At 60.8% G+C, this 40,506-nt stretch carries 39 protein-coding genes; 19 read left to right on the top strand and 20 right to left on the bottom strand.

Annotated features, from left to right (window positions below; translation table 11 throughout):
- Window positions 1-298: 298 nt before the first annotated feature.
- The gene (locus ILT42_RS22600; protein ID WP_204218274.1) at window positions 299-1,180 is read right to left on the bottom strand and encodes a Bug family tripartite tricarboxylate transporter substrate binding protein; all 882 of its coding nucleotides are present in this window, start codon (window positions 1,178-1,180) and stop codon (window positions 299-301) included.
- 104 nt (window positions 1,181-1,284) lie between these two features.
- Window positions 1,285-2,367 carry a 4-oxalomesaconate tautomerase gene (locus tag ILT42_RS22595; protein WP_229428883.1) on the bottom strand — a complete coding sequence of 361 codons (1,083 nt, stop codon included), beginning with the start codon at window positions 2,365-2,367 and terminating at the stop codon, window positions 1,285-1,287.
- Between the two features lie 143 nt (window positions 2,368-2,510).
- Between ILT42_RS22595 and ILT42_RS22590 the strand changes: the two genes are divergently transcribed.
- On the top strand, window positions 2,511-3,458 hold the full coding sequence (locus ILT42_RS22590) for a LysR family transcriptional regulator (RefSeq protein WP_229428877.1): 948 nt from the start codon (window positions 2,511-2,513) through the stop codon (window positions 3,456-3,458).
- An 83-nt stretch (window positions 3,459-3,541) separates the two neighbouring features.
- Here ILT42_RS22590 and ILT42_RS22585 read toward each other — a convergent pair whose 3' ends face one another.
- Window positions 3,542-4,249: a FadR/GntR family transcriptional regulator gene (locus ILT42_RS22585; RefSeq protein ID WP_204218272.1), complete on the bottom strand. Its 708-nt coding sequence runs from the start codon at window positions 4,247-4,249 to the stop codon at window positions 3,542-3,544.
- Window positions 4,250-4,506: 257 nt separating this feature from the next.
- Here ILT42_RS22585 and ILT42_RS22580 point away from each other — a divergent pair, with 257 nt between their 5' ends.
- The 6 genes from ILT42_RS22580 (at window position 4,507) to hydA (ending at window position 9,997) form a co-directional block, all read left to right on the top strand.
- Window positions 4,507-5,310 carry a transporter substrate-binding domain-containing protein gene (locus tag ILT42_RS22580; RefSeq protein ID WP_204218271.1) on the top strand — a complete coding sequence of 268 codons (804 nt, stop codon included), beginning with the start codon at window positions 4,507-4,509 and terminating at the stop codon, window positions 5,308-5,310.
- 75 nt (window positions 5,311-5,385) lie between these two features.
- Complete coding sequence (locus ILT42_RS22575) at window positions 5,386-6,057, top strand: amino acid ABC transporter permease (RefSeq protein WP_229428881.1); 672 nt, start codon at window positions 5,386-5,388, stop codon at window positions 6,055-6,057.
- A complete protein-coding gene (locus ILT42_RS22570) occupies window positions 6,054-6,788 on the top strand; it encodes an amino acid ABC transporter ATP-binding protein (protein WP_204218269.1) in 735 nt (244 codons plus the stop codon). Before ILT42_RS22575 ends, ILT42_RS22570 begins: the two co-directional genes overlap by 4 nt.
- Before the next feature lie 11 nt (window positions 6,789-6,799).
- Window positions 6,800-7,318 carry an ureidoglycolate lyase gene (locus tag ILT42_RS22565; protein WP_204218268.1) on the top strand — a complete coding sequence of 173 codons (519 nt, stop codon included), beginning with the start codon at window positions 6,800-6,802 and terminating at the stop codon, window positions 7,316-7,318.
- Window positions 7,319-7,326: 8 nt separating this feature from the next.
- Window positions 7,327-8,541, top strand: coding sequence for a cysteine desulfurase-like protein (locus tag ILT42_RS22560; protein ID WP_204218267.1), 1,215 nt, complete (start codon window positions 7,327-7,329; stop codon window positions 8,539-8,541).
- A 10-nt stretch (window positions 8,542-8,551) separates the two neighbouring features.
- Window positions 8,552-9,997, top strand: a complete 1,446-nt coding sequence (gene hydA / locus ILT42_RS22555) for a dihydropyrimidinase (RefSeq protein WP_204218266.1) — start codon at window positions 8,552-8,554, stop codon at window positions 9,995-9,997.
- Here hydA and ILT42_RS22550 read toward each other — a convergent pair.
- The 7 genes from ILT42_RS22550 to ILT42_RS22520 all read right to left on the bottom strand — a co-directional run bounded on the left by ILT42_RS22550 (window position 9,984) and on the right by ILT42_RS22520 (window position 19,103).
- The gene (locus ILT42_RS22550; protein WP_204218265.1) at window positions 9,984-11,225 is read right to left on the bottom strand and encodes an MFS transporter; all 1,242 of its coding nucleotides are present in this window, start codon (window positions 11,223-11,225) and stop codon (window positions 9,984-9,986) included. The two genes, hydA and ILT42_RS22550, sit on opposite strands and share 14 nt — an antisense overlap.
- Window positions 11,226-11,315: 90 nt before the next feature.
- The gene (locus ILT42_RS22545; protein ID WP_204218264.1) at window positions 11,316-12,770 is read right to left on the bottom strand and encodes an amidohydrolase family protein; all 1,455 of its coding nucleotides are present in this window, start codon (window positions 12,768-12,770) and stop codon (window positions 11,316-11,318) included.
- Window positions 12,771-12,788: 18 nt separating this feature from the next.
- The gene (locus ILT42_RS22540) at window positions 12,789-14,519 is read right to left on the bottom strand and encodes a dipeptide ABC transporter ATP-binding protein (protein ID WP_204218263.1); all 1,731 of its coding nucleotides are present in this window, start codon (window positions 14,517-14,519) and stop codon (window positions 12,789-12,791) included.
- Window positions 14,516-15,430, bottom strand: coding sequence for an ABC transporter permease (locus tag ILT42_RS22535; RefSeq protein WP_204218262.1), 915 nt, complete (start codon window positions 15,428-15,430; stop codon window positions 14,516-14,518). The genes ILT42_RS22540 and ILT42_RS22535 overlap by 4 nt, the downstream gene beginning before the upstream one ends.
- Complete coding sequence (locus ILT42_RS22530; RefSeq protein ID WP_204218261.1) at window positions 15,427-16,398, bottom strand: ABC transporter permease; 972 nt, start codon at window positions 16,396-16,398, stop codon at window positions 15,427-15,429. The genes ILT42_RS22535 and ILT42_RS22530 overlap by 4 nt, the downstream gene beginning before the upstream one ends.
- 54 nt (window positions 16,399-16,452) lie before the next feature.
- Window positions 16,453-18,021: an ABC transporter substrate-binding protein gene (locus ILT42_RS22525; protein ID WP_204218260.1), complete on the bottom strand. Its 1,569-nt coding sequence runs from the start codon at window positions 18,019-18,021 to the stop codon at window positions 16,453-16,455.
- Window positions 18,022-18,206: 185 nt separating this feature from the next.
- On the bottom strand, window positions 18,207-19,103 hold the full coding sequence (locus ILT42_RS22520; protein ID WP_204218259.1) for a GntR family transcriptional regulator: 897 nt from the start codon (window positions 19,101-19,103) through the stop codon (window positions 18,207-18,209).
- On the opposite strand from ILT42_RS22520, the gene ILT42_RS22515 reads away from it, so the two are divergent.
- On the top strand, window positions 19,081-20,271 hold the full coding sequence (locus ILT42_RS22515) for an amidohydrolase family protein (RefSeq protein ID WP_204218258.1): 1,191 nt from the start codon (window positions 19,081-19,083) through the stop codon (window positions 20,269-20,271). The two genes, ILT42_RS22520 and ILT42_RS22515, sit on opposite strands and share 23 nt — an antisense overlap.
- Window positions 20,272-20,617: 346 nt before the next feature.
- Here the strand turns inward: ILT42_RS22515 and ILT42_RS22510 are convergent, their stop codons facing one another.
- Genes ILT42_RS22510 through ILT42_RS22500 form a run of 3 tightly spaced genes read right to left on the bottom strand, consistent with a single transcriptional unit; the run spans window position 20,618 to window position 23,438 of the window.
- Window positions 20,618-21,379, bottom strand: a complete 762-nt coding sequence (locus ILT42_RS22510; protein ID WP_204218257.1) for an ABC transporter ATP-binding protein — start codon at window positions 21,377-21,379, stop codon at window positions 20,618-20,620.
- Entirely contained in the window at window positions 21,376-22,416 is a 1,041-nt protein-coding gene (locus ILT42_RS22505; RefSeq protein ID WP_204218256.1) for a FecCD family ABC transporter permease, read from the bottom strand. The genes ILT42_RS22510 and ILT42_RS22505 overlap by 4 nt, the downstream gene beginning before the upstream one ends.
- Window positions 22,413-23,438, bottom strand: a complete 1,026-nt coding sequence (locus tag ILT42_RS22500) for an ABC transporter substrate-binding protein (protein WP_204218255.1) — start codon at window positions 23,436-23,438, stop codon at window positions 22,413-22,415. Before ILT42_RS22500 ends, ILT42_RS22505 begins: the two co-directional genes overlap by 4 nt.
- A gap of 518 nt (window positions 23,439-23,956) precedes the next feature.
- On the opposite strand from ILT42_RS22500, the gene ILT42_RS22495 reads away from it, so the two are divergent.
- Window positions 23,957-24,586, top strand: a complete 630-nt coding sequence (locus tag ILT42_RS22495) for a LysE family translocator (protein WP_204218254.1) — start codon at window positions 23,957-23,959, stop codon at window positions 24,584-24,586.
- Window positions 24,583-25,515 (top strand): dihydrodipicolinate synthase family protein, encoded by a 933-nt coding sequence (locus ILT42_RS22490; RefSeq protein WP_204218253.1) that lies wholly within the window; start codon window positions 24,583-24,585, stop codon window positions 25,513-25,515. Before ILT42_RS22495 ends, ILT42_RS22490 begins: the two co-directional genes overlap by 4 nt.
- A gap of 228 nt (window positions 25,516-25,743) precedes the next feature.
- On the opposite strand, the gene ILT42_RS22485 is transcribed toward ILT42_RS22490, so the two are convergent.
- The 3 genes from ILT42_RS22485 to ILT42_RS22475 all read right to left on the bottom strand — a co-directional run bounded on the left by ILT42_RS22485 (window position 25,744) and on the right by ILT42_RS22475 (window position 28,571).
- A complete protein-coding gene (locus ILT42_RS22485; protein WP_204218252.1) occupies window positions 25,744-26,682 on the bottom strand; it encodes a hypothetical protein in 939 nt (312 codons plus the stop codon).
- A gap of 99 nt (window positions 26,683-26,781) precedes the next feature.
- Window positions 26,782-26,967, bottom strand: a complete 186-nt coding sequence (locus tag ILT42_RS22480) for a CsbD family protein (protein WP_204218251.1) — start codon at window positions 26,965-26,967, stop codon at window positions 26,782-26,784.
- Between the two features lie 116 nt (window positions 26,968-27,083).
- Window positions 27,084-28,571 (bottom strand): PAS domain S-box protein, encoded by a 1,488-nt coding sequence (locus tag ILT42_RS22475; RefSeq protein WP_204218250.1) that lies wholly within the window; start codon window positions 28,569-28,571, stop codon window positions 27,084-27,086.
- Between the two features lie 616 nt (window positions 28,572-29,187).
- Here ILT42_RS22475 and ILT42_RS22470 point away from each other — a divergent pair.
- Complete coding sequence (locus ILT42_RS22470; protein WP_204218249.1) at window positions 29,188-29,505, top strand: hypothetical protein; 318 nt, start codon at window positions 29,188-29,190, stop codon at window positions 29,503-29,505.
- Between the two features lie 188 nt (window positions 29,506-29,693).
- On the opposite strand, the gene ILT42_RS22465 is transcribed toward ILT42_RS22470, so the two are convergent.
- Window positions 29,694-30,425, bottom strand: coding sequence for a LuxR C-terminal-related transcriptional regulator (locus tag ILT42_RS22465; RefSeq protein ID WP_204218248.1), 732 nt, complete (start codon window positions 30,423-30,425; stop codon window positions 29,694-29,696).
- A 281-nt stretch (window positions 30,426-30,706) separates the two neighbouring features.
- Between ILT42_RS22465 and ILT42_RS22460 the strand changes: the two genes are divergently transcribed.
- From ILT42_RS22460 to ILT42_RS22445, 4 genes are all read left to right on the top strand, one after another.
- Window positions 30,707-30,970 carry a hypothetical protein gene (locus tag ILT42_RS22460; RefSeq protein ID WP_204218247.1) on the top strand — a complete coding sequence of 88 codons (264 nt, stop codon included), beginning with the start codon at window positions 30,707-30,709 and terminating at the stop codon, window positions 30,968-30,970.
- A gap of 90 nt (window positions 30,971-31,060) precedes the next feature.
- A complete protein-coding gene (locus ILT42_RS22455) occupies window positions 31,061-31,948 on the top strand; it encodes an ATP-grasp fold amidoligase family protein (RefSeq protein WP_204218246.1) in 888 nt (295 codons plus the stop codon).
- Window positions 31,949-32,211: 263 nt separating this feature from the next.
- On the top strand, window positions 32,212-32,691 hold the full coding sequence (locus tag ILT42_RS22450; RefSeq protein WP_204218245.1) for a DUF2938 domain-containing protein: 480 nt from the start codon (window positions 32,212-32,214) through the stop codon (window positions 32,689-32,691).
- Window positions 32,692-32,805: 114 nt separating this feature from the next.
- Entirely contained in the window at window positions 32,806-34,308 is a 1,503-nt protein-coding gene (locus ILT42_RS22445; protein WP_204218244.1) for a peptidoglycan-binding protein, read from the top strand.
- Between the two features lie 57 nt (window positions 34,309-34,365).
- Here the strand turns inward: ILT42_RS22445 and ILT42_RS22440 are convergent, their stop codons facing one another.
- Window positions 34,366-35,097, bottom strand: a complete 732-nt coding sequence (locus tag ILT42_RS22440) for an HAD family acid phosphatase (protein ID WP_204218243.1) — start codon at window positions 35,095-35,097, stop codon at window positions 34,366-34,368.
- A gap of 79 nt (window positions 35,098-35,176) precedes the next feature.
- Window positions 35,177-35,596 (bottom strand): hypothetical protein, encoded by a 420-nt coding sequence (locus tag ILT42_RS22435; protein ID WP_204218242.1) that lies wholly within the window; start codon window positions 35,594-35,596, stop codon window positions 35,177-35,179.
- A 508-nt stretch (window positions 35,597-36,104) separates the two neighbouring features.
- Here ILT42_RS22435 and ILT42_RS22430 point away from each other — a divergent pair.
- From ILT42_RS22430 to ILT42_RS22415, 4 genes are all read left to right on the top strand, one after another.
- Entirely contained in the window at window positions 36,105-36,440 is a 336-nt protein-coding gene (locus ILT42_RS22430; RefSeq protein WP_204218241.1) for a hypothetical protein, read from the top strand.
- A 537-nt stretch (window positions 36,441-36,977) separates the two neighbouring features.
- The gene (locus ILT42_RS22425; RefSeq protein WP_204218240.1) at window positions 36,978-38,294 is read left to right on the top strand and encodes a porin; all 1,317 of its coding nucleotides are present in this window, start codon (window positions 36,978-36,980) and stop codon (window positions 38,292-38,294) included.
- A 151-nt stretch (window positions 38,295-38,445) separates the two neighbouring features.
- Window positions 38,446-39,597: an iron-containing alcohol dehydrogenase gene (locus tag ILT42_RS22420; RefSeq protein WP_204218239.1), complete on the top strand. Its 1,152-nt coding sequence runs from the start codon at window positions 38,446-38,448 to the stop codon at window positions 39,595-39,597.
- A 2-nt stretch (window positions 39,598-39,599) separates the two neighbouring features.
- The gene (locus ILT42_RS22415; protein WP_204218238.1) at window positions 39,600-40,034 is read left to right on the top strand and encodes an acyl-CoA thioesterase; all 435 of its coding nucleotides are present in this window, start codon (window positions 39,600-39,602) and stop codon (window positions 40,032-40,034) included.
- Here ILT42_RS22415 and ILT42_RS22410 read toward each other — a convergent pair.
- Window positions 40,031-40,506 (bottom strand): FAD-binding oxidoreductase (locus ILT42_RS22410; protein WP_324617762.1); only part of this gene is annotated, 476 nt, incomplete at its 5' end. The genes ILT42_RS22415 and ILT42_RS22410 overlap by 4 nt on opposite strands.

Here is a 40,506-nt window from a genome sequence, read left to right as displayed (position 1 = left end):
CTGCGACAGGTCCCGCGTCAGATACAGCGCAAGACCCGACAAGCCCAACAACAAAAAACCACCCGCAATACTTTGAGAGGAGCGGGCGTAGCCAGCCCGTCCTTGCCCATCTTGTCCTGGCAATATGTCCGACATGATTTCACCTACCCAATGCACCGGCGGGTGCACGGCGTTCATCCCAAAATCTTGTGCCTGCTATCCGCAGGTCTTGAGCGTCGCGTTCCCGAAGGAACCGCTGTCGCAAGCGCGACCGCGGCCTGGACGCTCGCGCGGAAGCGTCCAGGCCATGTCCTAGCCATTAGTCGACGGAGATCGACGCCTTCTTGATGATATCGGCCCAGCGGGCGGATTCGGCCTTCATCATTGCTGCGAATTCGTCCGGGCTGTTGCCAATCGGTTCCGCACCTTCATTCTCGAGGCGTTCTTTCACGACCCCCGTCGTAATGGTCTCGATCGTCGCCTTGCGAATCTTGTCGGCGATATCCTTCGGCGTCCCTTTGGGAACCGCAAAGCCATACCACGCTGTAGCTTCGTAGGTCGGCCAGCCGCTCTCGGCCACCGACGGGACCTGCGGGAACTTCTTCGCCCTCTGCTTGCCGGTGACCGCCAAAACCTGCACATCGCCGCTCTCGATCAGGCCGAGGACAGAAGGCACGGTGGTCACCATAAAATCCATACGGCCCCCGAGGAGATCGTTGAGGGCGGGTCCTGCGCCGCGGTAGGGGACGTGGGTTGCCTGGAAGTTGGCGACCTGGGCGAGAAGGACCGTCGCAAGATGGCTTGCAGACCCATTGCCGGCCGAACCATAGGACAGCTTACCTGGGTTCTTCTGCGCGAAGTCGACAAGGTCCTTGACGGACTTGTGCGGAGAGCTCTTGGGCACAACCACCACCAACGGCGCGGCCGTGATGAGCGTGATCGGATCGAACACAGTCAAAGGATCGATCTTAACGTTCTTGAAGAGGTGCGGGTTGACAACCATTGGGCCCTGGTTGGCCATCAACACCGTATATCCGTCAGGGTCGGCTTTGGAGGCCTGCTGGGTGGCGACATTGCCGCCGGCGGAGCCGTTATTCTCGACGACGAGGCTCTGTCCTAGCTTTTCGCCCACGCCCTGCGCCACGAGGCGGGCGATCGCGTCCGTCCCGCCACCGGCGGCGTATGGGACCAGGAGTTTCATCGGGCGCGTCGGGAAGGCGTCCTGAGCGAACGCACCACCGGCTGGAGCGGCGAGAGTGGTCGAGGCTGCCAGAAGTGCGCAGCAGAGCAGGCGGCGTGTGATGGTCATGTGAGGTCTCCTCCTATTTCTATCTGTTCCAGGGGCGCCGCAACAGCGCTTGCCGGGACGATGACGTTACCCTCGAAGATTCTGCGGGCCGTACGGACAAGGCTTGCCCGCGAGACATGTCCTGACGCGTCGAAGCTCAGGTCGATCTCGATCCGGCCGCTCGGGTGCTCGAGGCTCACCAATGACGTGAGGGCCGGGGTGGCGAGGTCGTGCGCGACGCTGCCGGGGAGGCGTGAGGCCGCCGCGATGCAGAGGGCGCCCGTCACGGCGTGGCCCTTGTGACAGCGCTTCGCGTTCATGAAGTAGCGTGAGGTGAGCGTCCCCCCGTGCCGGGCGGTCGACAGGATGCCAACCTTCGGCACGACGCTCCCTGAGACATCGCCGAGGCCCATGCGCTGGCCAGCCTCCCCGCGGATGGCCTCCAAGCGCTCCAAGAGGGCCAGATTGGCTTCCAGCGCGTCGGGTTCCTCATCACCCACGAGGCCGAGGTCGGAAGCCCGCAGCAAGACCATCGGCATTGCATAATCGACAAGCGTGACTGGCGTGTTCTCGATGAATTCGCGGGCCAGTCCCGTCGGCAGGAACGCCCCTGTTTTCGACCCAAGTGCATCAAGGAAGGTCAGCTTGACCGGAGCCGCCGTGCCGGGAACGCCGTCGATCGACGTTGCGCCATCATATTCCACCATGCCGGCTGGCGTCTGCACGACGGCTTCGACTGTCGTGGAGGTGTTGCGGTTGAAGATCCGCACCGTAGTCTCGCCGATATGGGCCGTAATCAATCCGGCTTCGATGGCGAAAGGCGCTACGGCGGACAGCATGTTTCCGCAGTTCGGGCTGAAGTCCACGTACGCTTGGTCGGTCGAGACTTGCGCGAAAAGATAATCGACGTCCGCTCCGGGCCGAGACGAGGGGCTGACGATCGCCACCTTGCTGGTCATGGGATTGCCGCCGCCGATGCCATCGACCTGAAGCGCATGGGGAGACCCCATCGCAGCAATCAGAAAGCGCTCTCGCTCCGCCGGAACGGCCGGGAGATCGGCCTCCAGGAAGAATGGACCGCGAGACGTGCCGCCTCGCATGAGGACGCAGGGGACCCGCAGGGCACTTGAGACGGTGGTGGCAATGGGGGCGTGCACGGCAATGATCCATCGGTTATTGCCCGAGGAACATCTCAAATCTTAAAACTACTTTGAAATGCAAAGATCGATGATATTAATGCAATATGAGCATTAATTTTGAAGCCCTCGATTTGCGCGCCTTTGTTGCGGTCGTGGACCTTGAGGGGTTCCACCGGGCGGCAGAGGCCCTAAACCTGTCCCAGCCGGCCCTAAGTCGCCGCATCCAGAAACTGGAATTGGCCGTGGGAGCGACGCTGCTTGAGCGCACCACCCGGCGGGTGGCGCTGACGAACGTCGGACGAGAATTTTTGCCCCTCGTGCGACGGATGCTGGATGAGTTCGATTCTTCGCTGTTCGCGATGCGAGAGGTCGGCCGGCAGAGGGGAGGGCTGATCACGCTGGCCTGCGTGCCCACGGCGGCCTTTTACTTTCTGCCATCCGTCATCGGGCGCTTCAACGAGCAGTATCCGAAGATCCGCTTCAGGATCCTCGACCTATCTGCGAATGAAGGGCTCGAGAGTATAGCGCGAGGCGAGGTCGAATTTGGCATCAACCTGCTCGGCACGTCCGACCCCGATCTGACTTTCGAACCGCTGATCGAGGATCCTTTCGTGCTCGCCTGTCGCCGAGACCATCCGCTGGCGGAGCGCGACACCCTGCTGTGGTCCGACCTTGAGGGCCAGCCGCTTGTTGCCGTGAGCCGGACCAGTGGCAACCGCATCCTTCTGGACGCCGCCTTAGTGCGGGCAGGGGTGAGGCTGAGTTGGTCGTACGAGGTAACGCACCTGTCGACTTCCCTCGGGCTCGTGGAGGCAGGCCTGGGTATCTCCGTCTTGCCGAAACTCGCCACGCCGCAGGCCGACCATCCCATCATCGTGACGAGGCCCATCAAGAGCCCGGAAGTGGCACGGACGATCGGCGTGGTGCGGCGGCGCGGCGGCAGCCTCGCTCCCGCAGCCGAACGGTTCCTTGAGATGCTGCTGGGCACATGGAAGAGTGTGGCGGACCGGGAAGCTGGCTCCTTATCGGGCGGCCAGTCTCAGCGTCCGTGACAAGTCCCCTTGCAGAGCTTTACCGAGCCTCGGTCGCCCAGGATCCGCGACGTCCGCCTATTTCGATCCTGAGAATGTGCGCCTCAGAGCCGGATGCCATATCGGCCCGCGGCGGAACGAATATGGCTTTGCATGGCCGCTTCTGCCCTATCAGGATCTTGCTTGGCTACACTCTCCAGAATGGCCTCATGCTCGCGCACGGTCTCGCTCAGGCGGTCGAGCTGAGCCATGGGAAGCCTTTGGCTCTCGATGAGCATTTCACGCACGGGCCGGTACATTGCCGCAAGCACAGGATTTCCGGAAATCTCGAAGATCAGATCGTGGAACTCGGTATCGTTGACGGCGAGACCGATCAGGTCGCCTGTCCGCAGTGATTCCCGCATGGACGTTGTGCATCGTCTGAGGAGTTCCTCTGAGGGCTCGTCGACCCGGGCCGCGGCGAGCCTTGTGGCATAGCCCTCCAATCCCAGGCGTGCCTCGTAAACATCGGCGGGCGTGCATCGGTCCGAGTAGCGCCACAACGGTCTCCGATTCGTCGTTTTCGCGACGAAAACGCCACTCCCTGCCCGAACTGTCAGAAGACCCATCGTCTCGAGTACCGTGAGCGCCTCTCGAACCGACGGCCGGCTGACGCCGAGCTGTTCTGCGAGCTCCCGCTGCGACGGAAGACGTTGACCCGCCTTCAAGCCACCTCTCAGGATCAGGCGCTGGATATGATCAACGATGACGCGAGGGACTGGAGTGCGGTCGGAGAGCTCCAATTCAGACAGGTCCACTGGATCACTCGACATCGCCGCTCCCGAATTCGACTCTCATATCGACTGCTCCCTTTGCCTCAGATCAAACCTCAAGGCCTCTATTTTGATCATCTCCAGTCAAGATGGGCCTTGACCATGCGTCAAGACAGCTGCACGATCAACTGGTCAGATTGGTAAGACCAGTTTGTCCAATATGATCGGCTTCCGGAATTTGTGGAACGACCGGCTACCGGATGGAACCAGTGAAGCAAACGTCGGTCTCGGATCCGGCGTGCAAGATGGAGGACCGAATGAGAGCGAAGCTTACCCGGCGCCATGCAGCCGGAGCGATTCTTGCCGCCATGCTGGCAACGTCGATAGGCACCCCGGCGTTCGCAGCCGATATGAAAGTTGGCGCCAATGTCGGTAACGTTCCTTGGGAGTTTCAAGACGAGAAAGGCGACATCGTCGGCTTCGAGGTCGATCTCGCTAAGGAAATCGGCAAGCGCCTGAACATGAACGTGACGTTCGTTAACATACCGTTCAACGGTCTGTTCGCTGCCGTGCAGTCAGGCCAAGTCGATGCCGCCGTCTCTTCAATCACCATCACCAAGAAGCGTCTTGAGTCGGTTTCGTTCGCTCAACCCTATTACGACAGCGACCAATCCCTGGCCGTGCGGTCGAATTCAGGTATCAAGAACCTGGATGGCATGGCGAACAAGGTCGCCGCCGTGGATACAGGTTCCACCGGTGACATGTGGTCGACGCAGAACCAGCAGAAATACAAATTCTCCGACATCCGCCGCTATGAAGGCCTAGCGCCCGCCATGCTAGACCTAGCAGCGGGTCGCATCGACGGTTACATCAGCGACATTCCAGCCGTCCAGTACTACATCAAGGACAAGCCAGCATACCAAGTCGTGGAGCGTATCCTGACTGGCGAACAGTATTCCATGATGTTTGCGAAAAACAGTCCTCTCGCGGAAAAGGTCAACGCGGAGATCTCGAAGATGAAACAGGATGGGTTACTGGCGAAGATCCATGAGAAGTGGTTTGGCGCAAAGGCCGAGCCGAATTCGACGACCGTCAAGATCATGGACATGCCGAAGCTTTGACGAGCCCTACACGCCGAGCGCCAGGCATCAAGACTGGCGCTCGGCGTGATCACCATTGCTGAGGCGCGGTTCGTCATGTCCATCTTCGACACCTTCCTGAACTGGAAGGTCTTCGTTCAAACTCTTCCCCTGCTCTTGTCGGGCCTGAGCACGACATTAACCTTAGGCGTGACGGCGATCATCCTAGGCTTCCTGGGAGGACTCCTCCTCGCGCTGACTCGTCTTTATGCCAGGGCACCTTTGAGGCAGATCGCGATCGCATATATAGACGTCTTCCGATCCATACCGATCCTGGTCCTGCTCGTCGTCATCTACTACGCGCTCCCCTTTGTCGGGCTGCGGCTTTCTCCTTTCGGGGCGGCTGCTTCTGCATTGAGTCTCGTCTCTGCCGCCTACTCCGCGGAGATCTTCCGAGCAGGGATCGAGGCGGTTCCGAAGGGGCAGTTCGAGGCTGCTCACGCCATAGGCCTGAGTCCCTGGCGGCTCATGAGCGACGTGGTTCTGCCGCAAGCCATTCGAATCGTCATCCCGCCGATCACATCCAATTCCATCAACGTTATGAAGGACACTGCGCTCGCGTCCGTGGTCGCGATGCCTGACTTGCTCAAGCAGGCGACGCAAGCGCAGGCGCTTGCTGCAAATCCGACCCCTCTGATCGGCGCTGCGGTCATTTACATCCTGATCCTTCTCCCGCTTGTGCGTCTCGTCGGAGTTTTCGAAAAGCGGCTTGCAGTGAGGGGACGATGACGCGCCCAATTATCGAGATGAAAGGCGTGGTCAAGTCGTTTGGCCACTTCCAGGCACTGCGCGACATCGATCTCAACGTGAAGGAAGGTGAAATCGTCGTCATCATCGGACCGTCCGGTTCAGGGAAGTCCACGTTGATCCGTTGCATCAATCAACTTGAGGAGCACAACGGCGGATTGATCATCGTCGACGGACACGAAGTCGGTCCGAGATGCAACCGCGGCGTGCTCACCGAAGTGGGCATGGTGTTCCAAAGTTTCAATCTCTTCCCTCATATGACGGTGCTCCGCAACGTTGCGTTGGGTCCTGTGCGCGTGCGTAACCTGTCCTGGCGAGAGGCGGAGGAGCGTGCCCATCGTCTCCTGACCCGTGTCGGGCTTGCAGACCAGGCGGCGAAGTATCCCTCGCAACTCTCCGGCGGACAGCAGCAGCGGGTAGGGATCGCCCGGGCGCTCGCCATGGAACCCAAGGTCCTGCTATTCGATGAGCCGACTTCGGCGCTCGATCCGGAGATGGTTGGGGAGGTCCTCGAGGTGATGCAGCAACTCGCTAAGACTGGGGTAACCATGGTCGTCGTCACGCACGAGATGGGATTTGCCCGCAAGGTGGCCAACAGGGTGGTGTTCATGGATGGAGGGCGGCTGGTCGAAGAAGGACATCCGGACGAGATGTTTGGAACACCACGCGATCCCCGTCTGAGAAGCTTCCTTCAAGCCGTTTTGTCTCACTAGGCTATCGATCCGTGCAGACACTGGTCCCCAAACGCTTGACGCGATCAGCTTTTAGCCCCTTCGGCGACGTGTTGTTCTTCGATCCGAGCCGAAGCCGCCTGGTCAACGATGGAAGAGCGTTGCGCTCCGACACCGACAGTCGTTTCGACCATGCAGTCCTCGGTGAAGAGCCTGTGCTGGCGGTGTATCGGGCCCAAGGTGCACTTCTTCCTATGAATCTGGTGATCTTCGAGCGGCATCCGCTGTCGTCACAGGCCTTCGTGGCCCTATCAGTCGAGTCATTCATGATTGTCGTTGCGCCACAGGACCGAACGGGAGGGCCAGACGTTTCCAGAGCTGAAGCCTTCGTCGGACACCGGGGTGAGGGCGTAAACTACGCACGTAACCTATGGCACGCGCCGATCGCCGCGATAGGTCCCGAAGGCGACTTTCTCATGCTCATGTGGGAGAGCGGGTCCTCCGAGGATTGCATTCTCCATCGTCTTTCCGAGCCGCTCGTCGTTGGCACACCCCAAATCAGTGTAGAATAGGTGCAACCATGTCCCTCGATATCTCCTATGTTCGGTCCCAATTTCCCGCCCTTGAGGATGGGTTTGCCTATTTCGACAATGCTGGAGGTTCACTGGTTCTGCGCAACGTTGCCGCCCGCATTTCGGAATACCTTCTCACAACGAGCGTGCAGACTGGCGCCAGTTACGAGCATTCCCAGCGGGCGACGAGCCGACTGATGGAAGCCCGAGGCAAGATCGCAAAGCTGTTAGGTGCACAGCGAGCGGAGGAGATCGTCCTGGGGCCTTCGACAACCGTTCTAGCCCAATCTCTCGCCCGCGCTATGGAAAACAGCCTCCAACCTGGCGACGAGATCATCGTCACGGATTTTGATCATGAATCCAACATCGGCCCGTGGCGTGCTTTGGAGAAGCGGGGCATCGTCATCAAGGAGTGGTCCATCGACCGAGAGTCCTATGAGATTGACTTGGACGAATTGGACTGCCTCATGACAGAAAGGACGCGGCTCGTTGCGGTGACCCATGCTTCAAACATTCTGGGTACGATCAACCCGATCAAGGAAATCGCGCGCCGCGTTCACGAGCATGGCGCCGAAATCGTCGTCGATGCCGTTGCCTATGCGCCCCACCGAGCAGTGAACGTCACGGATCTGGACGTCGACTACTATATTTTCAGCTTCTACAAGACATATGGACCACACTTCGCCGTCATGTACGGCAAGTATGAGAAACTCCTCGAGCTCGATGGATTGTATCACTACTTCTACGGTCGCGAGAAAGTCCCAATGAAGCTCGAACCCGGCAACGCCAACTACGAGCTCGCTTGGGGATCGGCTGGCATTGTGGACTATATGGACGCCCTCGGTGGTGAGACCGGAGACCGTACCGCCATTGACCTAGCCTTCGATAGGATAGCGGCGCATGAGACGCTCTTAAGTGAGAGGCTGCTTGCTTATCTGAGAGATCGAAATGACGTAACGATCGTCGGACGTCGTGACAGTGAAACGCATCGCCGCGTGCCAACCATCTCCTTCAAGGTTGACGGACGCGACTCGGCTGAAATCGTGCGATCGACCGAGAAGGATCGGATTGGCATCCGTTTCGGGGACTTCCATTCTCGACGTCTGATCGAACGCCTGGGGCTCGCCGAAGGGAGTGGCGTCGTGCGTGTATCGATGGTGCACTATAACACCTCTGAGGAAGTCGACCGGTTGATCGAGAGCCTTGACAGAGCACTTGCCTGAGGAGTTGGAGATGGAACTCGATCTTGCGATCCGAGGCGGTACCGTTGTCACCGCATCCGACACGATCCGATGCGACGTTGGCGTCAAGGGCGGCCGAATCGTGTCACTGGGTGAAGACCTTCGCGCACTGCGGGAGATCGACGCGACTGGATTGCTCGTTCTTCCCGGAGGCATCGACAGTCATGTTCACATCGCCCAGCCTTCTGGCCCCGGCGTCGTGATGGCCGATGACTTCGCGTCCGCGACGGCTTCCGCTGCTGCGGGTGGGAATACGACAGTTCTGCCGTTTGCGCTTCAGCAGCGGGGTACATCTCTTCGCGCTTGCGTCGAGGAGTACCGGCAGAAAGCCGAGAACGAGTGTTATGTCGATACAGCCTTCCATCTGATCATATCCGACCCGACACCCGAGGTCCTAGGGCAGGAACTCCCCGCATTGCTCAAGGACGGCTATACGTCGTTCAAGGTTTTCATGACCTATGACGATCTTGTGCTCAAAGACCGAGAACTCCTTGATGTATTCGAGGTCGCGCGCCGTGAGCGTGCGCTCGTTATGGTTCATGCCGAGGGATATGATGCGATCCGATACATGACCGAGCGTCTTGAGCGCGAGGGACGGACCGCGCCGTACTATCATGCGGTCTCACGCCCGGAGATCGTCGAGCGTGAGGCCACACACCGGGCGATTAGTCACGCGGAACTAGTCGATGTACCGATTATGATCGTCCATGTGTCCGGTCGAGAGGCCATGGAACAGATTCGCTGGGCGCAGTCCCGTGGCCTGAAGGTCTATGCCGAGACCTGCCCGCAGTACATCACGCTCACCGCTGAGGATCTGCAAGGTCCTGGCATGGACATGAGCGGCGCGAAGTATGTCTGCTCGCCACCACCTCGGGATGCCGAGAGCCAATCGGCCATCTGGGAAGGACTGCGAACAGGCGTATTTCAGACGTTCTCGTCCGACCACTGCCCATTCCGCTTCGACAGCCCAACAGGCAAGCTCCACCCGGACGGCAAGACCTCGTTCCGATGGGTGCCGAATGGAATACCTGGCGTCGAGACCCGCTTGCCGATCCTTTTTTCAGAGGGGGTCTCGAAGGGTCGGATCTCGCTCAATCGGTTCGTGGAACTGACATCCACGAATCACGCCAAGATCTACGGGCTTTATCCTCGCAAAGGTTCCATCGGGATTGGCTTCGACGCGGACATCGTCCTTTGGGATCCGAACCGCCGCGAGGTCATCCGCCAGGAGATTCTTCATCATGGAGCCGACTATACTCCATGGGAAGGCTTTGAGGTGACCGGTTGGCCTGTAAAGACGCTACTGCGCGGGCAGGTCGTAGCCGAAGACGGGCGCGTTGTCGGCACCAAGGGGGGAGGGCGTATCTTGGCCCGGGACGTGTCGGTTTATGCTGCTCCGGCTCACACTGAAGAAGAGAGCTCCTTCAGTCCCTCGTAGAGTTTGGAAGCACATAGGCTGGCCCAGCCGCCCGTTGGCCAGCCCACGCACAAGCGATCGTGATGAGAACCACCATGATCGCAGGTCCCGATAGAGCGCCGCTGTTGCTACGTGCAACGCCGATTGCGAATGGACAAAGCGATGCTCCGAGATAACCGAAACTCTGGGACATGCTCGACAGCATCGCCGCAACCTCTGCGTTTGGAGAGCGCAAGGATATAAAAAGAAGCGCAAGACCGAACAGGCCGCCTTGTCCAACACCCAGGACGAAAGACCATAGGAACCGGGACGCAAGCGGCGCGTAAAGCAGCCCAAGGAATCCTGTGCAGGTTGCTAGGAGAACGATCCAGACCAGCAGGTGCGGTGACGACTTTCGCGTGGCGAGCCACGGCACCAGCAAAGCAGTGACGGCTTGCGAAAGGATCGAGACAGATGTGACGACACCTGCGTCAAGTACATTGAGCCCCCGATCTTGCATCAGCTTCGGCAGCCATCCGAGGACGATAAAAGCTAACCCGGCCTGCAGTCCCATGAAGGCCGTGACCGCCCAAGCAACAGGATCATGTATCAGAAGGGAGAAACGCGGCAGGTGCATGATGCGGACGGAGCGTGGCTCGGTTCTGACGAGAACCGTCCACATGAAGCCGCCGACCATCGCAGGAAGGCTCCAACCCGCCAGTGCCCAATTCCAAGAGTGCCACGATTCTTGGAGAATGGGCGTCAATCCTGCAGCACTGGCGCCGCCGATGCTCAGGACCATCGTATAAAGCCCTGTCATCAGACCGGTTCGGCTCCAAAAACGCCCACGAATGACCACTGGGAGCAGCACGCCGAGCATGCCGATGGCGGCTCCTGCAATCAATGTGCTGAGGAAAAGTGCAAGACCTAATGGCAACGCCCGGAGAGCAAGCCCGGCCGCAAGGAGCATGAGAATCGCCGCGACAGCCCGCTCAAGGCCTACTCTAGCCGATAAATAGGGCGCGAGTGGTCCGAACGCGCCAAAGCATAACACCGGCACAGTGGTCAAGATACCGATCTCCATTCCGCCTAGGTCCAAGCTCGCTTGGATTTCGGACACCATCGTCGCAATGGAGGTGAGTGCGGGACGAAGATTGGCCGCAGCGACAACAACACCAGCCACGATGAATCCATCGAAGATCTGTGGCGTGTGGATGCCGTTTCTTGACGTCTGTTTGTCCATCAAACTTGGTTTGGGTGCAGTCAGCATGGTCTGCCCTTCCGGCCGTGTGGAAGCCACCGCCTCAGTCGTAACAGCGGCCAAAAACAGTATCGGCAGGGACCGGGCGCCTTCCGCCTATCAACCTTCGATCTGGTCGGTGGCTCTCACGTGACGCCAGAACATCTTGGGGGTGTTCAGCATATGACGGAACCCGGTTCGGTCGAGCATCGCCTCAGTCTCGCGCTGAGCGTCATCGAGGATCTCGTCTTCATCGACAAGCAATGCTTTGCGGTTCTGCATGACGATGTGTCCATCTACAATGACGGTATCGACATCATTCCCGTTGGCGAAATAGATCAATCTAAACAGAGGCATATTGTATGGGTATAGATGCGGGCGGCGGAGATCCAACAGAACGACATCTGCCTTCTTGCCATCTTCGAGAGATCCGATCTCGCTCTCCACTCCGAGCGCCTTCGCAGCATCGATCGTACACATTTCGAGCACTCGTCCCGGCGGCAACCAAGTCGGATCCTTGAAGTATGTTCTATGATAGTGCATGCACTGTTGCATGTGGCGGAACATGTCACCCGAACGATCTGGAGCCGTCGCATCGGAGCCCAGACATACATTCGCGCCTGCTTCCAATAGTTCTGGGACGGGACAGCGTCCAAGGATCGATGCGATCGCGCTTGGGTTGTGGACGATATTCGTCCCGGTGTCGGCTACGATCCGAATCTCTTCCGGTGACAGGTTCGTGGAATGAGACAGAAGTGCGTTCTCTCCAAGAATGCCAAGTTCCTTAGCATACGTGACACTTCCCTTGGTATGCCCATCCTGAGTGAAAACGAGTCCCTTTTCTCGGGCAAGATCCGCAATCAAGCGGGTTTGGCGTCTTGCTTCTTCGAGGTTTGACTGGCCCAACTCCTCAACGTGCTCCGCACGAAGCGTCGGTGTGATGAGGGCGATGTTCAGGCGGCCCCCATATGCACCGTGCCAAGTGTCGATGATGGTTTCGCAGGTCTCGAGCTGTTGCTCGAAGGTCACGGGATACTCCGTAGCCACGCCGTCCGTGAAGCGCGCGTATGTTCGCGGGTGTGGCGGGCGTGTGGGGCCTATCGCGACAACGGACCGTGTTCCGACCTCGCGCACGCCTTCACAGTGAGCGTCACCGTAAACGGGTTCATCGGTGCGAAGAATGGTGTCGCCGCCACCAAGAAGCGAGACCCCAGTGGTTACGCCGAAGCGCAGACGCTCAAGTGCGGCAAGTCGGGCCTCAGCACGCCAGAACTCCGGCGTTGATGCGACTGTATAAGCCATGTGGCAAGCTTCATACCACGCGATGCTGTCGCCGCCTCCCATGGTTTTGATGAGGCCATGACCCGCGTGCGCGTGTCCATCGATCAGACCCGGCATGACAATTTTATGGCTGGCATCGATGATCGTAGGTGCCTGATGAGCAGCAAGAATCTCCTCGGTTGTTCCAACCGCGAGGATGCGGTCTTTCTCGATGGCGACAGCGCCGTTCTCGATGACCCGACGTTGCGGATCCATCGTCACAACGACGCCATTGGTGATGATGATATCAGCCATGCAGTGTACTCCAGTCGGTCAGGCAGCTTGAGTTTCGCCACGGATGCGATCGAGGGTCGGAACGAGCGACAACAGCTCTTTCGTGTAAGGATGCTTCGGGTCGTCGAATAGCGTTGCGGCATCAGCCTCCTCGAGAAGCTGCCCTTGCCGCATGACCGCCACGCGGTCACACATCTGGCGCACCACGGCGAGGTCATGACTGATGAGCAGAAGAGTCAGCCCCGTGGCGTCGCGCAGATCTTTTAGCAGGTTCAGGATCTGTGCTTGTACCGAAACATCAAGGGACGAAGTTGGTTCGTCGCAAACGATCAGCTTCGGACGCGCGCCGAGCGCCCTTGCAATGGAGAGGCGCTGCCTTTGGCCGCCCGAGAAAGCGTGTGGAAAACGTTGGCCGGCCTCCGACTCGAGGCCAACGGCTTCGATGAGACGGGCTACGTCGCTTTCCGCCTCAGCTCGAGAATTGGCGAGGCGATAGTACAGGATCGGTTCTGACAGGATCAGGCCAATGCGCATGCGGCTGTTGAGCGATGAGTAAGGATCCTGAAAAATCATTTGGATTGCTTGACGCAATGGCCCGATCCGTCGTGTCGCGCCTTCGCCTGCGATAGTCTGCCCGCGATAGAGCACACGGCCTGAGGTAGGCTTTATGAGACCAGACACGACATTGGCAATCGTGGTCTTGCCACAACCGGATTCGCCTACGAGGCCGAATACTTCGCCGCTGCGTATGGTGAACGATACCTCTTTGACCGCTCGGAACCGATGACCTCTCGAGCCTGGAAGCCAACCTGTTGTCGTGTAATCGACACAGAGATTCTCGACTGACAGGATAGGTTCCACGTCAGCCGAAGGGTCAGAGCGCTCCGCTATCGTGCGAAGCTCAGCGCGCGCTTCCTCCGCACGACCCTTGCCCTCTGCTCCAAGGACCGGAAACCGATCGAGCCGTTGATCGATCCGCGGCACGGCTCCGATCAGCGCCCTGGCATAAGGAGCTTTGGGGCGGCGCAAGACCTCTTCCGTCGCCCCTGACTCGACGACTTGGCCGCGATGCATGATGGTGACACGGTCGGCTATTTGCGCGACGACACCCATGTTGTGAGTGACGAGCAGGATCCCAATGCCGCGCTTGTCGCCTAAATCGCGCAGGAGTTTGAGGATCTGTGCTTGAACCGACACGTCGAGCGCCGTCGTCGGCTCGTCGGCGACCAGGAGCTTGGGGTTGCATGACAAGGCAGCCGCGATCACGACCCGCTGGCGCTGACCGCCCGATAGCTGATGCGGATACGCCTTGAGTCGCCTTCTCGGTTCAGGAATTCCCACGGATTCGAGGAGTTCCAGAGCACGTGCCGCTGCCGCAATCCTATCAAGTTTGAGGTGGAAGCGCATTGCTTCCATCAATTGGCTCCCGATTGTAAAAAGTGGGTTCAGGCTCGTCATAGGATCCTGGAAAATGGCTCCGACATCGCGGCCGAGCACAATGCCAGCGGCTGAACCCTTCACAGGGTCAAATTCCTTGCCGTCAATGTGAATACTTCCGGCTGCGATACGTCCAGGCGTCTCAAGCAAGCCCATGACCGTGTTTCCGATCGTCGTCTTGCCGGCTCCCGACTCTCCCACCAAGGCATGGATTTCACCGGGCTGAATGGTGAGGCTGGCGTTCTCCACGGCTGTAAAAGTGGTACCATTCGCAAGCGGATACTCGACCCGGAGGCGATCAATAGCGAGAACGGACGCGGATGGAGCGATCATCGTTTCACCCTCAGCTTGGGATTGAAGCGGTCGCGCAGCCAGTCGCCCACGATGTTAACTGCAAGCACCAATATGACCAGAGCAAGTGCCGGGAAGAGAGCGATCCACCAAATCCCTGAGAACACGAATTCGTTTCCGATCCGAATCAGAGTGCCGAGCGAGGGGTAGGTTGGAGGCATGCCAACCCCGAGGAAGGATAAGGTTGCCTCCGTAAGCACGGCAGCTGCGAGATTGATGGTGGATATGACGAGAACCGGACTCATGACATTCGGTAAAATGTGCCGCAGCATGATTCGCCGAGACGGGAGTCCGATGACTTTAGCTGCCCTCACATAGTCCTTCGCCGCTTCGACCATTGTGGCGGCCCGTACAGTGCGTGCATACTGTACCCATTCATGAATAGCGATCGCACAGATCAGAATGATCGGCGCCCATTCTGCCGTTGATGCTCCGGAGAGGAGTGCCCTCGCGATACCGCTAACCAGAAGCGCGAGCAGGATCGTTGGAAAGCTCAGAATGACATCGGCTACTCTCATGATCACGGAATCGACCTTGCCGCCGTAAAATCCGGCAAGAAGACCCAGTGTGACGCCCAAGGAGGCTGCCAGGAGAACGGCGCCGCCACCGATGGCGATCGAGACACGTGCGCCGTAGAGCATCGCTGAAAGAAGGTCTCGACCTTGGTTGTCCGTGCCAAGGACAAAACGCGGATCACCATCTGCCGTGAATGCAGGCGGCAGTTCGGCGTTCATAAGTTCAAAAGAAGCCAGATCGGTCGGATCGTATGGTGCAATGAATGGTGCCAGCAGAGCGCAAGCTACCAAAACAAAAGCCAGGATAGCGGCAAGGATCACCGAGATCGGGGCCCCAAGCCGAATGAGCAGACTAGGAGGTGGGGCGAGCGTTTTCATGCAGACCTCGCGCGAAGGCGTGGATCGACCACGGCGTATAGGATGTCGACGACCGTGTTGATGAGGACGAAAAGTAGTCCGACGAACAACAGGTAAGCCGCCATGACCGGGATATCGACGAAGCTCACAGCCTGAATGAAAAGAAGTCCCATGCCTGGCCACTGGAAGACGGTTTCTGTCACGATGGCGAACGCTATCAGCGAGCCGATCTGCAGCCCGGTAACGGTTATGACCGGCATCAGGGCGTTTCTAAGAGCTAGCCGGAAGTGAATGTAGTGCGTCGGCAATCCTCGGGCTTTGGCGAAGCGGATATAATCACTGGACAAAACGTCGATCATTTCGGCTCGCACCAGACGCATGATTAGCGTCAGCTGGTAGAGAGCGAGTGTAACTCCTGGCAGGATCAGCGACTTCAAGCCGCTGATCGTGAGAAACCCTGTCGACCACCAGCCGAGATCGACCACCTGACCGCGTCCGAACGACGGTAACCAGCCGAGGGACACGGCGAAGACAAGGATGAGAACGATGCCGGTCACGAAAGTCGGTGTCGAAATGCCGATGAGTGAGACAGCCTGCACAAGCCGTGCTGCGATACCTCCTGGCTTGAGCGCACACAGAACGCCCAGCGGTATGCCGATAGCGAGCGACAATATCGTTGCAACGATCACAAGTTCCAGCGTTGCGGGCAACCTTTCGGCGATAAGCTGCGTGACGGGACGTTGGTTGCGATAGCTGATCCCTAGGTCACCGCTGAGGGTACGCGTCAGGAAGCGACCATACTGGACAAGTAATGGCTGATCGAGCCCGAGAGAGCGTCTAAGCTCCGCCTTTTCCTCTATCGACGCATTCTCACGCGACATGGTCGCTACGGGATCGCCGACGTACCGGAACATCACGAATGACACCGCCGAAACCACGAGCATGACGAGGGCAGCTTGACCCAACCGGGAGAGAGGGACTTTCAACATGAGCGATTCCGGAGCGGCCGCCACAATTGGGCGAGCCGCTCTCCTCCTGCAATCTTACTTCACGTTAGCGAACCACAGACGGACGTACTCATCGGGAAATTGCGGGACGTCGACCCCGTCCCGAACGGCCCAGGCGACGGGTTGTTGATGAAGCGGGATGTATGCCACAGTGTCTCGGGCGACTTTGAGCGTTTCGACAAGCATCGCTCGACGCTTGGCTTCGTCGAGTTCTACGGCCGCTTTGCGCGTCAGTTCTTCGACCTTTGGGTTGCTATAGGTGCCGGCGTTGGAGCCTCCGTAGCCGTCCTTCTGCTCCGTTAGCAACGACGAGAGAACGCTGAACCCATCCATGGGAGGCAAGGTAGCCCAACCCACCATGGAGACGTCGAATTCTCCTCTATCCTGGCGCGGGAAGTAGGTCGCACGGGACTCGGTCTGAAGTTCTGCCTGGATGCCGACTTTCGCCCACATGGATGCAATGGCGACGCAGGTTTGCTCGTCATTGATGTAGCGATCGTTCGGGCAATTCAGCTTCGTCTTGAAACCATTGGGGTAGCCGGCCTCCGTGAGGAGCTGTTTCGCCTTGCTTTGATCATAGGCAAGCGGAACGTCGTTCTCCTTTGCGTAGCCGGGGACGGGCGGAGCGACAAGCGTACCCGTATTCCGCGACTTGTCGCGCATCACGCGTTTCTTGATGGTTTCAAGGTCAATCGCATGCCACATGGCTTGGCGTACTTTTTCGTCCAACAGCGGGTTCTTCTGTCCCGGCATCGCCTTCAACTCCGGGCGGAAGTTGAGCGACAGCATGATCAGGCGCAGAGACGGCTCTTCAACCACTTTGAACCCTTGGGATGATGATATCCGCTGAAGATCTTGAAGAGGTGCAGGGGCAATCAGATCCAGTTCGCCTGACAAGAGAGCCGCAACGCGGGTAGCATCCGACTTCACCGGCTTGAACTCGATGCGAGTGAGATTGTGCTGAGGTTTGTCCCACCAATCGGAATTGACTACGAATGTCGTGCCAGCGTCCGGCTTGTAGGATTCGACCTTGAACGGGCCTGTGCCGATGGCTGTAGTGGACGCCGCCGTGGTAACGCCGGTTGCAATATTGCCCGGCTTGAGGGCGTTATTGGCTTCCATCCATTCCTTATCGAGAATGTAGATGCCGGCGAGATCGTTGAGCAGGAGCGGGTAGGGACCCTTCGTAACGATGTCGACCGTGAAGTCGTCGACCTTCTCCGCTTTGACAACCGTCGCGAGGTTTCCACGAGCCCGAGCGCTTGGATCGAGGATGCGGCTGATCGATGCGACGACATCGTCCGCCGTGAAGGGATTCCCATTATGGAATTTCACGTTTCGGCGCAGTTCGAAACGCCACGTCTCAGGATTCACCGTCTTCCAGCTGACGGCCAGAGCGGGCTCCAACTCCAGATTACGACCGCGTCGCACCAAGGGATCGAAGACATGGTGCAACATGCTCGTCGTGAAGCTCTCCGTATGAGCGTAAGGATCGAGCGTGGTGATGTCCGTGGGCGAGGCCCATCTCAGGGTTTTGGCCTCTGCCCCTATTCCGATCAGGGTGCTGGCAGTGACGATCAGGCTGGCAGCAAGTCGAGCTTTCATCTTCGGCCTCCAATTTTCCTCTGGAATTTTATTATTGGATACAATTGGAAGAAAAAGTTGCATACAAAAAAAGAGGCGTCAATGCGCGTTGGTAACTTTTGCCAATCGCTGGTCGCCGCGATCCTCGAGTGGGTGTGTATGCAGCTCGCTGTGCCGGATCGCTGAAGGAGTTCGAAGCCTCGGTCTCAGGACGTGTAGCGGTCGAGAATGGACCGGATATCTCGGTGCTTGTCGGACGAGGACAGGAGTGCTCGATCGGTCACCGCCCGAAGATGGTGATCCATGGCATCGATCGCAGCTTGGCTGTTCCCCGCCTTGAGAGCATCGATGATCTGCTGATGCTCGTTGATCGAGCAATCGGAAGAGTGAGGTCGGCTGTAGAGCGCCAGGATGAGCGAGCAGCGGGAGACCACTTCGTCGACATAGCGGGCCAGAACTTTGTTGCCGGAGAGGGAGGCAAGAAGAATATGGAACTCGCCAGCTAGACGGATACCTGCTGGTCCATCGTGCCCACTGGCCTTCACTTCAAGATGGACATGCCTTTGCAGTTGCTCGACTTCCTCAGTTGTAATTTTTTCCGCAAGCCTCGCAAGGACTTGGCGCTCAAGGCACATCCGAGTCTCGAAAACGTCCTGTGCCTCGGACAAGCTCGGCTGAGCGATCATGGCGCCCCTGTTGGGTCGCGTGTCGACCAAGCCCTCCGCGTGGAGACGCGCCAGAGCCGTCCTGACGATCGTTCGGCTGACGCCGAACCGATCACCGATGACGTCCTCCGTCAGTTTGTCCCCTGGCATGAGCGCCTGCTCGATAATGGCGCGGCGCAATCCAGCATAAACGGAATCGCTCCGGGTACCGGCGGTTGACTTAGGCTTTCTCACTGGCGCGTTCATGGAAATACTGTTGAAGATATCGAGGGGCGAACTGTGTTCCACAAGTTTGACTAACAGGGAAGACACGAATTTGGCTGGCGTTTTGTATGCTTCATTGTATACAATATGCTTGTCTTGGCAACCTGGCTTGATATGTTGCCCAATCGTAACCTGAGCCTTGAGGACGCAGATGAACAGCTTGGTGATCCGCAACGTTCGCCCGATGGGTGGAGACCCGACGTCCATTATCATCCGCGACGGATGGATCTCAGGCTATGGTGAGGAAGTCTCGGAGGGGGCGGAGATCCTGGACGGCGCCGGAGGTATCCTGATCCCCGGGCTCGTCGAGGCCCATACGCATATGGATAAGACGCTCCTCGGCATGGACTGGTATCGCAATGACGTTGGTCCGAGCTTGCTCGCCAAAATCGATAATGAGAGGTTGCAAAGGCGTGTTCTCGGGATCGATCCCGCTCGCCAGTCCGCTCGGCAGGCCATCCTCGCAGCCTCCCTTGGCACGACGCATATCCGAACACACGTCGATGTCGATACGGAGGTCGGTGTTGCCGGGATCGAGGGAGTTCTGGAAACACGGGAGCGACATCGGGATTTGGTCGAGATTGAACTCGTGGCCTTCCCGCAGAGCGGTATGCTCATACGACCCGGTACCGTGGATCTTATGGAGAAGGCTCTTCAACTCGGCGCTCAGGTTGTCGGTGGACTCGATCCGGCCGGGATCGACCGCGATCCAAAGGGCCACCTCGATGTCGTGTTCGATCTCGCCGAACGTTATGGTGTTCCGGTCGACATCCATCTCCATGAACCGGCGGAACTGGGCGCGTTCTCCATGGAGCTCATTACTGAACGAACGAAGGCCCTGGGTCTTCAGGGAAGAGTGACGATCAGTCATGCATTTTGCCTTGGCATGACCGATCAAGACTACGTCGCAGCCCTCATCGACGCTCTGGCTGAGACGCAGATCCATGTCCTGACCACGGCACCAGCCTCGCGGCCGGCACCAGCGGTCAAGCGGCTGGTGGAAGCCGGTATCGTTGTTGCGGCAGGCTCCGATGGCGTACGCGATACCTGGGGGCCCTACAACAATCCCGACATGCTTGAGCGGGCTGTACTCATCGGGCTGCGCAACAACCTGCGCCGCGACGACGAGGTCGCTTTAGCTCTTGACATCTGCACTTTCGGCGGAGCGCGGATGTTGAATCTCGCTGATTATGGCTTGGAGGTCGGCTGCAAAGCCGACCTTGTTTTGCTCGAAGGCGAAACCCTTCCGGAAGCCGTTGTGAGCCGCCGACCCCGCAAATTGGTACTCAAAAATGGGAAAGTGATCGCAAGGAACGGAGCCATAATGTCGGCGGCAGCTTGATGTGGACGTAGGTCCACATGCGGGCAGCGCTTGGAGTTGGATTTCCAACCTGTCTGTCAGCGTGATTGAGACAACGTGCTAATACTTGTCCGAAACGCTCGTCATGACAGGCTCGAGGCCGAGCCGTCTGATAGCTCGAGAACGTGTCGGTGACATGCCAGCTGGTTGATGAAGTAAAGACCGCCCATCGACAGCAAGGTCTCTACGACAAGGGGAGTAGACGAGTCTGCTAGAGCTACCAGCATGAACGACGCCGAATGGTCTATACTTATGCTCATGGCCGCGAACGCTGGCTGAAAGGGAACCATCATCATTCCGGAACGATCCAGAATGTGCTTCCACCGTCTCAGCGCAGGTAGTGGATGTGGGGCCGTCCATGGTAAGGCGAGGTCTCGACCCTAGACTCGATCCGGAAGACGTCCTTTAACAGAGGCTCCGTCAGGACATCCTCAGGCGTGCCTGCTGCCACGATCCTTCCCTGGCTCAATACGATAAGTTCGTCACAGAACATAGCCGCATGATTGAGATCATGGAGGGCGATAACGCTGGTAACGGGCAGGCTGGCAATGAGGCGAAGCAGTCCGATCTGATGCTGGACGTCGAGGTGGTTCGTCGGTTCGTCGAGGAGCAATTCCTTGGGTGACTGGGCCAGTGCCCTCGCGATATGGGCGCGCTGTTTCTCACCGCCGGAGAGACTTTGCCAACGCTCAGTGCGCTTGTCCTCCATCCCGACACGCTCGAGGGCGTACTCGATCGCCTGCTGATCGTCCGGGGTCCAGCCCGAGAACATCGAGCGGTGCGGGAAGCGGCCGAGTTTGACGACGTCGACCACCCGTAGGTTGGAGTTGGTCGCGGCGTGCTGCTCCACGAAGGCAACGCGTCGTGCAATGTCCCGCCGGCTGATGGACTTGAGATCGGTTCGGTCCAGCATGACGTGACCTGAATGCGGTTGCTTCAGGCCGGCAAGGAGCCGCAGGAGCGATGTCTTGCCCGATCCGTTCGGGCCGAGCAACCCCAGCATTGCGTTCGGTTTGACCTGGAAGGTTACACCATCGAGGATGGTCTTCCTGCCGATCCTCCAGATCAGGTTGTCGGTCCTGATGCTCATGACGGACGCTGGATCCGATAGAGAATAACGGAGAAGAAGGGTACACCGACGAGAGCCGTGACCACGCCGATCGGCAGGACCTGCTTTGGGATGAGAATCCGAGATGCGATGTCGGCCATGACCATGAAGATCGCGCCAGCGATGGCGCAGGCAGGGAGCAGGCGGCTATGAAGTGGCCCGACCACGAAGCGCGCCGCATGCGGTACGACAAGCCCCACGAAGCCGATCGAGCCCACCATGCTCACGATCGTGGCGGTCATCATGGCCGTGAGCGCGAACAGTGCGGCTCGCGCGCCGCCCACATTCACCCCGAGCGCGGCCGCCGCCTCGTCGCCGAACGCGAAGGCATCCAGCACTCTGGCATAGAACAGGCAGGCTATGAGACCGAGGCCGACGATGACCGAAACGAGCGTGAACTCGGGCCAGCGAACACCGCCAAAGCTGCCCAGGAGCCAGAACATCACGTCGCGAGCCTGCTGAGCATTGCCCGACGTCGTGACGATATAGGAGGTGGCTGCGTTGAAGAGCTGAGAAGCGGCAACGCCCGCGAGGATCGTGCGATCCGCTCCGCCGCGCGTCCCGTTCGATAGCAGCGCGACGAACAGGAAGGCCGCGAAGGCGCCTGCGAAGGCGCCCGCCGACAGTGACAGGACGCCCGAGCCGACGCCGAGGATGACAATCGCGACGGCTCCAGTGGACGCTCCCGCCGAAATCCCGAGCACATAGGGTTCGGCCAGCGGGTTTCTCAGGAGGGACTGCAGGATCGCTCCCGACAGCGCAAGGCCGGCACCGCAAAATGCCGCGACAAGGGCGCGGCTCAACCGGTAGTCCCAGATGACCGTCTCGTGGATGCGATTGAGTTCGGCTGTCGTCCATCCGAGCCGATTGGTCACAGCTGACAACGTGGTTGCAAGCGGGATCGGAAGATCGCCGATCCCGACGCTTATTCCAACGACGACCCCGATCGCCGCCAAAGAGGCCAGCAGCAGAGCGCCAAGGACGAAAAGCTGCCCTGCCAGATGACGCGAAGCGGTCACTTCACCAGACCGATGGCCTTAAGCTGGTCGGCTATCTGTTCCGCTCCATAAATCGTGCGGATGGTCGGGTTCATAGCTTGGCCGTCCATGACCACAATGGCCTTGCTCTTCACAGCAGGAATCTGGCTTACCGCCGGATCCGTGGTCAGAAACTTGATCTTGGCTTCGGGCTTGTCGAGCTCCCAGCGGTTGCGATCCAGGCTGGCGACGACGATCACGTCGGGATTTGTCGCGATGATGCTCTCCCAACCAAGGGTCGGCCACTCGGCCTCGGTGTCGATGGCATTACGCCCCCCAAGCAGATCGGCGATGAAACCCGACGCTCCGTTCTTGCCGCCAAGATAGGCGTCCGCGGAAGGGCTGGGGCTCGAGAACCAGAAGACGTAGGACAGTTTCTTGTCCCCGGCCGGAACGCGGGTGCGAAGGGAAGCCTCGCGCGCCTTGAAATCCGCAATCAGAGCCTGCCCACGGTCGGCCACGTCGAAGATGCGCGAAAGCTCATCGATCTCGCGGTAGAGAGAATCCATGTTCCACAGCGAGCCGCGGCTGCCATACGCATCGTTGCCTTCCTTGCGCTCCAGGCAGGTGCTCGGCGAGAGGTAGCTCGAGACGCCAACTTTCTCGAAGTCCTGCCTTTTGGCCACCTTGCTGGACTCGCCCAGAAGGGTGGGCAGAGCGGCGGCCACAAAGTCGGGATCTTCCGCGAGGATCGATTCGAAGGTCGGAAACTCCACAGTGAGAAGTTTGACCTTCGCGTTGGCCGCGGCCAGTTGCGGCAGGACCTTGCTCGGCCAGAAGGCAGTTCCGACCATCCGATCCTGGAGGCCGAGCATAAGTAGGATCTCCGCACTGTTCTGACCAAGTCCGACGGCGCGTTTCGGTGCGTTTTCGATCGTCACCTTCGCCCCGCAATTGTCGATGGTGAGCGGGTACTGCGTCGGAGCCGCCAACGCCGACGTCGCCCCAAGAGCGAATCCGGCGCAGATGCCGATACGAATTCGAAATGCCGACCAAATACTCATGGGAACGCCCGCGTCTTAAAAATGGGAAGGAGCCTGCCTTTATCGCACCTCAGGCTTCGGAAACAAGGAGGTTTGAGCGAAACAACATCGATTGGAATAGCTCTAAAATGCTGCGGCCCTTTGGTCGGTAGTATTGCAGCTGGTGTCATTGGAGAGATGCTTGAGTTTTATTTGCAAGATGCTCTGGTAAATCATTGTTCGAGCGTTCCAGAGACGGAGGCCCGCTCATCCTGTCTGGGTTGACTGCGCCGAGGTTCTGTCCCGCGATATTCTCTCGGAAACTTCGATCGCTCGGCTTTTCCATCGATGAGGCGGTTCTGAGTTCCTGGGACATTTCCTCAATTCGCGCAGGCGTCGATGTCGAAGCTCCAAGACGGCAGCGCGTCTGGCCTCTAGGTCGCGCTCAGTCATCTAGGCAGATTGTCAATTGCGCGGAACACTGTTGCCGGTATTCTGATGGTCTTCGCTGCGGTTAGCGACTTGGGGTCCGGGACTCGGCGACCCGGGGGATGATCTCGATGAGCGCTGAACTTCAGCACCTCCTGCTTGTCTACGCGACTTACGTCATTGCGGCCGGCAGTCCAGGCCCAAGCAATATGCGCATCATGGGTGTGGCGATGCGCCAGGGCCGGGCGGCGGCGCTGACCCTGGCGGCTGGAGTCGTGACCGGTTCCGTCTTCTGGGGCGTCATGGCAGCGACGGGGATCTCCGTTCTTCTCGCCCGCTATGCCCAAGTGATGACGGTTCTCAAGATCCTCGGAGGGCTCTATCTCCTGTTCCTCGCCTTCAAGGCCGGACGGGCCGCCCTGAGCGCCGATCAGCAAGCCTCCGAAGGACCCCGTTCGGTCGTGTCCAGGGGAGCGCTCTACAGACAGGGTCTGCTAATGCATCTCGGGAACCCGAAATCGGTTCTGGCATGGATCGCCCTGGTGACGTTGGGTTTGGGCACCGAAGCATCCTGGCAGGGCGCCGCTGCGGTCCTCGGGGGATGCGCCGTCCTGAGCGTGACGATCTTTGGCGGCTATGCCCTACTGTTCTCGACGGCGCGGATGGTTCGCGTGTACCGCAGAGCCCGGCGATGGATCGAGGGCGTTCTCTCGGTCGTGTTCGGCTTGGCGGGATTGCGCCTGCTTCTGGCACGCCCATGAAGACCGTCCAGAACGCGTCGGGATTGTTCCACGGCCTTTCGGCTTTCCCTTTGACGCCGACGGATGCGGCGGGACATCTCCAGGAGGACGTGCTCTGCCGGTTCCTCGAGCGTATTCAAGAGGCGGGAGCCGATTCCATCGGTCTGCTCGGCAGTACCGGCGGCTACGCCTATCTGAGCAGAGAGGAACGGCAGCGGGCTGTTCGCGTGGCGGTGGGGTGCGTTGGCGGTCGGATCCCGGTCATCGTCGGAGTCGGTGCATTGCGGACCGACGAGGCCGTGGCGCTCGCACGGGACGCTAAGGCTGCCGGCGCCGATGGCCTGCTGCTTGCTCCGGTGTCCTACACGCCCCTGACTGACGACGAGGTTTTCGCGCATTTCTGTGCCGTTGCGGAGGCCGGAGGGTTGCCTCTGTGCATCTACAACAATCCAAGCACGACAAAATTCACCTTCAGTGCCGAGCTGATCGCGCGTTTGGCGGACGTGCCACACATCGCAGCCGTGAAGATGCCGCTGCCGGGAGACGGCGATTTCTCGGGCGAGATGGAGCGTCTGCGGGCAATCACCCCCGAGAGCTTCGCCATCGGCTACAGCGGGGATTGGGGCGCTGCCGACGCTCTGCTGGCAGGTTGCGATGCCTGGTACAGTGTGGTTGCCGGCCTGCTGCCCGCTCCAGCCCTGGCCCTGACGCGCGCGGCGCAAGGCGGCCATGGTCCGAAGGCGATGGCCATCAACGCCTCCTTCGAGCCGCTCTGGGCCCTCTTCAGAGAGTTCGGCAGCTTCCGCGTCATGCACGCCATGGCCGAGCTTCTTGGTCTTGCCACGATCGCGCCGCCGCGCCCGATTCTGCCCCTATCGCAGGAAGCCTATGGCCGGGTCGAGGCCGCCTTGGGCAGCCTTGAGAATGAGGGGCCCTTCGTCCCTCAATAAATCCGCCCGCGCTCATGGGCGGAATATTGACGGTTGATCACCCTGACTGCCGGGCGCTCGCGTTTCGGCTGCTGCGAACCGAGCCCAAGCCGAGATCTTCTCGGTGTCCGACAAACGCGATGGCGTTGGACGCCCATGGGGGCGCAGTCTTCGCGGTGAGGACCGTTTCCGGTTTATCGTCCCAACCGACCGGATTCGCGGTGATCCGGTCGGTTGGCGCAAGCGATATCAGTTCGACGGATGCAGGCCGGGCTGGATCGTTCCCATCCGGCCTCCAAGCCAACCGGCAAGGGCGCCGAGGATCAACCCGAGAGCCCCGAACAAGGCGGCCCGCGACGTCGCCTTGGCGGTCGCCTCCGCCGCGGCAGTCGCCTGCCTCTTGGCGTTGTCGACGGTCTGGCGGTATTGCTGCTCATAGCGCTGAACATCCGCGCGGGCCTGCTCGACAGGCTGGTTCCGGGCGGCCGCGATGGCTTGTGCGGCCTGATCGCGTGCCTGGGCGGCCTGCGCCTCGTCACCGGTGACCAGTGCCCGCATGGCGGAGACGGCCGCATCCCGTAGTGCTGCCGGATCCGTCCGGTCGGCGTTCGTTCGGATCGACTGCTCGATCGACGAGAAGGGATCGGCCAGGGCCGATAGGTTGGGTGCGGCGACCTGAGCGGCCGTTTGGGCCGTCGCTCCGACGGTCGAAGCGACGCTGCCGGCGGCTCGGGTGAAGGTGCCGTACACGCCTCCGATAATGCCGCCGATGGCCGATGTCAGCAGGTAGAAAATGACCAGAGTGGTGACCGCCCATGCGGTGAGGCCGTGCCATCCGGCCGTCGAGCGCCTGGGCTGGCCCGACAGGCGTCCTGCCACATAGCCGCTTGCCAGCGAGGCGACGATGCCAGATGCGAGGAACCAGATGCCCGCGCCGATGGAAAACGACGCCGTCGAGGGGTTATCGGCCGTTCCAGGGTCGAGGGTCGCGGCTCCGATCCCAACACCGAGCATGTTGAGCAAGAGCTGCACGACGAGAGCGATGACGACGCCCGCCAGAACGGCGCCCCAGGACACGCGATTGATCAGAACGGTTCCGACAACCGCCTCTGAAGGGCTGGCGGGTACGGGCGAGAGGCCGTATGCGCCGCGAACCGGTCCGGCATCGGACCCTACAGGCAAACTCATGAAACGCTCCTATTCGTGTTCAGCCGGACTCCAGGCAAGTGTCTGCGGCGCTCACCGGCCGCAGACGCTTGCGGCTCATCTTGGGTAGGGTGGTGTCGCTCAGGTGCGGTCGACGGAGCGCTTCACGTCTTCCTTGGCATCTCCGTAGGCGTCTTGGACCTTGCCGGCGGCCTTCTCGGCCTTGCCTTCGGCCTCTGTCTTGGTGTCTCCGGTGATCTTGCCGAAGGCTTCCTTCACGGAGCCCTTGACCTGCTTGGCGGTACCTTTGATCTGATCGTCGTTCATCGTTGAAACTCCTGATGTTTCGGCTGGGACAGGGTGCCGAAAACACGTGCTTAACCCGCCCTCCGAGCGGAGGTTCCAAATGATGAATTGCTACTACGGCGACTAGTAGGCCCGCACTAGCGCCGCCGTCTCCTGGCCCGCGCGGGCTGCCCATCGCCGATCCCGCGGTCTCGGGCCCAGACGATGGCGGCGCTCCGCCGATTCACGCCGATCTTGCGAAACAGGCTCGCCACATGGTTCCGGATGGTATGGGGCGATACACCGAGATCCTCCGCGATCTGAGGGTCGGACGCGCCGCGGCACAGTCGCTCCAGCACGTCGCGTTCCCGAAGGGACAGGTCAGAGACTGCCGTGCCGCCTGGGGCCTCCTTCGACTGCAAGGGCGCGCGGAGAACGGCCAGCCGCTCGATGACCGCCTGGCTGAACCAGGATGCGTCGCTCATCACGGTTTCGATGGCGCGCATCAGTTCCGCCTCGGTGCGCTTACGCGCGGAAACGTCTTGGAAGGCGCATAGCAGGCATTCGTCGCTGTCGATCATCACGCTGTCGGCCGAGATCAGGACGATCAACTCGTCTCCGTCTTTGCGCCTCAGTCGAGTCTCGAACGAGGATACCCGCCCCTTAGCCTCCAGCTCGTTCAGGAAGCGGATGCGGTTGTCTTCATCCGTCAGGGAGATTTCCGCCGAGGAGTGTCCGACGATGTCTTTGGACGTGTAACCCGTCACGCTGCAGAAGGCTTCGTTCACGTCGAGGAAAATTCGATCCTTCTTGCGCCAAATCGACATCGGGTTCGGGGCGAGGCGGAACAGCTTGGCGAGTTGCTCCTCGCGCTGCTTGAGCGCCGACATGGCCTGTCGCTTCGGTTCCAAATCCGCGAATGTCAGCAGCATGCACGCGGCGCCCTGGACCTCGAGAGGCTGCCCCGCGACGACCACGAGCTTATCGCTTGCGCCCAAGACCGGCAGATTGGCTTCCATTTGAGGGATCGTCTCGCCGGCATTCATTCTCTCGAGAGCCAGATCGCGACGGTCGGCCTGTTGAAAGACATCGATGTCGCGCAGTGTATGCCCGAGCACGTCCTCTCGGGCATACCCGGTCATCTCGAGGAAGCCTTCATTGACCTTGACGAACGTCTGATCCGCCAGACGGCAGATCAGAGCCGGGGCAGGATTGGCCGCGAAGGTGCGTTCGAACCGGTCCTGCGCCTCGAACTGCTCCGTGACGTCCGCGATCACGAGCGCCAGGTAACTCGGCTTCTCGTCCGGTCCCGTCACGACGAGGCTTCGGATGCGATGCGTCCAGGCCTGGTCGGGATCGCCCGTCCTCTCGACTTCGACGACGACCTGATCGAAAACCTCCCCAGCCAGGACGCGTTCGAACGGATATTCTTCGGGTTTCAGCGAGTGGTGATTGCGGTAGCGCAGAAGGAACCGGGCGCGGTACTCATCCACCGTCCGCCCCAAATCCTCCAGGCTCTCGACCCCATGGATCGTGAGCGCGGCCGGATTGGCATAGGTGATGCGCTGGTCCGGCTCGATGAAAATGACGCCTTCGGTGAGGGCGCTCACCACATCCTCAAGTTCGTCGCGCTTCAGCCGTTCCATCGTCACCGTTCCAAAATCACAGGTGGGACTTAACGCCCTTGGCCGCCACGGCCACCCCGACGGCTCGCATGCTCGCTCAGTTGCCCAAGATGGAACGACTCAGTGCAACGCTTCGGTCTCGGAAGCGGATGGCACGGGCGCGCAGTCTTCAACCTCCACGGCAGAGATTTCGCCGCCCCGAGTCCAGTCAAGCTCTCGCGATTGGACCATTCGATAGGAATAGATGTTTAGATTGAACCAAACTGGACAGCCGGGATTCAACGAGATGGGCCTGATCGTCTTGGAGCAACCGCGTAGGCTCGCCCTTAATTGTCAGGAACGATCACGATTTCGCTGCGTTGCTTGGCAATCGGCGGAGGCAATCATGAATATCAGGGGCAGCGGACAACCTTGGGTTAGGAGGCTATCCTCCATTGCGGCGTTGTCCCTCGGGCTGACGGCTCTTCCAGCCCATGCCGAGGGCCTGTTCGGCTTCTTCCGGCTCTTCTCTCCTCCGCCCCCGCCGTCTCCCGTGTTCAGCCCCATCCCCGATCCGGGACTCGAGAGGCCCAGGCGACGGGCCCCAGTCGCTCCAAAACCGGCAAGCGTCGATTCGCCCGCCATTAAGCTTCCGATTGTGCCCCGGCCGTTGGGGGAGATCGACAATCCCGTCGAGGCTCTGCTCAAGGACAGCACCTTGCGGCCTGGCGATATGGTCATGTTCCCCGACGGACTTCGCGTCTTCGTCGGGACGCCCGGCAGCCGGCATACCATGGCGAGCTTCAGGCCGGTGTCGCAGGACAAAACCGCATCCAAGGAGACGCGCAAGCTCGCGGCTCAACTCCGTCCCGGGGAGAATATCGCCTGGAGCACGGCCCATCTCGGAAACGGCGGAAAGCTTGCCTCGTCCGACGTCACCACAACCGGGAGCATCAAACGCAAACGCCGCCAGTAGGTTCGGAGAAGGCCTTCGGGCGAGGCTGGGGTGAAACTCTCCTTCCGCCGCGATGGTCACGAGAGGGGCGCCTCAAGACTGGCTCATCCGCGCGCAAGTGAAGTTAGGTCGGGATCAGGCCCTGGGCCTCGCGCGCACTGCGAGGCCCTTTTGCTGTTCCGGGCTTCCGCCCGTTTCATCACGCGCGGTCAGCGGTTCGAAAGACCGGCCGGTGTATGTCCGTCGATCGTGTCCTGAGCAAGGTGCTCGCTGGCCCAGATGGCGGCTTGAGTCCGGTTGGAGACCTGGATCTTACGGAGGATGGCCTTCACGTGAACCTTCACGGTCGCCTCGGCGATGTCGAGCTTGTTCGCGATGACCTTGTTGGCGTCTCCGCGCATCAGCATTCGTAGGATATGGGCCTCCCGCTGGGACAACTTGTGCAGCGAAGGATGGTCGACGTCGCTTCGCTTCTCCCGCTTTTCCGGCAAGCTGGCCGGAGATGATGCGCTCTCCTCGAGCAGGCGGTCGAGAATGCCGCTGGGAACGAACATATGTCCCAAGAGGACGATCTCGAGGGCTTTGATCAAAACCTCGGACCTCATCATGGTCAGGCAGAAGCCGTCGGCTCCTGCGGCCTGGAGCTGGAGGAGTCCTAGGCGGTCGAAGGTCTCCGCCAGGACGACGACCAAGGTGTGGGGGCACATGGCCTTGATGTGATCGAGGTAGGCCGCGGTCTGAGCGAGATCGCTCTCGGCTTCGACGATTACCATGTCGGGCTGGGCCGCGCGCAGATCGCAATCGTCCGGCAGCACGTCGAAGCCATGGCTCGCGATGATGTAGGAAAGGCCCGTTTTGACCAAGGAGGTCTTCATGAACAGCCCGACACGCTGCGGGTGAACAGGTTTGGCGGTTTGGGTATCGGCGAACGAGAGAGACACGTCTGAACCTCCGCTGCTTGCGCGCAGCTCGAATGGATTAGGCTTCCGGGGCTGGAAATTGACATGGGTTATAGGATGAAGCGCTAGCGTCTGTGTATTGGCCTGGAGGGGTAGGAACTTTTCGAGCTAAGCGTTGTTAGGGCTAGTTTCGAAATACGCGCTGGTGCAGACCGGCAGCACGAATCGTCTCAGTGAAGCCGCTGCTCGATAGACGTCCAAAGGTAGTCGGAATAAACCTGACGCCCTCAACGTTCATAGCGTCAAGGCAGGTGGACTTGGCGATGAATGATCATGCTCTGCGGTTGGCCGTACGAACCATCGGGGTCGAGCGAAGGTTGTACAGCGTACCGGAATCGGCCAAGGACCATTCGCCGCACGACGCACCTTGCCCGATCAGCGAGACGTTCGTGATGCCGGAGACGATGGGCGTCGTCGAGGAGCCTCCACCGCATCGATTCATGGCTGAGCGCGGTGGATCTTGTAAGGCGCGATCGCAGGTCAGCTCGTTTGCCAAGGCCACAACCGAAATCGGCGAATCCAATTGAGTTCATCCACCTCTGAGTTGCAGATCGTGGCGCAGAAACATCGCCTTCGCCGAAACAAACCAAGCGAGCACAATCGGAGACCGCCAGCACATGCTGCACATTCCGTCGATCAAGCAGTCTGTCTGGAACCTGTTACCCGATAAGCTGGCCGTTCAGCTGCAATACTTCAGAGCTCATGGCCGGCTGCCCAATCTGACGCTTCCGATGACGTTCACCGAGAAAGTGCAGCATCGGAAGCTCTACGACCGGGATCCGCGCCTGCCAGTCTTTGCCGACAAGGCGAAAGTCAAGCACTTGGTCTCAGCCATGGTCGGGTCCCAATACGTCATTCCGACCCTATGGACCGGGCGCGACATCGACGACCTGGATTTCGATTCGTTCAAGCGACCGTTCGTCATCAAGCCAACCCACTCCTGCGGCGAGACGATCTTCGTTCGCGACGGCGAGTCCATGGATTGGGCGAGCGTCCGGTCGCAGTGCCGCTCTTGGCTCAAGAACGTTTACGGCACGAGGACGCGCGAATGGTTGTATGAGCGCATCGAGCCCGCGATCATGATCGAGTCGATGATCGGCGACGGAACCGTGGCACCGGCCGATTACAAGTTTTTCGTGTTCCATGGAGCGGTGCAGCTCATTCAGGTGGATGTCGAGCGATTCGGCGACGGCCGCGAGCGTGCGATCTACGATCCGAACTGGCGCAGGCTCCAGGTGCGCTCGTCCTTCCCCGACACCCCTCAGCGGATCGATCGTCCATCCCGGCTCGACGAGATGAAGCGGATCGTGGAGGCGATCGGGTCGTCTTTCACCTTCGTGCGAGTCGATCTCTATGAGGTCCATGAGCGGGTCTATTTCGGGGAGACCACGTTCTACCCGGCGTCGGGTTACGCTCGGTACCATCCGGCCAGCTTCGATGCCGAACTCGGGGCGCATTGGAGTCTCCAGAAAGGCATTGCATCCCCCGCGAGGACCGTCGCATGACCTCGCCCGGATCTTCGGCTTCGATGCGTTCTCATTGCGGCCTCCTCATCGGTTTCATGATTCGGTCAGCCCTCGGCCGCCCACACTCAAGGCGCTGATCGCCGCGCGGCTCTCATCCTGCCTTCGTCTCTCTCGACAAAGATCGCCCATGCGTGTTTGAGGGAATGGAGATCGGGCGGACGGCCCCGAGGACATGGGAGCGGTGGCGGACCCATCACACAACCGTCCCGGGTTCAACGAGCCAGCCTCCGGGGAGAGCCGATTTGGCCGAATTTCTCTATCACGCGATTCTTCTCGGTATCGGCGCGACGCTGATTTTCGATCTTTGGGGACTGTTCCTGAACCGGGCATTCGGGGTGCCGCTCTCCAATTGGGGTATGGTCGGGCGCTGGTTCTGCCACCTGTTCCAGGGCAGGGCGTTCCACGACGACATCTCCCTAGCGGACCCATTCTCCCATGAACGAGTTGCCGGTTGGGTTGGCCATTATCTGGTCGGGATCCTGTTCGCCGTCCTCCTCCTGGCAATGACCTCCGCGCAATGGTTGGCAAACCCCACTCTGCTGCCTCCTCTGGCCGTCGGCCTGGCCACCGTCGGATTGGGATGGTTCGTGCTCCAGCCCGGGATGGGGGCGGGGATCGCGGCCAGCAAACGGCCGAATGCGGGCCAGATCCGGTTTCTCAACATCCTTGGGCACTTGGTCTTCGGGCTTGGCCTCTACGGCACCGCCCTGGCGATTCGATAGTCTCAGACCCGAACCACCCCCGGAAGTATAAAAAGGGTACAACCGAAGTGTGCATGGATCTGAGGCTGGACCTTCACTTAGGATAAGACTTGGCCGAACAGTCGAGCGATTTCCATGAACTGGCTGAAGCAGTGTCTTTGCGTCCTGATGCTTCTTGGCGTCAGTGCGAGTGCTCGGGCGGCCAGTATAACGGTTCTCCCAGGCGATCGGACGAGTCTCGTTCGGGTCGAAGGCCGGCTGGACTTTGGGGACGAGCGCGTCTTCCGGGAGAAGGTCGCGGGCTGGACCGGCGGGTTGGTCGTGTTCGACAGCCTCGGCGGCAACCTGCTGGCCGGTCTCGGCATCGGACGGGCCATCCGGGATGCGGGGTTGAACACCCTGGTTATGAATGACGAGACATGCGCCTCGGCCTGCGCTCTTGCGTGGCTCGGGGGCAAGACGCGGTATGCCGGGCCGAGGTCACACATCGCATTCCACGCCGCCTGGATGCTCAAGGACGGCGAGAAGGTGGAGACCGGCAGCGGCAACGCCCTGGTCGGTGCCTATCTCTATTCCCTCGGGTTGCGGGATAATGCCATCGTGTACATTACGCAGGCAGGCCCAGACGAAGCCAAATCCCTCAGTTTTCGGGACGCGGAGGTCCTTGGAATCCAAGTTTCCGAGTTCTCGGTTCCCCTGCCGCCGTCCACGACGGCCATGCGGGCCGAGCCTCCCGGTCTGCCGTCCGGTCCCGCACCACTTCAGCTTCGGGTTCCGGCCCCCACCCGAGACCCGCAGACGAATCCCCAGGGGCAGCCGGACGCGGCCCCGGCGCAGCCTCGGCCGATGGAACTCGCGAGCCTCGATGTCGCCGGCCAGGTTCAGAGGCGCTTGCACGAGCGGGGCTATTTTCAGGGCTTGGTGGACGGGGTGTGGGGACCGCGGTCACGAATCGCTCTACGACGGTTTAAGGGCAACAACGGCCTGGGATTCGACGATGCCTGGGACGTCAAAACTCAGGCGGCCCTGTTCGACGACCGGTCCCAGGCCGCCTGGGCCGGCTATCAGCCACCCTTCAACGAGGACACCGCCGCAGGTCTGTTCCGGCCCTTCGCACCCAGCCCTGGGGCGAGCCTGCATCCTCTCAATCCCAACGACGCGGCCGCCATCCAGTCCTATCTGAACCGGCTGAGCTACTATCGTAAGCAGGGCGACGGGGTCTGGGGCATCGCCTCTCGGTCGGCCCTTACCGACTTCAAGGTCGCCAACGGGCTCGAGCCCAACGATCTCTGGGATGCAACCGTCGAGGACGCGCTCAGGCGGCCCGCCCTCGTCCCGGCGACGCTCACGCCATTCGGCGACTGGGCCCAGGATCCCGGCACTTGCGCGGATCCCAACCGAGTGGGTCGCATCTCGGTCACGGCCCGTAGCATCGAGGCGGGCGGAGCCTTGTGCCGTCTCGATCCGCCCCTCCAGCGGGCCGCCGATGGCTGGCGGACAACGGCTCTGTGCTCCCGGGGCGCCGCCTCGGAAACGGCCCAGGTCCATCTCCAACTCATCAATGGGCGCCTGATCGACCGATCGCTGGTGGGCCGGGGCGCTGCTCCACGGCCCGCCGTATTCGATCGGTGCCCTTGACCGCAGGCGGATTCGCCGCCTGCCGCGCAAGATCCTGCGGATGTAGTGCGTGGAGCCTCACGGGATCCGATAGAAGGGGTTAGGCATCAGGAAGGTTCTTTCGGCATGACCGCCCGCCAGGTCGGAGGGCTGATCGCCGATATTGGCCACGATCGTGTATCCGGCCTGCTCGATGGCTGCCCGCTGCGGGCCTTTGAAATCGGCGGCCGAGGCGAATCGGCTCCCGCGCGGGGTCAGGATCAGGCCGCGATACCCGTCATAGCCCGCAGCGCGAAGGTTCCGCTCGGTCGCGGCCCGCTGGCTTTCATCCCGGCCCGAGATGAAGAAGATCTCCGCGCCCAGCGATCGAGCCTGCCGGAAGACCGCCAGAGCCTGAGGGATCGGCGGGGATCGTCCCAGCAGATCCCAGGCGACCCAGCCGCACGGGCCCTCCGGAAGCGTGCGGCACGGCCCTCCGAAGACCCGGCCGAAATCATTGGCCTTGATCACCTCCCAGTTCGTGAGGGCGGTGTCGTCGATATCAAACACGACGGCCGCGCGGCTGACGTGCGGGATGCGCTCGCCTAGCCAGGCACTGGCCCTCGAGGCGACCGCCGAAAGGTCTCGGTCGTAGTCTCCGCTCCGTCGATAAGCTGCCGCCGCGAGCTTGGCGTCTCCCACGTTGCCAGGCTGCTCCGGGAAGCCTGCGGACGTCTGGGGTGCCGGGGTGGTGCAGGCGGCTGTGCCGATCACGACGAAGCCGCCGACCAGCAGAGCCCGATAACGCGCCGTCCGACCCACACCCCGCATCCTCGTCCCCCCATTGGGTCTATGTTCGGATCCCGTGACGCCCGGGCCCAGGTTCTGTCTGGACCAGCCCGATGCTGGTCTAGGCTTTGCCGGAGCCCACCGCCGGCGATTCGTCCGGGAGGGGGACCCAGCCGGGTGCCTGGGGGGCGACGGGGGTCAGATAGGCCCTGCCGTTCTCGATCTGCGTGATGCGGCAGGGCTCCGCCCTCAGTTCACCGTCACGGCGATAGACCACGATGTCGCCCACCCGAAGATCCGAGCGGGGTCCTTCAGCGTCCCGCTTGCCCTGAGACGCCTGGCCTCCGGATTCAGGCGCCACATCCCCGTGAGCGCGCCGATAGGCCTGAATCACGGCCCGGGCCTGATCCCGGTAGCGGTCGCCGACGCGACGCAGCACCGCACCCTTCGGGCGCCCCGGATACCATGAGGTGCCGCCGACCTTGGCGAGTTCCCGCGCGACGGTCTCGATCTCTTCCTCGCTCATATCTGTGTCCGTCATCGTGTTCTTGAGCCTTACCGTGTGGCGAAAGCCGTTTGTTGTCGGTGAGCGCATGATCCTGGACTGTCTGGCCGACTGGGCCGCGATCGGGCACACCTCAGCTTAGAACCTTCAAGGCCTGTCAGTCGAGACCCGCCTGCGCCAGACACGCCTAATGTCGGTGCAGGTTTTGATCTTCGCGCTCCTCCGGGGATCCGAGGCCACATGTGGATGAGCCGACCGGGCCTTGATCATGGGGCTTGTCTTGCCTGGGGATTTCCCTCAGAGCAGAGCCGGGCCGGTGGAGACAGTTTCGGTGGAGCCCGTTTCCATCGCCGATCTCTTCAGACGATATGAATGCAGACCGCCCTCCGGCCGGTCTTCCTGTTTTCGGACCTGTATCCGAAAGTGGCGGAGGAGTGTGATTCGAGGGATCCCGCATCGGTCCCCGGTCACGGTTTGAACGCAGCGGTGACGGCATAACTCCGGACCCACTTGCTTCTGGAACGGCGCGAACGAGGGACGACCGATGCCTTATCCTGATTCCGAAGACGATATCGAACTCTCGCGCCAGGAGCGCCTGAGCGATCTTCGCGCTTCGGGCCAGGCGCCTCGGGTCCGTGAAGCGGATCGCGGGGAGGCGATCCGGGTCGCGGCCGCTCTCATGAAAGCTGTCGACGACGGTTTGGCGGGCAATGCCGCGATCGTCACGGATGCTGAACTATACCCCCTGGCATACCGCGCGTTCGAGAACCTCTTCGAGCTCCATCGCGCATTGGGCGGCCGACACTCGGACGCCGGGCCTGGCGAGACCGAGGGGGCTGGGCCTCGTCCGGCCGGTCGTTCGAACAAGCCCACTCGCTGAGGCGGCTTCACCTGGGCGCAGTCCGCAGCGATGCGGATGATCGGTTGTACCGCAGGCGCCAGCCGGCCACGGACCGCCCCGCGTCCGACGTGCCGCGAAGGTTCGAATTGCGAAGCGGCATGTATATGCCTCTGCGGAAGCGCCCGCGAAGCGAAGCAGTAATAGGTTCTGACAAGAAAAAACCCTGCCCGAAGGCAGGGTGAAGTAGTCTCGTTGTCTTCGGAGGTCAGGCCGAAAACATGATATCTACCGCACACATCTGCTGACGCGTCAACAAAAGCTTAAGAGAAGGTTAACGAGATATAATATAACAAATCAGATATTTTTTATTTGATACATTGAAGCATATATTGCATATTATCCATAGAAATCAATGAGTAAACTTGTATTCAGGTTCTTGCCTCAACTGCATCAAATTCCTAGGTGTTGCGGCTAAGCCATAGCTTTCCTCTGCGGATCCTTCATAGATTGACCGTGCTTTTCCTTACAAGGGATGCAGGACATCATGATGCAACACAGAAAGTGGGAGGTCATCTAATGAAGCTCGTTAAGAGCCTTCTCCTCGGGTCGGCAACGGGGCTTATGAGCATTGCAGGCGCTTACGCTGCGGATCTTCCGGTCGCTAAGGCGGCTCCGGTTGAGTACGTTCGCGTTTGCTCCACCTACGGTGCTGGATTCTTCTATATCCCGGGTACGGATACCTGCCTGCGCGTCTCCGGCCGCGTTCGTGCCGACTATCTCTTCAACACCCCGCAGACCCGCGCTTCGGACGCCGTCGGCTTCCGCGCTCGCGGTCGTATCCAGCTCGACGCTCGTACGGCTACCGCTTACGGCCTGCTCCGCTCGGTGGTCCGCTTCGAGATCACCCGCAGCTCGGCCACGCCGTTCGGCAACACCGGCGCCATCGGCACCTCGCCGAACGTGGCTCAGGCCTTCGTTCAGTTCGGTGGCCTGACCGCCGGTCGCGTGACCTCGTTCTTCTCGAACTCGGATCTGCCGACCGGTCACATGGGCACGCTGCGCTTCGACGACGCGCCGGACGTGGACCTCTTGGCCTACACCTTCACCTTCGGCAACGGCTTCTCGGCCACGCTGTCGATCGAAGACGGTCTCGAGCGCCGCTCCGTCGGCTTCATCCCCGGCGGCCCGAACGCCCTGGCCTTCACCTATGCCGGTCAGCGCGTTCCGGACGTGGTCGGTAACATCAAGTACACCGGCACCTGGGGTACCGCTCAGCTCTCGGGCGCGATCCATCAGGTTCGCAGCAACAACCTGTACACGATCAACGGCTTCTCTGACTACGCCGATACCGAGTACGGCTTCGCTGTTGCGTTCGCTGGTAGCGTGAACCTGCCGATGCTCGGCGCTGGCGATGCCCTCTGGGTTGCCGCCACCTACGCCGACGGCGCTCCGGCCTACCTGAACGGCGGCAACGCCGGCACGATCATCAGCCCGGTCACCGAGTTCGGCTCGAGCAACATCCTGCTGACCGACGGCTACATCAACCCGCTGTCCGGCGACCTCAAGAAGTCCCGTGCATGGTCGATCGCCGGTGGTCTGCGTCACTACTGGACCCCGCAACTGCGTTCGAACCTCTTCGGTTCGTACCTGCGGGCTAACTACGGCGGTGGCGCTCAGGCGATCACGGCTGCCGGCACCACGATCGGTCTCGTCGACTTCAACGAGTACCGCGTCGGCGCCAACATCTTCTGGCAGCCGGTTTCTGGCCTCGACCTCGGCGTCGAAGTCATTTACGCCAAGATCGATCCGCGTGGCCGCATCGCGACCCCGTTCGGCACGGTCGGTTCGTCCGACGCCGTCGAAGGCCGCGTCCGCGTCCAGCGCGACTTCTAATCGGTTCACCCGATCCGGTTGAAGGAGCCCCGGTGGAAACACCGGGGCTTTCTTTTTGTCCGAAGGGTTCGGCCCTGTTGCCCAGGGCATGGCTTCGCGTATCGTCCCGGGATCCCATCGGCCTGGTGCCGATCGTCCCGTGCGAGGTCCGATGCAGAACTTCACCTTCCAGACCGCCCGCTCGATTCTCGTCGAGCGCGGCTCATCGGGACGAGTTGGCGACCTTTTCGTCGATCTCGGCTGCAAGTCCATTCTGGTCGTGACGGATCGCGGCGTCCGCAACGCCGGTCTCCTGGATCCCGCATTGCGAGGGCTCGAGTCCAAGGGCATGGCGACGGCGATCTTCGATCAGGTCGTGGCCGATCCCCCGGAAGCTGTCATACGGTCGGCGGTATCCTTCGTGGCCGAGCATCGGGTCGACGGCGTCCTCGGACTGGGCGGCGGTAGTTCCCTCGACGTCGCGAAACTCGTCGCTCTCCTGGCTGCCGGACAGGACCGGCTCGACGACATCTACGGCGTCGCCCTCGCCAAGGGGCCACGGCTTCCCCTCGTTCTCGTGCCCACCACCGCCGGCACTGGATCGGAGGTCACCCCCATTTCCATCGTGACGACCGGGGCAGGGGAGAAGAAGGGCGTTGTCTCGCCGATTCTCCTGCCGGATTGGGCGGTCCTCGATGCGGACCTGACCCTTGGCCTGCCCCAATCCGTCACGGCCGCCACGGGAATCGACGCGATGGTGCACGCCATCGAGGCCTATACCAGCCGGCGGCTGAAGAACCCTGTTTCGGACTCCCTGGCGAGGGAAGCGCTAAAACTCCTTGGCGACAACATCACAGAGGCCTGCCGCAACGGCGCGAATCGCGATGCGCGCCACAACATGCTGCTTGGCTCGATGCTGGCCGGCATGGCTTTCGCCAACGCTCCCGTGGCGGCCGTCCACGCCTTGGCTTACCCGATCGGCGCGCGCTTCCATGTTCCGCATGGTTTGTCGAACGCCCTCGTCCTGACCCATGTCATGCGCTTCAATGCCCCCGCCGCCGAGGAGCTTTACGCGGAACTCGCCTCGACCCTCATCCCGGACGTCGACGGCTCGGCCGCCGACCGGGTGAAGGCGGTCCTCTATCGTCTGGAGACCCTCCCGGGGGATCTCGGCCTGCCGACGCGCCTGCGGGATGTGGGAATTGGGGCGGGCGACCTGCCCGGCCTCGCGGAGGATGCGATGAAGCAGACCCGCCTTCTGGTCAACAACCCTCGCGAGGTCCGCCTGGAGGATGTCCTGGCGATCTACGAGAGGGCGCTTTAGCCATGCGGGTTCCGCCCGAACGACGTGCGGCCTACCGCAGCTTCCTCGGCATTGCCACGCGGTGGATGGACAACGACGCTTATGGCCACGTCAACAACGTGGTTTACTACTCGTTCTTCGACACCGCCGTGAATCGTTTCCTGATTCGATCCGGGTGCCTGGATATCCGCAACAGCCCCGTCGTCGGCCTCGTCGTCGAGACGCGGTGCGAGTATTTCAGCCCCATTGCCTTTCCCGACGAGGTTCATGCGGGCTTGCGCGTCGGCCGGATGGGACGCAGCAGTGTCGTCTACGAGATCGGTCTCTTCCGCGGCGACGCGGACGAAGCATCCGCGCAAGGCCACTTCGTGCATGTTTATACGGACCGCGTCACGGGACGTCCGACCCCGATCCCGGATGAGATGCGTCAAGCGCTTGCGCCGCTGCTCGTCGGTTAGAAGATTTTCCCCGGGTTGAGGAGGCTCTTGGGATCGAGCGCGCACTTGATCGCTCGCATGAGAGCCAGTTCCTGATCGGAGCGGGCCAGATGCAGCCAGGGCTTTTTCGTCAACCCGATGCCGTGCTCCGCCGAAACCGTGCCGCCGAACCGCCCGACGAGCCGGTAGACCGTCTCCTCGATCAGCGGCTTGTCGGTATCGTAGCCGCCAGGCGTCGAGACCATGATGTGAAGGTTACCGTCGCCCACATGGCCGAAGAAGAAGCTCTCGCATCCGGGAAGGCGCTGCGCGAGAGACTGTCCGCACAAACGAGCGAAGTCATCCATGACGCCCACGGCCAGGCCGATGTCGAAATCCACGCAAGGCCCGCAATGCGAAGCGAACTCGGAGTTCGCGTCCCGGATCGCCCAGAACGCGCGCGAATCCGCGACGGATTGTGCCACGACTCCATCGGCCAACAATCCAGCCTCCG

It is taken from the genome of Microvirga pudoricolor (assembly GCF_016892705.1).
GTDB lineage: Bacteria > Pseudomonadota > Alphaproteobacteria > Rhizobiales > Beijerinckiaceae > Microvirga > Microvirga pudoricolor.
Note: the sequence above shows the minus strand (reverse complement) of the source record. Positions and strands in the feature narration are given on the sequence as shown.

Bases quoted from the DNA above. Each gene is read 5' to 3' on its own strand.
- ILT42_RS22600 (WP_204218274.1), bottom strand. From the start codon at position 1,180: ATGAAACTCCTGGTCCCATACGCCGCCGGTGGCGGGACGGACGCGATC.
- ILT42_RS22595 (WP_229428883.1), bottom strand. From the start codon at position 2,367: ATGCGAGGCGGCACGTCTCGCGGTCCATTCTTCCTGGAGGCCGATCTC.
- ILT42_RS22590 (WP_229428877.1), top strand. From the start codon at position 2,511: ATGAGCATTAATTTTGAAGCCCTCGATTTGCGCGCCTTTGTTGCGGTC.
- ILT42_RS22585 (WP_204218272.1), bottom strand. From the start codon at position 4,249: ATGTCGAGTGATCCAGTGGACCTGTCTGAATTGGAGCTCTCCGACCGC.
- ILT42_RS22580 (WP_204218271.1), top strand. From the start codon at position 4,507: ATGAGAGCGAAGCTTACCCGGCGCCATGCAGCCGGAGCGATTCTTGCC.
- ILT42_RS22575 (WP_229428881.1), top strand. From the start codon at position 5,386: ATGTCCATCTTCGACACCTTCCTGAACTGGAAGGTCTTCGTTCAAACT.
- ILT42_RS22570 (WP_204218269.1), top strand. From the start codon at position 6,054: ATGACGCGCCCAATTATCGAGATGAAAGGCGTGGTCAAGTCGTTTGGC.
- ILT42_RS22560 (WP_204218267.1), top strand. From the start codon at position 7,327: ATGTCCCTCGATATCTCCTATGTTCGGTCCCAATTTCCCGCCCTTGAG.
- hydA (WP_204218266.1), top strand. From the start codon at position 8,552: ATGGAACTCGATCTTGCGATCCGAGGCGGTACCGTTGTCACCGCATCC.
- ILT42_RS22550 (WP_204218265.1), bottom strand. From the start codon at position 11,225: ATGCTGACTGCACCCAAACCAAGTTTGATGGACAAACAGACGTCAAGA.
- ILT42_RS22545 (WP_204218264.1), bottom strand. From the start codon at position 12,770: ATGGCTGATATCATCATCACCAATGGCGTCGTTGTGACGATGGATCCG.
- ILT42_RS22540 (WP_204218263.1), bottom strand. From the start codon at position 14,519: ATGATCGCTCCATCCGCGTCCGTTCTCGCTATTGATCGCCTCCGGGTC.
- ILT42_RS22535 (WP_204218262.1), bottom strand. From the start codon at position 15,430: ATGAAAACGCTCGCCCCACCTCCTAGTCTGCTCATTCGGCTTGGGGCC.
- ILT42_RS22530 (WP_204218261.1), bottom strand. From the start codon at position 16,398: ATGTTGAAAGTCCCTCTCTCCCGGTTGGGTCAAGCTGCCCTCGTCATG.
- ILT42_RS22525 (WP_204218260.1), bottom strand. From the start codon at position 18,021: ATGAAAGCTCGACTTGCTGCCAGCCTGATCGTCACTGCCAGCACCCTG.
- ILT42_RS22515 (WP_204218258.1), top strand. From the start codon at position 19,081: ATGAACAGCTTGGTGATCCGCAACGTTCGCCCGATGGGTGGAGACCCG.
- ILT42_RS22510 (WP_204218257.1), bottom strand. From the start codon at position 21,379: ATGAGCATCAGGACCGACAACCTGATCTGGAGGATCGGCAGGAAGACC.
- ILT42_RS22500 (WP_204218255.1), bottom strand. From the start codon at position 23,438: ATGAGTATTTGGTCGGCATTTCGAATTCGTATCGGCATCTGCGCCGGA.
- ILT42_RS22495 (WP_204218254.1), top strand. From the start codon at position 23,957: ATGAGCGCTGAACTTCAGCACCTCCTGCTTGTCTACGCGACTTACGTC.
- ILT42_RS22490 (WP_204218253.1), top strand. From the start codon at position 24,583: ATGAAGACCGTCCAGAACGCGTCGGGATTGTTCCACGGCCTTTCGGCT.
- ILT42_RS22485 (WP_204218252.1), bottom strand. From the start codon at position 26,682: ATGAGTTTGCCTGTAGGGTCCGATGCCGGACCGGTTCGCGGCGCATAC.
- ILT42_RS22480 (WP_204218251.1), bottom strand. From the start codon at position 26,967: ATGAACGACGATCAGATCAAAGGTACCGCCAAGCAGGTCAAGGGCTCC.
- ILT42_RS22475 (WP_204218250.1), bottom strand. From the start codon at position 28,571: ATGGAACGGCTGAAGCGCGACGAACTTGAGGATGTGGTGAGCGCCCTC.
- ILT42_RS22460 (WP_204218247.1), top strand. From the start codon at position 30,707: ATGAATGATCATGCTCTGCGGTTGGCCGTACGAACCATCGGGGTCGAG.
- ILT42_RS22455 (WP_204218246.1), top strand. From the start codon at position 31,061: ATGCTGCACATTCCGTCGATCAAGCAGTCTGTCTGGAACCTGTTACCC.
- ILT42_RS22445 (WP_204218244.1), top strand. From the start codon at position 32,806: ATGAACTGGCTGAAGCAGTGTCTTTGCGTCCTGATGCTTCTTGGCGTC.
- ILT42_RS22440 (WP_204218243.1), bottom strand. From the start codon at position 35,097: ATGCGGGGTGTGGGTCGGACGGCGCGTTATCGGGCTCTGCTGGTCGGC.
- ILT42_RS22435 (WP_204218242.1), bottom strand. From the start codon at position 35,596: ATGACGGACACAGATATGAGCGAGGAAGAGATCGAGACCGTCGCGCGG.
- ILT42_RS22430 (WP_204218241.1), top strand. From the start codon at position 36,105: ATGCCTTATCCTGATTCCGAAGACGATATCGAACTCTCGCGCCAGGAG.
- ILT42_RS22425 (WP_204218240.1), top strand. From the start codon at position 36,978: ATGAAGCTCGTTAAGAGCCTTCTCCTCGGGTCGGCAACGGGGCTTATG.
- ILT42_RS22420 (WP_204218239.1), top strand. From the start codon at position 38,446: ATGCAGAACTTCACCTTCCAGACCGCCCGCTCGATTCTCGTCGAGCGC.
- ILT42_RS22415 (WP_204218238.1), top strand. From the start codon at position 39,600: ATGCGGGTTCCGCCCGAACGACGTGCGGCCTACCGCAGCTTCCTCGGC.